The sequence below is a fragment of the Maribacter sp. PR1 genome, from assembly GCF_028464145.1.
Taxonomy (GTDB): domain Bacteria; phylum Bacteroidota; class Bacteroidia; order Flavobacteriales; family Flavobacteriaceae; genus Maribacter.
Genome location: NZ_JAQPCG010000002.1, coordinates 115,344 through 173,014, shown reverse-complemented (window position 1 = coordinate 173,014; position 57,671 = coordinate 115,344). Strand labels below are relative to the sequence as shown.

General features: G+C 39.4%; 51 protein-coding genes and 1 tRNA gene (2 of these 52 cut by a window edge). 24 read left to right on the top strand and 28 right to left on the bottom strand.

Annotated features, from left to right (window positions below; genetic code table 11):
* Positions 1–358, top strand: partial view of a S8 family peptidase gene (locus PP182_RS04400; RefSeq protein WP_272650123.1) — the 3' end only. Its footprint begins 2,048 nt before the window's first position; only the last 358 of its 2,406 coding nucleotides appear in the window; its start codon lies off the left edge, out of view; the stop codon is at positions 356–358.
* Here PP182_RS04400 and PP182_RS04395 read toward each other — a convergent pair.
* Both PP182_RS04395 and PP182_RS04390 read right to left on the bottom strand, forming a co-directional pair.
* Positions 355–1,374: an AAA family ATPase gene (locus PP182_RS04395; protein WP_272650122.1), complete on the bottom strand. Its 1,020-nt coding sequence runs from the start codon at positions 1,372–1,374 to the stop codon at positions 355–357. The two genes, PP182_RS04400 and PP182_RS04395, sit on opposite strands and share 4 nt — an antisense overlap.
* A gap of 614 nt (positions 1,375–1,988) precedes the next feature.
* Positions 1,989–3,023, bottom strand: coding sequence for a HEPN domain-containing protein (locus PP182_RS04390; RefSeq protein ID WP_272650121.1), 1,035 nt, complete (start codon positions 3,021–3,023; stop codon positions 1,989–1,991).
* A 321-nt stretch (positions 3,024–3,344) separates the two neighbouring features.
* Here PP182_RS04390 and PP182_RS04385 point away from each other — a divergent pair, with 321 nt between their 5' ends.
* The 3 genes from PP182_RS04385 (at position 3,345) to PP182_RS04375 (ending at position 7,000) form a co-directional block, all read left to right on the top strand.
* Positions 3,345–3,737: a helix-turn-helix domain-containing protein gene (locus PP182_RS04385; RefSeq protein WP_272650120.1), complete on the top strand. Its 393-nt coding sequence runs from the start codon at positions 3,345–3,347 to the stop codon at positions 3,735–3,737.
* Between the two features lie 304 nt (positions 3,738–4,041).
* Positions 4,042–4,488, top strand: coding sequence for a hypothetical protein (locus tag PP182_RS04380; RefSeq protein WP_272650119.1), 447 nt, complete (start codon positions 4,042–4,044; stop codon positions 4,486–4,488).
* 67 nt (positions 4,489–4,555) lie between these two features.
* The gene (locus tag PP182_RS04375; protein WP_272650118.1) at positions 4,556–7,000 is read left to right on the top strand and encodes an outer membrane beta-barrel family protein; all 2,445 of its coding nucleotides are present in this window, start codon (positions 4,556–4,558) and stop codon (positions 6,998–7,000) included.
* Positions 7,001–7,042: 42 nt separating this feature from the next.
* On the opposite strand, the gene PP182_RS04370 is transcribed toward PP182_RS04375, so the two are convergent.
* The 15 genes from PP182_RS04370 to PP182_RS04300 form a co-directional block, all read right to left on the bottom strand.
* A complete protein-coding gene (locus tag PP182_RS04370; RefSeq protein WP_272650117.1) occupies positions 7,043–8,341 on the bottom strand; it encodes a M56 family metallopeptidase in 1,299 nt (432 codons plus the stop codon).
* A 21-nt stretch (positions 8,342–8,362) separates the two neighbouring features.
* Entirely contained in the window at positions 8,363–8,752 is a 390-nt protein-coding gene (locus tag PP182_RS04365; RefSeq protein WP_272650116.1) for a BlaI/MecI/CopY family transcriptional regulator, read from the bottom strand.
* A gap of 217 nt (positions 8,753–8,969) precedes the next feature.
* Positions 8,970–9,425 carry a DUF6730 family protein gene (locus tag PP182_RS04360; protein WP_272650115.1) on the bottom strand — a complete coding sequence of 152 codons (456 nt, stop codon included), beginning with the start codon at positions 9,423–9,425 and terminating at the stop codon, positions 8,970–8,972.
* 10 nt (positions 9,426–9,435) lie between these two features.
* Entirely contained in the window at positions 9,436–10,296 is an 861-nt protein-coding gene (locus PP182_RS04355; protein ID WP_272650114.1) for a relaxase/mobilization nuclease domain-containing protein, read from the bottom strand.
* Between the two features lie 5 nt (positions 10,297–10,301).
* Positions 10,302–10,637 (bottom strand): mobilization protein MbpA, encoded by a 336-nt coding sequence (mbpA, locus tag PP182_RS04350; protein WP_272650113.1) that lies wholly within the window; start codon positions 10,635–10,637, stop codon positions 10,302–10,304.
* Positions 10,638–10,643: 6 nt separating this feature from the next.
* Positions 10,644–11,546, bottom strand: coding sequence for a toprim domain-containing protein (locus PP182_RS04345; protein ID WP_272650112.1), 903 nt, complete (start codon positions 11,544–11,546; stop codon positions 10,644–10,646).
* A 205-nt stretch (positions 11,547–11,751) separates the two neighbouring features.
* Positions 11,752–12,957: a primase-helicase family protein gene (locus PP182_RS04340; protein ID WP_272650111.1), complete on the bottom strand. Its 1,206-nt coding sequence runs from the start codon at positions 12,955–12,957 to the stop codon at positions 11,752–11,754.
* Between the two features lie 19 nt (positions 12,958–12,976).
* Positions 12,977–13,273 (bottom strand): helix-turn-helix transcriptional regulator, encoded by a 297-nt coding sequence (locus tag PP182_RS04335; RefSeq protein ID WP_272650110.1) that lies wholly within the window; start codon positions 13,271–13,273, stop codon positions 12,977–12,979.
* A 157-nt stretch (positions 13,274–13,430) separates the two neighbouring features.
* Positions 13,431–14,111: a hypothetical protein gene (locus tag PP182_RS04330; protein ID WP_272650109.1), complete on the bottom strand. Its 681-nt coding sequence runs from the start codon at positions 14,109–14,111 to the stop codon at positions 13,431–13,433.
* 328 nt (positions 14,112–14,439) lie between these two features.
* On the bottom strand, positions 14,440–15,069 hold the full coding sequence (locus PP182_RS04325; protein ID WP_272650108.1) for a response regulator transcription factor: 630 nt from the start codon (positions 15,067–15,069) through the stop codon (positions 14,440–14,442).
* On the bottom strand, positions 15,066–17,021 hold the full coding sequence (locus PP182_RS04320; protein ID WP_272650107.1) for an ATP-binding protein: 1,956 nt from the start codon (positions 17,019–17,021) through the stop codon (positions 15,066–15,068). The genes PP182_RS04325 and PP182_RS04320 overlap by 4 nt, the downstream gene beginning before the upstream one ends.
* A complete protein-coding gene (locus PP182_RS04315; protein WP_272650106.1) occupies positions 17,018–17,635 on the bottom strand; it encodes a hypothetical protein in 618 nt (205 codons plus the stop codon). The genes PP182_RS04320 and PP182_RS04315 overlap by 4 nt, the downstream gene beginning before the upstream one ends.
* A 7-nt stretch (positions 17,636–17,642) precedes the next feature.
* Entirely contained in the window at positions 17,643–18,404 is a 762-nt protein-coding gene (locus PP182_RS04310; protein ID WP_272650105.1) for a hypothetical protein, read from the bottom strand.
* Positions 18,388–18,837: a hypothetical protein gene (locus tag PP182_RS04305; protein ID WP_272650104.1), complete on the bottom strand. Its 450-nt coding sequence runs from the start codon at positions 18,835–18,837 to the stop codon at positions 18,388–18,390. The genes PP182_RS04310 and PP182_RS04305 overlap by 17 nt, the downstream gene beginning before the upstream one ends.
* A gap of 7 nt (positions 18,838–18,844) precedes the next feature.
* Complete coding sequence (locus PP182_RS04300; protein ID WP_272650103.1) at positions 18,845–19,801, bottom strand: CFI-box-CTERM domain-containing protein; 957 nt, start codon at positions 19,799–19,801, stop codon at positions 18,845–18,847.
* Between the two features lie 125 nt (positions 19,802–19,926).
* On the opposite strand from PP182_RS04300, the gene PP182_RS04295 reads away from it, so the two are divergent.
* Together PP182_RS04295 and PP182_RS04290 are read left to right on the top strand one after the other, a co-directional pair.
* Entirely contained in the window at positions 19,927–20,502 is a 576-nt protein-coding gene (locus tag PP182_RS04295; protein WP_272650102.1) for a hypothetical protein, read from the top strand.
* Positions 20,503–20,511: 9 nt separating this feature from the next.
* Positions 20,512–21,090 (top strand): hypothetical protein, encoded by a 579-nt coding sequence (locus PP182_RS04290; protein WP_272650101.1) that lies wholly within the window; start codon positions 20,512–20,514, stop codon positions 21,088–21,090.
* Positions 21,091–21,623: 533 nt separating this feature from the next.
* Here the strand turns inward: PP182_RS04290 and PP182_RS04285 are convergent.
* A tRNA-Ile gene (locus PP182_RS04285) sits at positions 21,624–21,697 on the bottom strand.
* Positions 21,698–21,787: 90 nt separating this feature from the next.
* Entirely contained in the window at positions 21,788–22,189 is a 402-nt protein-coding gene (mce, locus tag PP182_RS04280; RefSeq protein WP_272650100.1) for a methylmalonyl-CoA epimerase, read from the bottom strand.
* A gap of 66 nt (positions 22,190–22,255) precedes the next feature.
* Here mce and rbfA point away from each other — a divergent pair, with 66 nt between their 5' ends.
* Complete coding sequence (rbfA, locus tag PP182_RS04275) at positions 22,256–22,648, top strand: 30S ribosome-binding factor RbfA (RefSeq protein WP_272650099.1); 393 nt, start codon at positions 22,256–22,258, stop codon at positions 22,646–22,648.
* Between the two features lie 3 nt (positions 22,649–22,651).
* A complete protein-coding gene (locus tag PP182_RS04270) occupies positions 22,652–23,857 on the top strand; it encodes an ABC transporter permease (RefSeq protein WP_272650098.1) in 1,206 nt (401 codons plus the stop codon).
* On the opposite strand, the gene dusB is transcribed toward PP182_RS04270, so the two are convergent.
* Together dusB and PP182_RS04260 are read right to left on the bottom strand one after the other, a co-directional pair.
* The gene (gene dusB, locus PP182_RS04265; RefSeq protein ID WP_272650097.1) at positions 23,854–24,852 is read right to left on the bottom strand and encodes a tRNA dihydrouridine synthase DusB; all 999 of its coding nucleotides are present in this window, start codon (positions 24,850–24,852) and stop codon (positions 23,854–23,856) included. The two genes, PP182_RS04270 and dusB, sit on opposite strands and share 4 nt — an antisense overlap.
* Positions 24,853–24,894: 42 nt before the next feature.
* The gene (locus PP182_RS04260; protein ID WP_272650096.1) at positions 24,895–26,121 is read right to left on the bottom strand and encodes a M28 family peptidase; all 1,227 of its coding nucleotides are present in this window, start codon (positions 26,119–26,121) and stop codon (positions 24,895–24,897) included.
* Between the two features lie 32 nt (positions 26,122–26,153).
* Between PP182_RS04260 and PP182_RS04255 the strand changes: the two genes are divergently transcribed.
* Genes PP182_RS04255 through PP182_RS04240 form a run of 4 tightly spaced genes read left to right on the top strand, consistent with a single transcriptional unit; the run spans position 26,154 to position 29,638 of the window.
* On the top strand, positions 26,154–27,296 hold the full coding sequence (locus PP182_RS04255; RefSeq protein ID WP_272650095.1) for a TolB family protein: 1,143 nt from the start codon (positions 26,154–26,156) through the stop codon (positions 27,294–27,296).
* A complete protein-coding gene (locus PP182_RS04250; RefSeq protein WP_272650094.1) occupies positions 27,296–28,066 on the top strand; it encodes a prolipoprotein diacylglyceryl transferase family protein in 771 nt (256 codons plus the stop codon). The genes PP182_RS04255 and PP182_RS04250 overlap by 1 nt, the downstream gene beginning before the upstream one ends.
* Positions 28,038–29,432, top strand: coding sequence for a radical SAM protein (locus PP182_RS04245; RefSeq protein WP_272650093.1), 1,395 nt, complete (start codon positions 28,038–28,040; stop codon positions 29,430–29,432). Before PP182_RS04250 ends, PP182_RS04245 begins: the two co-directional genes overlap by 29 nt.
* Positions 29,429–29,638 carry a hypothetical protein gene (locus PP182_RS04240; RefSeq protein ID WP_272650092.1) on the top strand — a complete coding sequence of 70 codons (210 nt, stop codon included), beginning with the start codon at positions 29,429–29,431 and terminating at the stop codon, positions 29,636–29,638. The genes PP182_RS04245 and PP182_RS04240 overlap by 4 nt, the downstream gene beginning before the upstream one ends.
* A 4-nt stretch (positions 29,639–29,642) precedes the next feature.
* Here PP182_RS04240 and PP182_RS04235 read toward each other — a convergent pair whose 3' ends face one another.
* Both PP182_RS04235 and PP182_RS04230 read right to left on the bottom strand, forming a co-directional pair.
* Positions 29,643–32,051, bottom strand: coding sequence for an outer membrane beta-barrel family protein (locus PP182_RS04235; RefSeq protein WP_272650091.1), 2,409 nt, complete (start codon positions 32,049–32,051; stop codon positions 29,643–29,645).
* A 102-nt stretch (positions 32,052–32,153) separates the two neighbouring features.
* The gene (locus PP182_RS04230) at positions 32,154–34,562 is read right to left on the bottom strand and encodes an outer membrane beta-barrel family protein (protein WP_272650090.1); all 2,409 of its coding nucleotides are present in this window, start codon (positions 34,560–34,562) and stop codon (positions 32,154–32,156) included.
* Positions 34,563–34,768: 206 nt separating this feature from the next.
* Here PP182_RS04230 and lepA point away from each other — a divergent pair, with 206 nt between their 5' ends.
* Positions 34,769–36,565: a translation elongation factor 4 gene (lepA, locus tag PP182_RS04225; protein ID WP_272650089.1), complete on the top strand. Its 1,797-nt coding sequence runs from the start codon at positions 34,769–34,771 to the stop codon at positions 36,563–36,565.
* A 33-nt stretch (positions 36,566–36,598) separates the two neighbouring features.
* Here lepA and PP182_RS04220 read toward each other — a convergent pair whose 3' ends face one another.
* Both PP182_RS04220 and PP182_RS04215 read right to left on the bottom strand, forming a co-directional pair.
* Positions 36,599–38,455 carry a cation:proton antiporter gene (locus PP182_RS04220; protein ID WP_272650088.1) on the bottom strand — a complete coding sequence of 619 codons (1,857 nt, stop codon included), beginning with the start codon at positions 38,453–38,455 and terminating at the stop codon, positions 36,599–36,601.
* Positions 38,456–38,521: 66 nt separating this feature from the next.
* Positions 38,522–40,726 (bottom strand): APC family permease, encoded by a 2,205-nt coding sequence (locus PP182_RS04215; protein WP_272650087.1) that lies wholly within the window; start codon positions 40,724–40,726, stop codon positions 38,522–38,524.
* A 705-nt stretch (positions 40,727–41,431) separates the two neighbouring features.
* Here PP182_RS04215 and PP182_RS04210 point away from each other — a divergent pair.
* From PP182_RS04210 to PP182_RS04180, 7 genes are all read left to right on the top strand, one after another.
* Positions 41,432–43,378: a PAS domain S-box protein gene (locus PP182_RS04210; protein WP_272650086.1), complete on the top strand. Its 1,947-nt coding sequence runs from the start codon at positions 41,432–41,434 to the stop codon at positions 43,376–43,378.
* Between the two features lie 13 nt (positions 43,379–43,391).
* Positions 43,392–43,781 carry a response regulator gene (locus PP182_RS04205; protein WP_272650085.1) on the top strand — a complete coding sequence of 130 codons (390 nt, stop codon included), beginning with the start codon at positions 43,392–43,394 and terminating at the stop codon, positions 43,779–43,781.
* A 145-nt stretch (positions 43,782–43,926) separates the two neighbouring features.
* The gene (locus PP182_RS04200) at positions 43,927–44,790 is read left to right on the top strand and encodes an MBL fold metallo-hydrolase (RefSeq protein WP_272650084.1); all 864 of its coding nucleotides are present in this window, start codon (positions 43,927–43,929) and stop codon (positions 44,788–44,790) included.
* A 27-nt stretch (positions 44,791–44,817) separates the two neighbouring features.
* Positions 44,818–46,449 (top strand): S8 family peptidase, encoded by a 1,632-nt coding sequence (locus PP182_RS04195; RefSeq protein WP_272650083.1) that lies wholly within the window; start codon positions 44,818–44,820, stop codon positions 46,447–46,449.
* Positions 46,450–46,466: 17 nt separating this feature from the next.
* The gene (locus tag PP182_RS04190) at positions 46,467–48,323 is read left to right on the top strand and encodes a M1 family metallopeptidase (protein ID WP_272650082.1); all 1,857 of its coding nucleotides are present in this window, start codon (positions 46,467–46,469) and stop codon (positions 48,321–48,323) included.
* A gap of 20 nt (positions 48,324–48,343) precedes the next feature.
* Positions 48,344–48,736 (top strand): ribonuclease P protein component, encoded by a 393-nt coding sequence (gene rnpA, locus PP182_RS04185; RefSeq protein WP_272650081.1) that lies wholly within the window; start codon positions 48,344–48,346, stop codon positions 48,734–48,736.
* Positions 48,729–50,363, top strand: coding sequence for a S41 family peptidase (locus tag PP182_RS04180; protein WP_272650080.1), 1,635 nt, complete (start codon positions 48,729–48,731; stop codon positions 50,361–50,363). Before rnpA ends, PP182_RS04180 begins: the two co-directional genes overlap by 8 nt.
* Here the strand turns inward: PP182_RS04180 and PP182_RS04175 are convergent.
* From PP182_RS04175 to PP182_RS04165, 3 genes are read right to left on the bottom strand one after another with little or no spacing between them, the layout of a single operon-like run.
* The gene (locus PP182_RS04175) at positions 50,360–51,256 is read right to left on the bottom strand and encodes a 3-keto-disaccharide hydrolase (protein WP_272650079.1); all 897 of its coding nucleotides are present in this window, start codon (positions 51,254–51,256) and stop codon (positions 50,360–50,362) included. The two genes, PP182_RS04180 and PP182_RS04175, sit on opposite strands and share 4 nt — an antisense overlap.
* A 41-nt stretch (positions 51,257–51,297) precedes the next feature.
* Positions 51,298–52,131, bottom strand: coding sequence for a PIG-L deacetylase family protein (locus PP182_RS04170; protein WP_272650078.1), 834 nt, complete (start codon positions 52,129–52,131; stop codon positions 51,298–51,300).
* Between the two features lie 27 nt (positions 52,132–52,158).
* On the bottom strand, positions 52,159–53,265 hold the full coding sequence (locus tag PP182_RS04165) for an acyltransferase family protein (protein ID WP_272650077.1): 1,107 nt from the start codon (positions 53,263–53,265) through the stop codon (positions 52,159–52,161).
* Between the two features lie 91 nt (positions 53,266–53,356).
* Between PP182_RS04165 and PP182_RS04160 the strand changes: the two genes are divergently transcribed.
* The 4 genes in view from PP182_RS04160 to PP182_RS04145 are tightly spaced (at most 35 nt apart) and all read left to right on the top strand, a layout consistent with a single transcriptional unit that may run on beyond the window.
* The gene (locus PP182_RS04160; RefSeq protein WP_272650076.1) at positions 53,357–54,859 is read left to right on the top strand and encodes a S10 family peptidase; all 1,503 of its coding nucleotides are present in this window, start codon (positions 53,357–53,359) and stop codon (positions 54,857–54,859) included.
* Positions 54,860–54,869: 10 nt separating this feature from the next.
* Complete coding sequence (locus tag PP182_RS04155) at positions 54,870–55,823, top strand: MBL fold metallo-hydrolase (RefSeq protein WP_272650075.1); 954 nt, start codon at positions 54,870–54,872, stop codon at positions 55,821–55,823.
* A gap of 5 nt (positions 55,824–55,828) precedes the next feature.
* The gene (locus PP182_RS04150) at positions 55,829–56,692 is read left to right on the top strand and encodes a fructosamine kinase family protein (RefSeq protein WP_272650074.1); all 864 of its coding nucleotides are present in this window, start codon (positions 55,829–55,831) and stop codon (positions 56,690–56,692) included.
* Between the two features lie 35 nt (positions 56,693–56,727).
* Positions 56,728–57,671 carry the 5' portion of an outer membrane protein assembly factor BamB family protein gene (locus tag PP182_RS04145; protein ID WP_272650073.1) on the top strand. 1,273 nt of this gene lie beyond the right edge of the window, so the window shows 944 of its 2,217 coding nt (coding positions 1–944); its start codon is at positions 56,728–56,730; the stop codon falls past the right edge of the window.

Genomic DNA, 57,671 nt, shown 5'->3' with positions numbered 1-57,671 from the left:
TGATCATTATAAAATTAAGAGTGGATTTTCTTGGAGTGAGGATCATTATGGATTAGAAAATGCTTTGTTTTCAAACGTCCAAAAAAAAGAGTACCGCCTGCAACCATCTGATATTGTTGGGCTAGATGGCAGTATGGCCATTGCCGTTCGGTGCGTAAGCAAGTCCAATATAGACTCTCAGTTGTTACATCACTATAGAACTGCAGAGCATCCATTTTCAATTGTAATTACTGTGACAGAAGAAGTCAAAAATGAAACTGAACATAATCTATATGAAGAAATGCTTGCATGCAATAACTTAACAATCATTCCAGAAATTGATATTTCCGGAGAAGCAAATCTTGAAACTGAAAATTAGCTCTTTTGAAGTGTTCTCTTTTCTTGTTGTATCAAGTCTAGCCAGATATTAGTATTCACAACTTTGGCAATATTTTTATTATCTATCTGATTAAATAATGTGCGTTTAATTGCATTGATCAGTGTTTTCTGAATACTATAATAGCTTAAACCTGAACACATCTCAATAATATTGCTCAAATCAACATCTTTTGGCAAACGGAATTGTCCATTTTTAAGGGTCAGATTAATCAATTCCCCTATTTTCAAAGTGTCGGGCAACTCAAATCTTAGATTTAAATCAAACCTGCGGACCAAGGCTTCATCAATCATTTTTTGTTGATTTGTTGCTGCAATAATTACTGATGTAGGTGGAAGATAATCGAACAATTGAAGAATTGTATTGACCACTCTTTTCATTTCACCATGATCCTGGTTATAATCTCTCACTTTTCCAATTGAATCAAATTCATCAATGAAAATTATGCAGCTTTCCTGAGTCGCTTTTCGGAATATTTTCATTAGATTTTTACTTGTTTCCCCTAGTTTAGAAGAGACAATTGCCCCTAAATTGATAATATACATGGGCTTATTCAACTCTCCGGCTATCACATAGGAAGCTAAAGTCTTACCACACCCTGAAGGTCCATGTAATAACAACTTATTCGATATGGTCAAATTGAATTGCTGTAAAAAATCAACTGACGAATTTTCTCTAATAAAATGACTTAATTCCCTCTTAATATCTTCATCAATAACTAAGTCTTTTAATCGATATTCAGACCTTAACTTATCAATGACCAATTCATCAATTTCCCTTTGAGTTTGCTGATTGAAATAATGATTAGTCCCTACTCTTGTTAATTGACCTGACTCGCGTTTTGCATGCTTGACAAGTGACTGTAATTGCATGGCCATATTGATTCTCTTACTATCTTTATAATAGGAAATAATTTTCTGAAGAGAATCCATCAAGTTCTTTTGATCATTCTCCAGTCCGTATTTTGCAATTTCCTTTATATAATCAATTTGTCCCATGCCCTCTGTAAGTGATGCAAAAATAGAAGAAGTTTAAAAATTACAACCACCTATCCTTTAGTTTATCTAACGATAAAATATAGCCTTTTCTTGTAAATATAAAAGATTTCTTGCTCGGAAACTAATGTTTAATCTTGAAAGACTTGGCTTCAGCGTAGGCCTCCAATAACCCTAATTGGTCGAAGGTTTAGATTATTAGCTAAGGTATTTTATCATGTTTTAAGAACCAGCATTCAAATTTTATGGTTGACATACAACGAACCAAAGACAGTTAATTTGCGCTATAAATATTACAATCAGTCTAATAAAATATTGTTTCTGTAAGCAAAAAGAATTTAGCTGAAATTCTTTGTTGTAAAAAATAAGGTTATTAGTAATTGTTCTCAATAATCTTCTATTTGTACGAAAGATAAACTTTATGTTGATATGCCACAATCATTGCAGTTTTTCATCAACCTCTCTGAATGAAAACTCCACATGATTATAGATTCAAAGTTCGATTCGCTCTATTAACCGGTTCACCTTATCCAAGAACTCTCCTTAATCAAAGGATAAAAGTTGTGTGACCAGCCAAGGTCTTTAACCTTTTCTTCTTTGATTTCATGTGAATGGATTTATTGGGTTGTCGCTGCTCTTTGTTCCGAAAGCAGTTTTCTGACCTTGTCCAGGAAATCCATTTCATCATGGGGGATAAGATCTAGGATATATCCAAGAACCTCACTTACATTGTGGTGGGGTCGGGCAACTGCGCGTGTAGGGATATATTCATTTTCCAACGCCACGATACAGACCTTGATCAAATTGGAGATCATAAAGGAGGTTTCTTCATATCCCTCCGTTATGAGTGCGGTGCTATAGAGTCCTCTTTCCGGGATATAGGGCTTCAGGGCATGGAAATGCATTTTTTCCAGTTCCTTCAATTGTTCGAGTAAGGATACCTCCTCGTTGTTTTCTGCTTTTTCGGTCACTTTCGGGAACGCTTCCTTAAAATCCTTACCAATCTTATCGATTTGGTCCTTGCACTGATCAAGGTGCCTATGGAAAATGGACTCTACTTCTTGGATGAAATCCTTCATTTGGGTATGGATGGCCTTGGTCTGTAGCTTTGTGATCTCGAACTCATTTCCGTAACGGGCAACGCTGTAGGCATGTTCCAACAGCAACAATAGTTCATTGTCGTCCGTTCCCGAAGGTTCCACAAAGGGTTGTAGCGTGGGAAAGTAGTGTTTGCAATAGTTGATATGGCTGATGATGCTATGGGTCACCATGCCCTTTCCGATGCACATCTGTTCGATGAACCTGAACGAAAGTTCGAAGGCCTGGTGCATGTTGAAGGTGGCAATGGCATAATCCCCTTCCTTGATAAGTATGTCCGCGGTATTGGCAAAGGCATTTACTTTTGCTATTTCAGATTTGTGATAGCGGGAAGCCCTCTTCATGAGGTTCCGGTATGCCATTGTCGAAAAATCCATGATGTTCTCCCCCTCGGGATGGGCGAAGACATTTTCCCCGAGACAGCAATGTTCCAGGAAATAGAGTGAACCCCTCTCAAGGCCTGTTTCGGATTGGCTCTCCGTGTAGACCCTTATCCTGAAATCCGGGTGCTTCTTTCCTTTCTTTGCAACTAGGGAACGAATTTCGTTGGGCAACGGGTCATTGTTGACATCCACGAAAAGGGTGAGGAAATAATATTCGGTATTTCCCTCATTTTGTTTTCTGGATAGAAAGGCCCTATCGATGGTAATGATGTTAAGGATGCCATTGAGCAGTTCGGACAGCTCCTCCGCTCTTTCAAAGTTTTCCGGTATGTTTGTGTAATGTGTCGTGGGAACGTGTTTTAAAGGGTTCGAGAATCAGCGATCATATTAAGGCCACATTTCCAAATACCCCACCACGGACGTTTGTATTTTATTGAATCAGTTTTGTATTTTACAATCGGATTATTGTAGGAAAGACATTATATTTGAGGTATGGAGACCAAGACCAAGAACCATATCGGAAGAAAGATAGGGCGCATCCGGGAACTACGGGGCATGAAACAGGAGACCCTGGCCGAGGAACTGGGCATCAGCCAACAGGCCGTTTCCAACATAGAGAACAGCGAGAAGGTGGACGATGCTAAGTTGGAGGAGATTGCCAAGGCCTTGGGTGTGACCAAGGAAGGAATTGAGAATTTTTCCGAGGAAAATGTTCTTAATATTATTTCAAATACTTTTACCAGTAACGACAGTTCTACTATTAATGCAATCAATGTTCAGCCAAATTTTAACCCCCTGGACAAGGTTGTAGAACTTTATGAACGACTTGTTCAAGCTGAAAAGGATAAGGTCAGTTATTTGGAACAACTTCTAAAGAATAAATAAGAGTATCCTACTTTTAATTTTAACAAACCTCAATCTCGCCATGTATTGAGGTTTTTTTGTTTCCAAAAGAAATTTTAACGCACGTCAATATCTGTTTTATTCCTAATTGGAATTATAAAAATAGGCTTATACCCAGAATAAGTTCATTAAAGCCAAGTTCCATACCTCCATTTCCTAATTAAATTTCATGAAAATCTGCTTCGAAGATAATGATTCAACCCCCTTTTAAATCATAATATTTTTTTCGTACGAAAAATATCGTACCTTTGAATTATTGATTTCACAATCATTAAAAATATTCATCATGAAAAAACTACAAGAATTTAATAACAGTTCATTTTTTGCACGGTATAAGGGAAAGATTAGGAGCCCAAAATCAAATTTCACAGCAAAACTAGTCAGCATTCTATCGTTCACACTTCTTTTTATGCTGTCGTTCAATATGTCCTGCAAGGAAAATAAATATACTTCTGAAAACGACATTGAAACAAAGTATATGTCAACAACCAATACCGACCCATCGGACAAAGTTCAAGAAATGTCACGGGTATCAAGGGAAAAAGTTATTGAGTATCTACAGAAACTTCATTTGATAAGTGACCCGATGAATTATAAAATTGAACTCACCAACGATGAACTCCATATTGATGGTAAAAGGCAACCCGATAAAGTCCATCGTCATATCATTGACAACTTTGTCCAAAATCCTAAAGGGCACTTACAACTTACCTATACCGTTTCAACGGATTGATTTTATCGCCGTCTTGATATTCAAATGAAGCATTCCTTTCAATATTTACCCTAAAATCAATTCCATTATGGATTATCGAAAAATAGTATTTCTAATTCTTGTTCTTAACTTTATAAAAATAGTTGCAGTTCAAGCTCAAACCATAAAGGGCAGGGTAGTCGATGAAAACGGCACACCACTGGAGGGTTATGTTTCCCTATCAGAGCAAGGAGACTCCACCGACATTGAGAAAATAGAGTTAACCGATATAAACGGGAAATTCGAGTTTGAAGAAATAAGGATTGGGGATTATGAGATATATTTTTCGTTCTATGAGAGAATGACAAAATTCCCGAATTCAATACATATAACCACCATAAATACCAATGTAGAACTTGATGATTTTGTGGTTGAGAATCAAAATCTTGAATTGGAAGAAGTCGTCCTAATTCAAAAAAAACCATTGGTAGAACAAAAGATGGACCGCACTGTGGTTAATGTTGATGCCGTCATTAGCAATGAAGGCATCTCTGCATTGGAAGTACTGGAGAAATCACCTGGCTTAAGGGTGGACGATAACGGTGGGATAAACCTTAAAGGGAGACCGGGGGTAACGGTTTATATCGACGATAAACCTACCTACCTCTCCGGAGCTGATTTGGCTAGCTACCTTAGTTCACTTCCGAGTTCATCCTTGGAAGCTATCGAAATTATGACGAACCCGCCGGCAAAATACGATGCAGCGGGCAATGCGGGCATTATCAACATTAAGACAAAAAGAAATAACATCGTCGGATTCAATTTGGGATTGAACCTGAGTCTTATACAACATAAATACAGTGAAACCAGGGACGGTCTAAACTTCAATTTCAGAAAAAATAAAATCAATGTTTACGGCAATTTTGGATACGGCACTAGAAATGGATTTGTCAATTTTTATGTTGATCGGAATTTCAAGGATGAAGTCGGTTACACGCTTACAGATTTTGATCAGTACTCGTTTATTAGGAGAAAAGGGTATCAATTTACGACAACGATAGGTGCCGATTTTTATCAGACGGACAATACAACTTGGGGAATAGTGGTCGGGGGAATATCAAGACATCCTGAAAGCACAACCAATTCAACTAGTACTTTTACCGATGCCAACGGAGTATTGGATTCTTTAACCACAACCAGAAACGGCGAGGACGAAAGTTTTAGCAATGCTAGTATCAATTTAAATTTAAGGCATAACTTTCGAGAAGATGGCCCCAGCCTTGGAGTGGACTTGGACCATATTATTTATGAAACCGGGAATGAACAAAACTTCGATGACCGGACTTATTACAATCAAGATGAACTGACTTCCCAAGAAGTTCTAATCGGTAATCTAAGTTCTAAACTAAAAATATCATCCGCAAAGGCCGATTATACCCATCCATTCAATAATGCCGTGATACTTTCAATAGGGACTAAATCATCCTATACCGAAACAGATAATTCGGCCGATTATTTCTCAAAAATAGAAGCTGATTTGATTCCCGATTATGATAAGACCAATCAATTTTTATATGACGAACATGTTCATGCAGGATATGTGAATTTGAGCAAAGAATATAGTAAACTCAGTCTACAACTGGGACTTAGATATGAAAAGACAATCTCAAAAGGATATCAATTGGGTAATGTTGTAAAACCCGACTCGGTTTTCAGAAGGTCATATGACGGGCTATTCCCTACTTTTTTTGCGCTGTATAAAATTGACTCCTTGGAGAATCATCAATTAAGGATTAATTATGGAAGAAGAATCGACCGCCCCTATTATCAAGACCTAAACCCATTTATTACACCTCTGAACAAGTACACATTTTATGTGGGAAACCCACTTCTGCTTCCTTCTTTTTCCAACAAGGTAGAGCTAAGTTATATCCTGAAAAAAAGAACCACGGCAACTTTGGGGTATAGCTATTCCAAGAATCAGGTTAATGAGACTATCGAGATAGAGAATGGTTTATACTTCAGCCGCCCCGGGAATATTGGTAGCACGGAATTAATAAATTTTGCATTGGATGGTAATTACGACGTTACCGATTGGCTTCGGTTTCAATTCTATGGCTCTTTGGATTTCGTTAGAATTAGAAGCAATTTCTATGATGGCTTATTGGAACATAAAGGTACGAACGGTTATTTACAGGGATTGTGTTCCTTTGAACTGCCTAAGGATTGGGTTATCCAATTGGATGGCAATTATCGAACAAAAGTAACAAGTGGGCAATTTTTATATAATAGTAAAGGAGCCTTGAATATTGGGATTTCCAAAAAGCTAAGTGAAAGGTCCTTTTTGAGTATTACCGGAAGTGATTTGCTATATACAAATATAAACAGAGGGGAAATTAGAAATCTGGACAGTACTGATGCCCGATATAAAAATTTAGGGGATACACGAAGGATTCTTATAAGCTATCGTCTTCGGTTGGGTAAGGAGTTTTCAAGCAAACCAAGACATCAATCGAAAGGGGCTGAAGATGAAAAGAATCGTGTTAAGCACTAATTTGATTTAGACCAATAGTATTCATAAATAGTAAGGTACAAACTAATCGGATCCGCTTTTTACGGTTGTGGTGAAGTGTAGTCTATACTGATAATCCTTTACAAAGTCCTTCAATATTTGTCTATGAAGTGTTTCGCTCTGTTTATTCCCATTGACATAAAGAGCATAGTTTGTAATCTTGACCGAAAAATTTCCCAAATCAGAAATTATATTTGATTTTTTTAATTGTTCGATTATTGCATTGGAATTTACCCTGTCAACGTCCTTAGAGGCTTTTGAACCATCAATAAAGGAACTAAAAAAGTAGTGGTTGCTTCCGTTGGTTGGTTTCGTACCAAGTATACTTGTTAAAAAAATTGCGCAGACTAGGCATAGGCCAATAAATAGCTTGTCAAAAGAGTTTAACGAGGGTTTTTGTATGCTCAAAATACGCTTTACCCTTTTCAAAAGTAAGTTTTTGTTCCCTGCAAAGGCTATGCCATAGATAGGTGGTCTGTATTCAATACATTCAACCAGCGTGTTGACATATATTATTTTGTTGCCCGTTATGTTTATAGCAATATCATCACAGCATAGTTCTCTTTCATTTCGAATCAAAGATGTAACCCAAAGTACTGGTATGTTAAAGAAGAAGATAATCTCCATTACCGATTGGATCAAGTTTACCAAAAAATCCTTTCTCTTGATATGGGCCATTTCGTGGGCCATAATTGCTTCAATTTGTTCAATGGTCATCGATGTTGCCAACCCCACAGGAAGAAGTATTATTGGTTTTAAGGCGCCTATTACCAAAGGTGTTTTTGCTATTGCTGATTCAAAAACTCCGATACTTTTTTTCAGACTTAACCTATCATTAAGGGATAAAAGAATTTTTTCAATTTTGGAATCAACGAGTTTGATCTTTGTTGTTTGAAGCTTGCGAATATGAAAAACATCGATAGACATCAATGCCACCTTAAAACATAAAACAATGAACCAGATAAATACGAATACCCTATCGTAATGTGCCAAATAATAATCGTACAAAGTATATACTTTATCGGCAACCGAAACCAATAAATTTTCCTCGCCTTTTAAACTGGGTTCGAGCAAAGTTTTTGAGGATGGGTATGCCTTTTCAGAAAGAAAACGATTGGTCTGATTCAATTCGCTTAAGAAGGTGTAGATTGTGCCTCCTAGAAAAAGGAAAAGTGAAAAAGTGAGCAACAAATACTTAATTGAAGGTTTAAGATGTTTCCCAAAAAAAATAATCAGACCGCCAACAATTGCTAACAACCCCCCCTGCCATAAGGAGTGAAGAAGGGTTTTGTAAATAGCGTTAAGAATTATATCCGGATTCATTTCTTATTTGTAAAATACCTTTCAACGGTCTGTAGAACTGTTGTCTTCTTCCAATCTGGTCAAAATCTCCTTTATTTCCCTAAGCTCTTTTTCGGATGTTTTTTTGTTTCCGGTGAGCTGCATAATCAATTTACTGGCAGATCCTCCATAAAAATTCTTTACAAAATTATTAAGCATATGACCCTTGGTTTTTTGCTCTTCTTCAATGGGTTTGTACACATGCTTCATTTGGCTATCATCCCTCTCCAAAATTTCCTTTTCAATCATAATCTGCATGAGCTTCAAAGTGGATGTATACTTTACATCCCTTTCCTTATTGACTTCATCGTTTACCTGCCGAACAGTTGAAGGGCCAAGTTTCCACAATACTTGGAGGATTTCGAGTTCGGATTTTGTTGGGGTATTTTTCACTACATCAGTCATTTAAACTAGGTCGAACAAAGTTACGAAAAGATTCGTATGAAACAAATTTGAAGTATAATTTGTGAACTATTAGTGGTTTATTTAAAGACACTTTTTAACATAATTTACCCCAAATCCTTACCTCAACTTCAGCGCGTGGACCCTGGCCTATTTTTGTAGTGTTCGGGAAGATAAGCGTCAATCAAAAATAGGATAGGGCGCTGCCCTACTTTTTGCCATTTTCCTCCCTCCATTTGAGGTAGAGCTCCTTTACCTGAGGGCTCTCGTCAAAGAATCTTTCAAAATGTCCCATGGTACTGTCCCGTCCTTTTCCAAATGCAGCCTCTTCCTTCTTGGATAACCTTGATAACTGAAAGACCGAAAAACCAAGGACCAATAGAACACTGACCAACAATCCCCATAAAAATTTAATGGCCCAACTTGGTAACATAATGGACCGCTCCACCTTGTGAAGGATCCTTTGCATCAGTCTTAGCTGTTCCTCAACCATCCTTCTTTGATTGTTACCGCATTTTTTTAGAAGCGCATTTATCTCAGTGGTGTCGGGTTTTAACGGAAGGTTCCGCAAATTTTCATGTACCCTTTCCAATCTGCCAATGCTCTTCTCAAACCCGTTGATCTCCTCGGTCAACAGTTCCGCTATTTCATCCAGTTTTGCCATAGTATTATATTTAGATTCCTATTCCGGTGTCCCTGACCAACTTGATAGCCAGCTTGATGGTTTTCTTTATGATGGTCTGGGTCAGACTTGTCGGGACATTCACTGCCCTGCCCAAAAGCTCCATGCTTTTGTCCTTGGCGATCCGCTGTGCCCTTTCCTTTTCAAAGTTCATTTGGCCCGCTATCCTTCCCATGGACATGGATCGGTGTACTTCGCTTCCCTTGAGGTTCGTTCCTTTGTACTCAAAACGGAAGCCCTGCAATTGGTTCTGTCTGTTGATGCTCGGGATGACCTTTACATTGTTCTGCTCCATTGATTTGATATACTGGTCAAAACCCCTTGGCCGTTCCTTGCCCATGACCTTTTCATGGATCTTCTGTATTTGAGCGCGGATATGTTGTATCCTGTACAGTTTTTCCTGTTGTACCTCCCTTACCGTGGTCAGGTCCATCTGTCTGGCCACCCGCTCGGCCACTTGCTGGCTCCGCTTTCCGATGAAGCTGTCATTGTAGGCCTTACCCTGAAAGTTTATCCGGTTGGCATACAGATGGACGTGCACATGTTCCTTGTCCCTATGGACAAAGGCAACGGCCTGGTGCTGTTTGAGGTTCATTTCCTTGAGGAACCGCTCGGTCATTTCCTTGAGTCGTTCCCTTTCCAGTTTCCTGCCGTCCTCGATGGTGGGACTTAGCACAAAGCTGAGCGTGTTCTTCCTACAAAGCTCGTTCTGTTCTTGGATGATCCTGAACTCCTCGGTGATCTCCCTTGGGGTCTCCCCGGCCAGATATTGGCTGTGGATGATCTCGGCTTCCTTCTCCTGGTTCATTCCGTAGCTCATGGAGGCTGCGGTGTGCGATATGGATTTTCCCATGCCTATCATTTCCTGAAGCTTAAAAGGTGTTGTCGTATCTCCTTGGCCAATTGGGCAGTTTCCTCTGCCAATCTGGGGTTCCGCTTTCGGAACATGTTGGTGATCAATTTGAAATTCCGCTGGTATTTGACCAATAGCTTATAGGCCTCTATCTGTTCGTCGGTCATCCGCTCCACTATCCGGTCTTCGAAGGCCGCACGTCGGCAGTACTCACTGATGGAAAGGCCGCTCTTACGGGCCTTTACCTTTAGCAGTTTCTTCTCGTAGACCGAGCATCGGAACTGGACGAACTCTTTTTTCATTTTTACTTTATCTTTTGCGACCTTCGGGAGCCAAAGCAAGATTTGTCATGACAATGACACATCTTGAATTCGTTGCCGAACTTCATCCTTCCCGCTTTTTACCTTCCATTCGTTCATGTCCTTAAAACCCTCATAGAGAAATGACATATCCCTACTGTTCGGGCATTTTTCCAATAACAGATCCATCATCCCCAGTCCCGTTTTGTCCCTATCAAGAAACAGCTCCACATTTTCATATTCCCCTATTTCTGTGATCATCCGTTTTACGAAGGCCGTAGTGTTTAATACCAAAAGATCATGGCTGTTCCCGATATCCGGTTTCAGCTCAATTAGGGTGAGCATATCGAACATGCCTTCCGTAATGGCCAATTTCTTTGATCCCTTCACCATCATCGAAACATCCTTTGGCGAGGTGGACCCCTTCCAATAGCTGTTTCGCAGCTCCCAGCCCCCGGACCTGTTCCACAGTCCGATGGCAAAGTATTTTCGACCACCTATTTCATAGTGGACCTCCTTGCAAAGTTTTCTTGCGGTCTTGGTCGAGATCTTTCTGGACTGCAGATAGTCTTGCAGGGCCCGGTGTTCGATTTCCTTTACCTCGATGATTTCAATTTGGCTTTCACCATCTTTCTTTTCATTGGGAACGGGTTGCCGGTGAAAAGAAAAATGGTCCGTGTTCCCGGACAATCGTTCCAATGCCTCCTTTACGGAACAGTTCTCCATTTTCATCACCAAATCAATGGTACTGCCTCCCTCGAAGGTCCCGAAATCTATCCAGTAGTTCTGTTTCAACGATACCTTGAAAGAGGCTTGGGTCTCCTTCCGCAATGGACTGAGGAACCAAGCTTCTTTTTCCGTTTTCCGGACTGGAAAGTGCCCCAAATTGGCCAGCGTGGAAACGATGTCAATGTTGCGGGCTTTTTCGCAGTCCAATCTTTTTTCTTTCATGGTTCTGTTTTTAATCGATTTTTGATGATTTGATGACAAACCTCTGGGAGGCCTTATAAATACTGCTTGTTCCTCCGTCATCATTTTGTCATCGTATCATCGTTTTTGTTTTTTTCTTCATTGTCCCTGTCATCATTTTTTATTTTGATGACAGAATGATGACAAAGTGATGACAGCCTAAACCCTTATAAACACTGAGCTTATATCAATCTGTCATCAAATCATCAAAATTTTGGACCAAAAATTCCTTTTTTATGGTAAAGTACCTCCCTTTGGCGTCCTCGGTATTGATCTCACCGTTGTTCCAGATGGTAATCTTTTGGTACTTGTTGGAATTGGGCTGGTTGTCCAGCTTCCAATCCTTTTTCAGCAACCGCCTCAATTGGGTCAGGTCGGTCTTGACCCGCGTACGGTTGAGCATGTGCAGGGCATCGATGGGACAAAGGTCAACCGAGTCCATCTCGAACTTTTCCATGGCACTTAGCAATAAGCTGGCCAATTCCTTCTCTACCCGGTTCCGGTTATTGTTCACCAGTTTCTTCAGGGCAGGGGTATAAACCTGTTTAGCTGTGAACCACATTCGTGTTCTTTGTTTTGTGCTGTATTCCCTTTTTGAAAGGAAATCCAAAAAAGCCGGTACTTCCTGGGCCAACTGGTCCAAAAAATCGGTGTCCTCCTTTTTAAGGGATGGGATCTTCCTCACCCAGAACCGGGTCTCATGGACATCGATCTTGATAAAACTGTCCTCGTTGTTGCTGCACAGTATAAATTTACCAAAGAATTCCACTTCCCGTTTGTCCTTTCCCTTGGCCTCCAGTTTGTTCCGGTTGGTGGTACTCAGGTATTTGATGCGCTCGGTGAGTTCCTCCTTGTTGAACAGCACCTCGTCTATGCATATTAAAAGTTTGTTGGCCCAATCCGCATTGAACTGGCTTGCAAAGCTGTCGTTGGTCAGATAGGTCAGGTTGTTGCCAAAAATTTCCTTGAGCCATTTGAGGAACGTGCTTTTCCCTGTGTTTCTTTCGGTGGATACCAGACAGAGGATGGGGAGCACCTGCACCGGTCTTTGGTACAGGAGTTTCAGATAGTCCAGTCCCAGCTCCAGTTGATTTCCGAAGATATGCTTCAAAAAGCCCCGTGTCCTTATTATACATCCCTCTTTCGGTTCATGCGTCAAAGGGGAATAAGTATTGTAGAAACCATGGTGTTCCTTTTTGAAATTGACATGGCACGGAATGCACGCAAACCCATCATATTTGGGTACCTTGCCCAGATAGTCCTTACCATGGTCCTGCTTGATGATGTGCTCGTTCCAAGGGACCAGCTGCTCGTTGAAATGTCCAGATATGGTCGGAATTCTGACCAGCTTGTAAAAAGTGGTCCCGACCCTGATGTAGGGTATGATTTCCATAATGCCTGTAGAGATTTAGCTATATGTCCTTCCGGTTCCGTTGAAGCTGTTTGTTGAATTCCTGTTCTAGTTGTTCATCACAAAGGTTGGGGTTACCTACCAGCCATTTGTCGATGGCGTCCTTATCAAAAAATATCTGTCTAATATGTTTATTGTTGCTCATAGGGATGAGCTTTAACGAGGTAAGTTTGTATATCTTACTTTTGGAAAGTCCGGTATAGGCTACCAGGTCCTCCACATTCATGACCTTTTTCTGATGGCCAAGGATATGTTTGATTTCTTTGAGTATTGTCAACACATTCTGTTGCTCTTCCATATCATTTAATCTTTTGGAATTAGAGAATATGTAAACGGCCGCTTACTTTTTTGTACAAGACAAACATATATCACTTGATGCAAGTGAAAAATAGAGAAATGAAGATTGCGCTTTTATTGCCTTTTATTTTCGGGATTTGTACAAAAATCAATGACAATTAAGAAAGTCCTAAAGCTTTTGCTATAGCTTTTCTGGTATCATTATAGTTTCCATCTTTGGTTTTCTGTGACCATTTGGAGTAACTTGATACAAATGTGTTCTCGTTGATTTCGGAACCATCGAAAGAAAATCTTTTTTGAACTAATCTTGAAAGTGAGTCTCTCGATTCCTTTCCAAGTCCTTGAATGCCATCTTTGATAATATAGTCTAAAAATGAGAAAAGAAACCTAAGATTCCCCGATTGCTTGTTTTTTGGCACTTCCCTAATAGTAACCTTTCCTTTAGAAGGCAAAAGGTTTATCAAAAGCTCTAAATTTTCCATATCGGAGTCATTAAAACCAAAATATCCCTTGTCTATTTTTTTAAATGATAGCTTTACAAATGAAAAACCTTCTACATCATCCTTCGCAATTTCCTTGGCTTTGAACCAGCCTATCACTACCAACAGAACTAGAATAAAAAGCAGAGCAACGAAAAGATAGCTTGCAAGAATCTGTACCCCGGAATAATTATTATAGCCAATGATAAAAAAAAATGTCAACGGCAATAGACCAAAAAGGATTGTGATAAGGATTGAAAGCTGGTTAAGGGAAAGGTGACCCAACTTAGAATCCACCCTTCTAAGCATTGACCTTTGTCGATTGAACCAGATTGCCAACTTGTTGCCTAGCTTTTCCATATTCCAAGATAGGGATAAAATGATTCTGTAAGAAAAGTTAAGGAGAATCTATACTTTAGGGATGAAATAGCTAAGTGTAAAGTTGAAACCTTATAAAAATCGAATTAATTTAAAAGGTTAATTGTTATGCTCTGCAATAAATGATTTTTATTGTTTCCAACAAACAAAAAGGCAGGGGCCTATTAATTTTAATAGTAGCACATTGGCCATCGACCCTAAAGATGATGGTGTCAGCTCAGCTGAGGTAACTTTGGATGAAAACACATTGACCGTTACAGGGATTAAACCTGATTTGGCCCTTTGGCCCAGGTTTTGAAAAAAAGTAAGCTTAATCCATTCCCAAAATTTTATATGCTTGTTTGGCTAGGGCCAGATTACTTTTTGTGCCTAATTTTTTGTGGATGTTTTTTCTGTGGGTGTCAATAGTGAACCTGCTTAATTTCAGTTCTTCCGAGATTTGCTGACTAGTTTTTCCTCTTGAGATCAATCGTAATATTTGACGCTCACGCCTTGTCAATTTTGGCTCTGCGATTTTATCTTTTTCCAGCCATCTTTGGTAAATACCTTCAAATTTTGGGCTTAGATAATACTTACCTTTATGAACCTCATGAATTGCCCTGAGTAATTCATCCCTTTCTGCATTTTTGACAACGTAACCTTTGGCGCCGGCCTCAAGCATATCAAAAACGTCATCATCTTGATCAAACATGCTCAAGGCAATGATATGGGTTTTTGGATATTGTTTTTTAAAGAGTTTTGCAATTGCTATACCATCCATTCTGGGCATTCGTATATCGGTCAATATAATATTTGGACGGTGTATTTCCATTAAATCCAATAACTCCAATCCATTTGCAGCGCTAGCCATGACTTCAATACCTATTTGGTCATTAAGAATTGTGTGGAGCCCCTCAACAAAGAGATTATGGTCATCAACTAAAATAAGTTTTACGGTCATAGAGGAACATTGATTATTACTGTTGTGCCATTGTCAAAGCCCGAATCATAAGTTATCACGGCATTTATTTTTTCAATTCTATTTTTAATGTTAGAGAAACCTATACCTTGTGATAGTTTGTTAATGTCAAAACCAATGCCATCGTCTTCGTAAACTACATTAAGCAAATCTTCTTCCTCTGAAAACTGAATGGTTACATTTTTTGCTTTTGCATGTTTGATAGTGTTGGTTATTAATTCTTGAATAATTCGGAAAAGTTGTATCTCAATGAAGGTCTTGATTTTTTGCCTTAAATCTATATTGGTCACTTCTACATTTAATTTTTCAGTGGATTTTAAGCGTTCAGCTACCTTGTTTACTGCAGGTATGAGGCCATGGTCTATCATTGAGGTTACATGATTTTGGTGCGAGATATTTCGAACATCGTTATAGGAATCATCTAATACAGATTTTATTTTTTCGTACAACACTTCGTCTTTCTCTTTCATATTTTCTACAAAGAGTTTTAGGGCAGATAGTTTACCCCCAAGGCTATCATGCAAATCTTGGGCAATGCGTTGGCGTTCTTTTTCTTGACCATCGAGCATGGCATCTATACCAACAAGTTCCTGTTCTTTGAGCAACTTTTCAACTTTTTGTTGTTCTAATTCTTTTTGCTGTTCAGCAATCACTCTCTTTTTTCTTGAGTTTTTGATAAATCCGTAGGCAGAAATAAGTCCAATAAATATTAGACCAATAGCTATATATAGCAGATTTCTATTTTGTCTCCTTTCAATATCTATCTGTAGGTTTTTATTTTGAAGATTTAAAATTTCTCTCTCTTTTTTTTCTGTTTCATATTTGGTTGAAATCTCAGCAATCGCTTTTTGGTTTTCAATATTCGAAATACTATCGCTTACTTTATTCTTCAATTGGGTGTATTTCAGGGCAGATTGATAATTTTTCGTTTGTATATAGGCATCTGAAAGATTATTATAAGTTGTAGCAATATTCGTTCCACTGCTATGGGGCAATGCGTTTTTCAAATATGATATGGCCTTTTCCGGGTCATTTTTTTGAAGCATGAGATAACCAAGGTTATTGTACAGAATGGCAATACCATCATTATTCCTGGTTTCGTTTTTGTACTTCAGTGCAAGAAGCAAATACTCTTCTGATTTTTTGGTATTTGTTTCCAGGTACATATTACCTAGGTTGTTGTAGATGCGTGCCAATGAGAATTTGTCATTGCGCTGCTTTGCCAATTCTTCAGCTTGCATGAAGTAGGTTTTTCCCATTGTAGTATCTCCTAATTTCAAGAATTCACCGGCCAGGTTCGGCAATGTTATCACCTGATATGGAATCATCTTTTTTTTGATAAAAATGGAAAGCGCCTTCTCCCCGAACACAATAGCTTTTTTTGAATCGCCCAGTTCGCCAAATGCAGAGGATACATTGCTGTAACATTTGGCCATATTCATACTGTCACTTATACTTTCAAAGTAAATTGCTCCAGTCAGTAAAGTTTCCACCGCATTTTTGTATTCACCCTTCCTTAGCTGTACCGCCCCTAGACTAATTCCAACCGATGCGGCTTGATTTTGATACCCAAGTTTTTTTAGAATATCAATTGATTGTTGGAAGTTCACTTCTGCAGAATCCAGGTTATTCTGGTAAAACAATGCTCTTCCAATTTGATTTAAAGCCTCGCTTTTTATTGAATCATTGGAAGACGATTGGGCAAGGGTCGCATATTCTTTGCTTTTTGAAATATCAGTCCTTTCCAACACTTTTGATAATTTAAGATGGATTTTTTCTTTTTTTGTTTCGCTAATGCTTTGTTCCAACAATTGCAATAGACTGTCCACCTGAGCATTCTGACCGTAAATTAGATTGCAGAAAGTAATGCTAAGAATAAAAAATATGAGGTGTAAGTATTTGTTGGTCATTCCATTAAAGGTATTGTTTTTCAACGATAATACTTTCTGAAGTTTTTAAGTGTTTCAAATGGAATTTTGACCGAGTATGATTTTAGAAAGAGGTTTCCTGCCCCCAGTTTTGGATTAAAACTTGCTTCAACTAATACCAAAATACCCTTTTCGGTTTTCTCGACCTCCCATATGGAATTGAAGTTTTCAATACGGACAAATCGTTCATTTTCAGGGGCCATTTCTGGCTTTGATTCAAAAGTCACTATTGCTTTGTTTTTACCGTCCCATCTCGTTTTAGTCAAAAGATGTAAGTCTCGGTCTTTATAGGGCCATGGAGATTTACAAATCTGATATAGGTAGGATTGCCCTTCGATTTCTTGAAGTATTGATGAGGTACAATTGTAGACCCAATGGGTATGTTCGTTATAATCCTTGAAAAAATCCAGGACCTTTTGTATTTCATGTGCATCAATTTCAACCTGTGCCCGGTATTCGATAAATCCATCTTTGGGATTTTTTTTATTGAATACTTTGATTCCGTCCACATGCTTTACCAAAGTATATTCCCCTTCGGTTACTACATAATATTGAGGTGTTTCTGAAGTAATCCCCAAGAAAAAGGCGCAGATAAAAATTAATAGGTTTTGGTAATACATGATCTCTTTAGACTGTGCTTAAAGTGGTTTGTGGTTTGAAGATATTGTCTGATAATTTTTCAGGCATTTTATTTTCGTTAAAGACATAAGCACATAAATTTTTCACAATTTGTTCTTTCTCAGGCTTCAAATGCTTTTCCAGATACTCATTGATAATCGATTTGTCGTCGACCAAACCGGACATAGTTCTTAAGAACCTTTTGGCGAGATGAGCGGGATTCACGGCAACATCAAGCCCTGCTTTTATATCATACGTTTGGTCTTCGCTATACTTCAATCTCAATACACTTGAATAGTGGCTTATTCCCTTTATGCCGACGGCCAATGACTCATAGTTGTTTTTCGTTTTAACCGAGGCTAAGGCCAACGTGACCGGGGCGCAAAAATTACAAGCCAAGAATGTGAAAAATTTATTTTTCAATGCATTGGGATAATTGGTATCCATGAGCGTTCGCAAGAGGTTATGTTCCAATTTTACTTTTAAATGAAGTAAAGCAAAAGTTTTTTCCCCATCTATCGAATTAATGTAATCAACCATCCGATTGAAATCCTCTTTCAAATGTTTTGCGATAAGCTTTTCAATATTCTTTGGGATACTTAATTGTTCATTCTTGCAAGCACAAATGCTCTGATGTCCAATGACTTTGATGTCTACACTTTGATGGAATAGTGGTAACCCAAAAAATCGATTTTCCATCCATTCACATACAACCTTCATGTTTTCACAAGACTTGATGCTAAGTTTAATATCTTCAGTTGGTTGAAACATTTGAAGCGGTTTTTTTGGGGTTTGACTTTCTGATGTAATGCCCATAAATGGCATATATAAGAAATGGTATGGTTAGGAATATAAATACACGTGAATGTTTGGACCATTCAATGTCCCATAGATAGAATACTATAAACAACAGTAGACTCAGAATAATACCAAGAATGCCAGGTAATTTAAATAACCAGAAAGCGGACTTTCTGTTTGATCGGCCAAATATTGCCCCTATCAACGCAAGTATGGTTACAAACCCTAAGAATCCAAATCCCAGCAGAATTACAGCAAACCATACCATGGTCGCTTCAGCACTTATTCCGCCCATCCACCCCTCGGGGTCCGATGTTATTGAGTTAAATGCTGCAATAGCGGGTAGCATTAAATAAATACTTGCAAAGAGTGTGAAAATTAAAATAATACGTAATGCTAATTTCATATTTTGGTCAATTATGTTTTTCTGCAAGTCTAACGGCCGGTTCAACTATATTTCTTTTGACCCATTCTTTGCGCTGGTAATCGTTTCTTATATAAAAGGCAAACACAGGCCCGATTTTTTCGTAGGTGCCAACGAAAACTTTTCCAAAAACATTTTTCTCTAAAACTTTGTCTCTAAACACTCTTAGTACTTGTATGTTTTCAGCGTTTGGGTCACCATATACCGCTGTGGCTATAAAGCAATCTTCATCAGAATCTACGTCTCTTGCAGGTCTGGGAGTTATGTTATTCTCCCTATTGTATTGTGCGTTTATTATATTCCAAGAATTAGCTTCAGGGTCTGTAAAAGTGGTGAAGTCGTTTAATTTTGATTCGGGTTCATTGTTCATGAACCATCTACCGGTCTCTACTTCTTCGCGGGTCGTGGTCCTACCTAGCCAAGGGTCTACGACCAAGGCGTTATTGCCCCATGTTGAAGGTTTGTCAATTATGGCAGAAGGATGAATGTCCCAAACGGTAAAGCTGTGTCTTTCCGTTCTCATAATGCGAACATTTTCCTTTACCCCAGCCTTTTTTAATATATAGTAGACCAAGGCTGAATTTTCTTCACAATTGCCAAGCCCATTAGACCAAGCAACATTGGCAACATCGTTGTAAGCCTCACTTTCTAAATCGGTATTTAGATTTCTCTGGCCAAGAAGTTTAAACCAATTTAAAGGGTTTTCAAACAGTTCGTCGTTGTTTGTGCTGGTTATATGGTTGTCTACAGTTTCAGTTATGTAAGCAGCAATAACGGTGTTTGGTTCACCGCGGTCATACATTTCTTGTACTTTTTTTATGACATCTCCTAAAGATTCCTCTAAGGTCTTTGCTAAAGTGGCATGAGATGTAACTGAACAAAAAACAATAAGCAGCACTATAATTTGACTTCTCCTTTTTCCCATGTTGGGTAATTGAATGTTCATTGGTTATGGTTTAATGACCCTCAAACCTATCAATCGAATTTAGTTTTTAAAATACCTAACACTAGGTATTTTTTTAAGCGGATACGAAGAATAGCTTGCGGTCATATTTCAAAAAAGGACCTCACATGAAAACCCTAAAACCAATTTTGTTGCTGTCTTTGGCCTTCGCATTCATGGGATGTGATTTAATCGACGAACTCGTTGATGAGGAATACGATGTAAACGTTTCCTTTAATCGTTTTATTCATATTGACGTGCAACCTACCGGGAATCCCGAAGAGGCGGTTGGTTTTATGGAAAGTGCCGTGATAAACTTAACAAATGCACCTGAGCTAGATGAGTTTAGGGAAGAGAATGACAGAACTGAAGTTAAGGCTATTAAAATTAACAGGATACGATATTTCTACAAAGATGTTGCTGGTAATGAAAATGCTTTTGTTGAAGCAGAATTTCAGATTCCCTTAATCGTAACCAGCCCGGATATTTTTGGGGCACACCAAGTCAATTTAGCTGATGCGGCTACCAATCCAAATCCTTATGTCATTGATGGTGATTTTACCAATATAAATGGATTACTTAATGAAGTTAGAGGTTTTAACACCCTGCAATTGGATTATGTAGGTAGTGTTTCTGATAACCCGATCGAATTTACAGTTGATGTTACTATTGACGCTACACTTACATTAGAAATTCAAATCTAAATCAAGAATATGAAAAACCTCAAACCAATTTTGTTGCTGTCTTTGGCCTTCATATTTATGGGGTGTGATTTGGTTGAAGAATTAATCGAAGAAGAATTCGATGAGACCATTACATTTGATGGTGAATTGGAAATTTTGGAAGAGTCCGCAGTCTCTTCCACAGAAGACTCTATAAATGTTGAAACCCAATTGGGGTATTATAGCATTGCAAACGACCCAGATATTGCCTCCTTAATTGAAGATGATAATGCCGAGATTACCAAAATTAAAATAGATGAAATTAGATATACCTACAAAGATTTTGAAGGTAATGAAGAAGCCGTGGTTGTCAGTGCCGGTTTTTTAATGGTGGGAAATATGGAATCAAAATCATCGAGTCTTGAAAATGGTATTGCCGTAGCCGACGCCGATCAAAGAAATTTGCTATTTACCCATAGAGACGATTTTAGTATCATAGAAAGCGCGCTTTTGAACGGTCCATATCCTACAATTGGAATCCAATATTTTGGAACCCTTTCTCGCAATCCAGTTTATTTTAAAGTTGCAATTCGAGTGCAGGTAACCGTAACCATTAAAGCAAAAATATAATCTGTCACATCTCAAAAGGTGGAAAGAATACTACTACGGAGAATACGCTTATTGTTACTTACAGACCTTGGTTTTAAATCCTATGAGCCAAATGTGGCGATTTGGGGTATTTAGGCCTCAGAAGTTGGTCATTTTTATTATGGAACTTTGCCCGGGTATCCAAATGGCCATTCTGTTGAGTAATTTTCCCATAACCCAAGATAATGATTAAATGACTTATTGGAATAGTGATGTAATAATTCCAACATTTAATTAATCCTTCAGCAAGACTTTGTTTCTCAGGCCAAAAGATAAAAAAAACCTATCGTTCCTATAACCTCCTATTCGTCGAAAATCCAATTTTTGATTAATTGAGTTTTCTCACTTTTATAAAAGGTTCAAATAAACAATCTGTTTTACAGTTATCAATCACCAAACAAATAATAAAAGTTTAAGAGCAATAATTTGAATGTTACTGAAATGTTGTACCTATGTTGTACCCGTATAAAAAAGAAAAACCTCCCAATTGCTTGAAAGGTTTATCTTTGTTGACGTGGTCCCACCTGGGCTCGAACCAGGGACCCCCTGATTATGAGTCAGGTGCTCTAACCAGCTGAGCTATAGGACCCGCAAATTGCGGATGCAATATTACCACTTATTTTTATATGCCGCAAAATTTTATGATGTCATTTCTACTACACTCAAGGACCCGTTTTAACTACTCTATTTCTTGGCAAAGCTCTATTAAAACCCCGTTGGTGGATTTAGGATGCACGAACACCACCCATTTATTGTCCGCTCCCTTTTTAGGTCGGTCCCCCAATACCTGAAACCCCTCCTGTTTTAATCGCTCCATTTCAGCATAAATATCGTCCACCTCAAATGCAACGTGGTGAATCCCTTCACCCTTACTTTTCAAAAATTTGGCAATGGGTCCTTCTTCATTCAGGGACTCCAATAACTCTATCTTAGTGGGGCCATTTTTGAAAAACGAAGTTTTTACTCCTTCCGAAGCCACTTTTTCCTCCTTATAAGGTCCTTCGCCCAATAGTTTTTCGAACAAAGCGTTGGAATTTTCCAAGTTTTTCACGGCAATTCCCAAGTGTTCTATTTTTTTCATGGATATTTTAGATTTGTGAGGCCCCAGAATACGAACAAGATACATTATTCTGTGTATTTTTGCGGTATGGAAACACAAAGACAACGAAAGATAGCTGGGGTAATCCAAAAGGATATAGTAGCTATACTGCAAAAAGCCGCCATTGAGGGCGGACTTAGAAGTACCTTAATTTCAGTCTCCAAAGTTTCCATTACAACCGACCTTTCCATTGCCAAGGTATATGTGAGTATTTTCCCCCCAGAGCAAGCCAAAGAACTATTGGAGGGCATTAAGTCCAATCAACCCTTAATAAAGCATGAACTGGCCCAGCGTACCCGGAACCAGTTACGTAGGGTTCCCGAATTGCTATTTTATTTGGACGATTCCCTGGATTATATCGAAAAAATTGAGAAATCATTGAAAAGGGAAGAGAACCCCATTGAAAACAGGGATTTATTACCTAAAAGAAAAAAGTCCTGATTCTTGAACTTTCCGCTCTATATCGCTAAAAGATATGTGCGCTCCAAGAGCACACAAAATGCGGTGAACATTATCAATTTTATAACCTTTTTGGTTATCGTAATAGGTTCGGCCGCTCTTTTTATTGTGCTTTCCGGTTTTGCAGGACTCAAAACATTCAGCCTTTCCTTTACCAATTCGTTCGATCCGGAACTAAAAGCGCTACCCGTTGCCGGTAAGTTCTTTTCCATTTCCCCAGAGCAAGAAGGGCGTTTGAACAATATTGAAGGGTTGGCTTTCTATTCCAAGGAAATTGAGGAAAAGGTTTATCTGGAGCACCGAGGAAAGAACCATATTGCCTATATCAAAGGAATCGACTCTAACTATATCAAAGTAATAAATACAGATACCATCTTATACTTGGGGGATTGGACCATCAATGACCAACAAGTAGTTTCCGGTGTGGGAATAGCCAATATTCTCAGTGTGACCATCAACCAATATCGAAGTCCCATGCAGATTTATGCCTTTAAGCCGGGTAAGGGCTCCATCTCTCAGCAGGGTGTGAGTTCTTTATATAATAAACTACCCGTTATCATTGGTGGTGTATATGCAGTCGAGGCTGATCTGGACAACAAATATGTTTTTGCAGACCTTACCTTGACCCAGGCCCTTTTGGAAAAAACGGAAAATGATATTTCCGGTATCAACTTTAAATTGGACAATGAAGTTGATGAACAGGGCGTCCGCTCTGAAATCATGGATGCTTTAGGAGAAGGTATCGTCTTAAAAAACCGACAGGAACTAAACAGTACCCTTTACAAAATGCTGAATACCGAGAATATGGCGACTTACCTCATCTTTACCTTGGTTTTGATCATTGCCCTATTCAATGTGGTCGGGGCCATTATCATGATGATTTTGGACAAGCAGCAGAATTCCAAAACGCTTTACAGCTTAGGAACCACGATTAGGGAGCTACGAAATATCTATTTTGTGCAAGGGATTTTGGTCACCGGATTCGGCGGGTTTATCGGAGTGCTGCTGGGTTCCATTCTCGTTTGGAGTCAGATAGCATTCGGATGGTTAAGAATTACACCCTCCTTGGCCTATCCGGTAGAGTTCAAACTATTCAACGTCTTAATTGTCTTGGCCACAATTCTTGTTTTGGGTGTCATCGCCTCTAAAATTGCGAGTAGCCGAATCAATAAAAAGTTGATTGCCGCCTAGGCATGCTCAAATTCGTAATCCCCAAATTTCTCCAAAACCTCATCGAACGCAGCAAAAACATCGACTGCATCATCACTCGTAACCATTTTCATGCGATATTCCTTAAAATTGGGAATCCCCTTAAAGTAATTGGTGTAATGTCTTCTGGTCTCAAAAACCCCTAACTTTTCACCCTTCCAGTCAATGGCCATTTCCAAGTGCCTCCTAGCCGCTTGAACTCTTTCGGTCATCGTAGGCGGTGCTATACGTATACCCGTCTTAATATACTGTTTTACTTCCTTGAAAAACCAAGGATAACCAATACTTGCCCTGCCTATCATTGCCCCGTCCAATCCATATTCATCCCGCATTCTAACCGCTGCCTCCGGGCTATCCACATCGCCATTGCCAAAAACAGGAATGTGCATGCGAGGGTTGTTCTTCACCTCGGCAATCGGTTCCCATTTGGCACTACCCTTGTACATCTGTGCCCTTGTTCTACCATGAATTGCAATGGCCTTACAGCCTACATCCTGTAATCGCTCGGCTACCTCAACAATTTTGATGGAGTCCTCGTCCCAGCCCAATCGCGTCTTTACGGTAATGGGTAGCTTGGTATGTTTTGCCATAGCTTCGGTCAGGGAGACCATAAGGTCGATATCCTTTAAAATTCCTGCTCCCGCACCTTTGGAAACTACTTTTTTTACCGGACATCCAAAATTGATATCGATGATATCCGGCTTTGACTTTTCTACAATTTCTACGGACTGCAGCATACTTTCCAGATTGGCTCCAAAAATCTGAATGCCCACGGGTCGCTCCTTTTCGTAGATGTCCAACTTCATGACGCTCTTTGCAGCATCACGAATCAGCCCTTCTGAAGAAATAAATTCCGTGTAGACCACATCGGCACCCTGTTCCTTACAAAGTGCACGAAAGGGTGGGTCACTCACGTCCTCCATAGGAGCAAGTAACAAAGGAAAGTCCGGTAATTCTATGTCGCCGATCTTGGGCATATTATATTCTATTTTTAAAGGGGAACAAAAGTAAACCTATTTTTAAAATGTTATGTTCGCCGATATTTTTTCTCCATTTCTATCTACGGTAACCTCGGTAGCATCACCTTCATCAAAAACAGAAAGCGCCCGCATATAACTCATCATATCCACGACCGTACTGTCTCCTAATTTAACCACCACATCACCTTTTAGAAGTCCGGCAAGAGCAGCTGGTTTCCCATCCGTAACACCATCGATTCGCATGCCTTTTCCATCGAACAAGTAATCGGGCATAACGCCCAAGGCTACTTTAAACCTAGGCGTATCCTCACTTTCATTTTTTGTTTTTCTAAAGGCCAGCTTGTCATCATCATCCAGGTCATACATCACAGAAAGAATAAAGTCACGAATCATTTCCATGCCTTTGTAATTCAGTTTATCGGAATCATCGGATGGTTTGTGATAATCCTCATGCTGTCCCGTAAAAAAGTGTAGTACGGGAATATCCTGTAGATAGAAAGAGGTGTGATCACTTGGCCCCATTCCGGATTCGCTCAACACCAACTTAAATCCTGGGTTATTCACATTTAAAACCTGGCCCCAAATAGGTGCAGTTCCCGTTCCACTAATGGAAAGTGTCTTGTCCTCCCGCATTCTCCCCACCATATCCATATTGAGCATGTAATTTACTTGAGCCAAATCGATAGTTGGGTTTTTGGAAAAGTAATTGCTCCCTAAAAGTCCCATTTCTTCACCGGAAAAAGCCATGAAAAGATAATTGTGTTGTGTAACGGTATCCCTGAGTTTAGCAGCCAAATTTAATAATACACTAACCCCACTTGCATTGTCGTCCGCTCCGTTGTGGATGGCATCTCCTTCTGCATATAAAGAGCCTTCACCTCCCATACCCAAATGGTCGTAATGTGCCCCGATAATCACGGTTTTATCTGCCTTATTATCTATAAACCCAATAACGTTGGTACCAGTAATAGTACTATCGCCACCCACAAATTGAACCTCGGAATGCGGGTCTGTCTTGGGTTTAAAACTAAAAGTTTGAAAATAGGTGCCTGCATTGCCTTTTGGAAGCAACCCAATCTCTTCCAATCTCCTTTCTAGATAATTGGCCGCCTCCTTTTCATAAAGTGTGCCTGTTTCGCGCCCCTGTAGGCTGTCACTGGCCAAATAGGCCACGTCCTCTTGCATGGTCACATTCCTATTGACATCCTGTTTACAAGAGATTAACACTATAAAAAAAACGAACAAAAATATTAGATTGCGTAGCATAGCGTTTATTTTTGACAAAAATACACATCTCCATGAGAATTCTATTTGTTTTTGGCCTTATCTGCCTAGTTTCCAGTTGTAAAAACGAAACCAAGAACATCCCCCAGCCACAAGAAGAAACCACCTCTCTAATGGCGGGTAACGACACTCTGATTTATCCTGAGGAAAAATATTTTAAAAGTATTCGGCAAATTACTTTTGGCGGGGATAATGCGGAAGCGTATTGGAGTTGGGACGACAAGCAAATGATTTTTCAATCCAATAACGAATCCTGGGGACTTAACTGTGATCAAATGTTTTTAATGAACATAGAGGATAGTTTTAAGGAAACCGATTCCATTCCCCCTATGGTAAGTACGGGTTATGGCCGAACTACCTGTGCCTATTTTATGCCGGACAACAAACACTTCGTATATGGCTCTACCCATTTGGTGGATACGGAATGTCCAGAAGTTCCTCTGCGAAAAAACGGAAATTATGTTTGGCCCGTGTATGATTCGTTCGATATTTTCATAGCCGATCTCCAAGGTAATATTACGGCTCAATTAACGGACGAACCGGGTTATGATGCAGAGGCCACAATTTCTCCAAAAGGGGATAAAATTGTCTTTACCTCTACCCGTAGCGGTGATTTGGAATTGTACACAATGAATCTGGACGGCACCGATGTAAAGCAAATTACCAATGAATTAGGCTATGATGGAGGTGCATTTTTCTCTCCTGATGGTACTAAACTCATTTTTAGGGCATCCCGACCTAAAACTCCGGAGGCTATCAAAAAATACAAGGACTTATTGGCCGAAGGTTTAGTAGAACCCACGGAAATGGAACTCTTTATTTGTAATGCCGATGGAAGCGACCTAAAGCAGCTTACCTTTTTGGGTAACGCCAATTGGAGTCCGTTTTTTCATCCTTCGGGAAAAAAGGTTTTGTTCTCCAGTAATTTTGAAGCTGAAAAGGGATTTCCCTTTAACCTATATTTTATAGATATTGATGGTAAGAATTTGGAGCGTGTTACCCATGGCGAAACCTTTGATGCCTTTCCCGTATTTTCCAACGATGGTAAATATTTAGCCTTTTCCAGTAACCGAAATAATGGTGGTACCCGAGATACAAACTTATTTATAGCCGAGTGGCAGGAAGCTTTACCTGAGCCTTCCAAAGGAGGGGAATAATGCTTTTTCTTGGCATTCCATATGAGCCTTTCCTTTTTGGTTACAAAGTCAATGTTCATTTAATATTAGAGTACACTGCCTTCTTTGTGGCATTCCGATATTACCTGTTTCTCCGCAAAAGGTCCTTCGATAGCATTTCCTCCAATAACCGCCTTTCCATTATCATTGGCGCCATCTTTGGAGCTCTCTTTTTATCCAGAGTAATGGCCTTTTTTGAAAACCCAATGCTCCACTGGAACCAGGAGTGGATAGCGATATTAAACAATAAGACCATAATGGGCGGCTTATTCGGGGGGTTGCTAGGCGTGGAATTGGCAAAGAAGATTATTGGGGAGCAAAAATCATCTGGCGATTTATTTACGCTTCCTATAATTCTAGGAATCATTATTGGTAGGTTGGGGTGTTTCGTGGCGGGTATAAATGAGTTTACATATGGAAAAATCACCGATTTCTTTTTGGGAATGGATTTGGGTGATGGTTTTGATCGTCACCCAATAGCACTTTACGAAATATTCTTTTTAACACTTCTTTTTTTACTGATTAGAAATCTGCAAAAACAGTCGTACCCCTTAAAAAGCGGGGATTATTTTAAGCTTTTCATGGTGTGTTATTTTGGTTTTCGCTTTTATATTGAATTTCTTAAGCCCAACTCCTTTGAGATTTTTGGCCTAAGCAGCATTCAAATTTTATGTTTACTTTGCTTGCTCTATTACTATAAATTTATCCAACAAGGATTGTCCTATGCACGAGAAAAATTACACCTACTATGATTTTACGATAAGTCTATGTCCAGACTGTCTTCGTAGGGTCGATGCTAAAATCATCTTTGAAAAAGAAAAGGTGTACATGTTAAAAAACTGTCCGAAACATGGACGTTCCAAAGTATTGATTGCAGATGATATTCCGTACTATAAAAATATCCGGAATTATAATAAAGCTTCTGAATATCCCAAATCCTTTAACACCAAAACCCATTACGGGTGTCCTTATGATTGCGGACTTTGCCCAGATCATGAACAACATTCCTGCCTTACCGTTGTAGAATTAACGGATCGCTGCAACCTTACCTGCCCTACCTGTTATGCCGGTTCTTCGCCAACATATGGGAGACATAGAACCTTGGAAGAGGTAAAAACAATGTTGAATGTTATTGTAAAAAACGAGGGGGAACCCGATGTTGTGCAACTAAGTGGTGGAGAACCCACCTTACATCCTGAGTTTTTCGAAATTTTGGACTATGCCAAAACTCTGCCCATTCGCCATTTGATGGTTAATACCAATGGTATTAAAATTGCCAAAGATTATGACTTTGCCAAACGCTTGGCAACCTATGCCCCAGACTTTGAAATCTACCTCCAGTTCGATTCTTTGGACAATATCGTTTTACAAGTTTTGAGAGGGGGAGACCTGGCCGATATTCGACTACAAGCCTTGGAACATTTAAACCAATTAAATCTTTCGACAACGCTTGTCGTTACTTTGCAAAAAGGATTGAACGACCATGAAATGGGAAAGACCATAGATTTTGCCCTAAAGCAAAAATGTGTGCGTGGGGTCACCTTTCAACCTACACAGATAGCGGGACGTTTAGAAAATTTTGAGGTCGACGAAAATAGAATCACGCTTACAGAGGTGCGAAGAAAAATTTTAGAACAATCTCCTATTTTTGAACCGGATGACCTTATTCCCGTCCCTTGTAACCCGGATGCCCTGGTCATGGCCTATGCCCTAAAGTTGGGAGAGGAAGTTAGCCCATTAACGCGCTACATTAATCCAGATGATTTATTGAACGAAGGGAAAAACACTATTATTTACGAACAGGACGAACAACTTCATGGCAAAATGATAGAACTTTTCAGTACTGGTAATTCTGTTGAAAAAGCATCGGAAAACCTAAAAAGCATTATGTGTTGTCTTCCAGAAATAGATGCCCCGGAACTTGGATACGACAACCTTTTTCGTATCATTATCATGCAGTTTATAGATGCCCATAATTTTGACGTAAGGGCCATAAAGAAATCCTGTGTTCATATCGTAAATAAGGACAATAAAATAATCCCATTTGAGACGATGAACCTTTTCTACAGGGACGATATAGTAAATAGGTTAAAAGAACTTCAAAACGAAATCGTATGAGTATAATTCCCTTGGAAGTTGGCAATTTGGACGGGTTATTCATCCTAATTTTATTGATTATGTTTGGGCCCGCTGTTCTCCTACTGATTATTGGAGTGCTTCTAATTACGAACAAAAAAAAGAAGGCTGGAAAAGTTCTGGTAATCCTCGCCGGTGTTTACCTATTGGTAAGTTTGGGGGTTTGTGGGTCCATGATGCTTGGATAGAAAATTAAATCCTTTCCCCTTCATCCGTACTTTTTTGTTTTTTGTTGTCCCGAATTCTATTGTTCCCGAATTTGTATCGGAATCCAACAAAAAATAAACGTGTTTCGCGCCTGGAAAAAGAGCTGTTGTCCTGATTCAGGTAATCCCTCGTCGAAAAGTAATTTCCATCATTAAACACATCTTCGATCGAAAAAGAGATGGATGCCCTTCTTTTTAAAATGCTTTTGCTAAAGGACAGCGTTAGTTGACTGGTAGATTCTCTATTGGAATTACCAAATACGGTTGGCGCGGAGTATCTAAATAATACATCGGCATAAAGCGAACGATCCTTCAAAAGTGTAAAATAATTATTGAAGCGTATATTACTCGTCCATATACTATTATCCAAAATGGCCCCGGTATCTATATCCGTAAATCCGTTTTCCTTATAGTAATAACTTAAAAGTAAATACGTATCCCAAAATTTTGTAAGCCCCTTATTCCACCGAAACTCTGCGCCATAAGTAATATTGGATTCCAAATTAACGCTCAAAAAACGAAGTAGGTTCGTTTCATTATCCTGAACCACTTGCTCAAAAAAGTCATTCTTTTTATGGAAATAATACACTTCCAAGGAGTAGGAACGGTCAAAATTATACTCCACAGAAACATAGTTTCTTGTAGCTGGTCTCAAGTAGGGATTTCCTTCTACGACGGCATTATTGCTCTGAAAATATTGAAAAGGGTTAAGGTCACTATACGTGGGTCTGGTAATCCTTCTATAATAGCGCAACGCCAAGTTATGTTTGTCGCTCAATTTGTGTTGTAAGGACACGGAGGGGAAAAACTCGAGATACGAATTTTTCACAGGGTTGACAGAAGTATCCAAGTCGCCTTCCGTTTTGGTGTACTCTGAACGTAGCCCCATATTTAATTGCCAATCCTTCCAACTATTGTTTAAGCTAACATAACCGGCCATAATTTTTTCTTTGTAGTCGAACACCCCGGCCTCGGTCGGATTAATTCCTGGTTGTGTTCTGTCGAAACCCTCTTGGGTTATGGTGGATTCAGAGCTAATACCAGAATAGCGTAGGCCTGTTTCCAGTGTGGAGTTTTCTTTAATAGGGTTGGTGTAATCCACCTGAGCACTATAAAGCGATGTTTTTTGGCCAGAATGTGTTGTGAAATCGTTTTCTCCCGTTACTTCACCATCGGTATCAAAAAAATCCGTGTTCAAGTCCTGTCCCCTATCGTAGTCATAATAGGTATAATTGCTTGCCAAGGTGATATTTTCTCCCTTCTTTTTAAATCGATGGGTCCAATCCAAGTAGTATGCCGTATTAAAAACATCGTAATCCGAATTGTTGGTTGTATAGAAACTCGAATCCAGATTTCCAGCCGTGTCCTCAATTAAAGTTTCCGATGTGATAAACCTGTTCGCGGGGACCGAAAAAGAATTGATGGTAGAAAAGCTCAGGCTATTCTTATCGTTGATTTGATAGTCAAAAAAACCACTGATATTATGCTGCTTACTCCTATTTATGGTCTTTTGCTCGGTCGTCCAGACCTCATCGACCGTATTACTCGTGTCAAAAAAATTGGTAACGTCCGTAAATCGGTTCAAATTCTTGTTTTGCCTAAAACTGTAGGTTAGGGTAAAATCCGTTTTCTTTCCCTTGAAAAAGTGATCCGTGCCAATCATATGTTTAGGAAACACTGCTTGTGTATATCTATTGTAAATGGAACCATTATACCCGGCTATCAGGTTTTTTTTCATTTTGATATTTAGTAGAAGCCCGCCTTCAGCGCTATATTTTGCCGGAGGGTTTAAGATGACTTCTACAGATTCTACATTGTTTCCCGAACTTCCGGATAAAAGATTCACGATATCTGATTGTGGAATGTTCACCAATTTTCCATTGATCATTACCCCAATGTTGGAACTGCCTTTTATGTTTATTTTATCATTAATGATAATAACCCCTGGCGTCTGTTTAAGAATATCCCAAATATTGCCTTGGGCCAGTGAGGTGTTTACCACGTTAAAAACCAATCGGTCCGCCTTTTGTTCAATAGTAGGTTTTTTAAATGTGACTTCGACCTCATCCAATTCCATCTCCGCTTGTTCAATAATCAAATCGTCCAAAGAAACATCCGAAGTGACCGTTAAAACCAGTGTTTCGCTTAAATTGTCCAAATAGCTGGCCGACAATAAGTATGTTCCCGCCTTTATGTTTTCAATCTTGAACAACCCTTCTTCATCGGTTGCTGATCCTTTCAATAGAACGGAGTCCTTGTTTTTAAGTAAAACATTGGCAAAAACGAGAGGCAGGTTGTTTTGGTCTTTTACCCTTCCCGAAACCTCGAAATCTTGGGCCAAAGTAATAGTGGTCAGTAGTAAAAAGAAGATAAGCGTACTTAATGCGTTGTTCATTGGTAAATGGTAGTCGTGAGCGAATATAAACAAAGTTGTTCGGAAATATCTTACAGTGTAAAATGTTTGTAGGAATTCTAATAAAGGGGTAGAATTATTTGCTTATTCGGAACCGATACGGTCTCTTTCCGATTTTTCAATTTGTCGCTCATTGTCCTCAAGCCTAAAGTTCCCAAAGTTATAGGTGAAGGAAAGTCTAAAGTTTTGAGTTTCCGGAATCGCAAGATAGGCGTTGTCCTGATTTAAATATCTTGAAGCGTACCTAGGGTTTGCTTTGCCCAAAATATCGTTGAAGTTAAGGCTTAGTTCTGCCCTTCTGTTCCAAAAAGATTTCTGGAGCCCGAAGGTTAGGTTGGTCGTTTCGGACATTTTATAGGAACCGGACAAAAAACCAGATAAATAGACTAACCCCAATTCCCCTTTAAAAGTACCGTCCTTGGAGAGCGTTAAATAATTGGTAAGGTCTAAATAAAAGCCATTAACCTCATTTTTTGCCGAAAAAGCATCGCTCTCCAAAGCCAAGAAGGTCTCATCCTCATGAAATATGGAAATATAGCTGTAGAGATACCAATTGTTACTCACGGATTTACCATAGTTAAAATCAAAGCCATAGGAGGTGCTTTCTAGGACGTTCTGGGTCACATCCCGTAAAACCTGATTTTCATTGTCCTGAAAAGACAAAGTAGAAATATAATTACCATTGTCCCGGTAGTAAAAATCAAAGAAATATTCTTGGTTAAGGGTATAATTAAGATTGAAATTATTGCTGAAATTAGGAACAAGATTAGGGTTGCCTTCATAAAAGATATTCTCATTTATAAATGTCCTGAACGGGTTTAAGTCCTCATATCTAGGTCTTTCCAGTTTCCTGGAGTAATCCAAAGACAAGCTATGGTTCTCATTTATGTTGTGTAATAAATATACAGAAGGAAAAAGCTCAAAATACTCAAGGTTGTTTACTTGGGCAAGGGCAAGGGAGTTTCCGGAGCTAAGGGTGTGTTCCGCCCTTATTCCCGCTTTTAGGCTCCATTTTTCCCAATCCTTTGAAGCGCTAATATAGGCCGCATATACGTTCTCATCGTACAAGTAATTATCCGATAGCTCGGGTACAAATACCTGACCGTTATTTTCTGTAAAAAATGACAATTGGCTTTGTGAATTGATCAGGGAGGTCTTTAACCCGGTCTCAAGCCCAACCGTCCCCAATAGACCGTTATAGTCTACCTGAGCGGTAATAATTTCTATATCCTGCTTGGCATCGGTAAAAAAGCTATAGTTACGAATAAAGCTACTAAAGGGCAAAGTATAATTGGAGCTGGCGCGTTGTGTTCTTGTTAGATCAAAATTGGTATAATGCCCATTGAAAGAAATGGCACCGCTTTTCTTGAATCGGTGTTTAAAGGTTAAATCTCCGGAAATATTATTTTTTGTCTCGTCCAAAAAACTTTCGGTGGTCAATGTGGAGTCCAAAGCTCCGGCCGCATTGGTAATAAGGGTTTGTTGAAAATTATTATACTCCCGTTCTGGCGAAATTTGCATATTGGATGTTAGGTTGATTTCATTTCGGTCATTAAAAGCGTAATCTACCGTAAGCCCTCCATTATGCGTTTTAAACCTATTGGTTCTATCAAAATCGGTATCCCATCTGGAAAAAACTCCTGTATTATTTATGAAATTTGTTTCATTTTTAACGTCTCTAAAATCTTTCCTTGGGGCGTACGAATAACTCGCATTAACATTTAATTTTTTTGTTTTATAAAAATGAGATGTGCCAAAATTGAATTTTGGGAATATGCCCTGTGTATAATTTGTGTTGATATTTCCTTTGTAACCCAAAGAAATATTCTTGTTAGTAACTATATTCAAAACCGCTCCTCCTTCGGCATCATATTTTGCCGGTGGGTTGTTGATAACCTCAATGGATTTAATGTTTTGCCCTTGGTAATTTTCCAAAAGGCTTCTCACCTCTGCCGGGGATAGCTGAACCTTACGGTCATTAATATAAACCACGGCAGGCTGATTTCGAATCTGAAGCTCGTCCTGCATGGTAATAACCCCTGGCGTCTGCCTTAGTATGTCCCAGGAAGAACTTTGGGAAAGTACTGTATTTTCAACGTTAAAAACTATTCTGTCCACCTTTCGTTCTACCTTCGGCCTGCCAGATACCACGATAACCTCATCCAATTCCTCCGCCTGTTGGGGGATTATAAGCGCCCCAATTTTAGTATCTGAACGTATATCAAGAGGAAGAGCTCCCGAAGTTTGTCCTATATAAGATGCTTTCAAAAAATAAATCCCCGGGGTAATGTTTTCTACTAAAAAGGCTCCAAACTCATCTGCAGAAGTCCCTTTGACCATAGAGGAGTCCTTGGCCTGCAATAAAAAAACCGAAGCAAATGGAATTGGTTCGCCAACATCGTCCTTTACCTTGCCGGAAAGTTGGAAAGACTGGGAAAACGCAACTGGTGTACATATAAGTGCGGCTACGATAAATAGCAGTATTGGTTTCACTTTAGGTCTGGGTTGAACATCAAATCTAACAATTATTACGGCATTTTTCACTAAAGGCCCAAAGGTCTTTTTATAGCACTTAAAATCTCGAGTTTTATTTAACCCCACCTATTTAAAATGTGCGTTTAAATTAGATTATATTTGCAATTGCTTTTAAAACTAGTACTATAGAAAGTTTTAATTCGCCCTATTTTTCAAATATTGCTATGAAAAACATTCGAAATTTTTGCATTATTGCCCATATTGACCATGGTAAAAGTACTTTGGCCGACAGGCTTTTGGATTTTACCGGCTCCGTTACGGAAAGAGAAAAAAAGGAACAGCTGTTGGATAGCATGGACTTGGAGCGAGAACGCGGTATTACAATTAAAAGCCATGCCATTCAGATGGATTATACCTACAAGGGTGAAAAGTATATCCTAAATCTGATCGACACTCCTGGGCACGTTGATTTTTCCTATGAAGTATCCCGATCTATAGCGGCCTGTGAAGGTGCGCTTTTAGTAGTGGATGCCGCACAAAGCATTCAAGCACAGACTATCTCCAACCTATATTTAGCTTTGGAAAATGATTTGGAAATTATTCCAGTTCTCAATAAGGTAGACCTACCAAGTGCCAACCCGGAAGAAGTTACGGACGATATCGTTGATTTATTGGGTTGCAAACCTGAAGAGGTAATACCGGCTAGTGCAAAAACCGGAATTGGCATAGAAGAGATATTAAGTGCCATTATTGAGCGTATACCTCCACCAAAAGGTAACTTAGATGAGCCTCTACAGGCATTGGTTTTTGATTCCGTCTATAATCCGTTTCGAGGTGTAGAAACCTACTTTAGAGTAGTTAATGGCGCCATCAAAAAAAATCAAAAAATAAAATTTGTAGCAACGGGGAAGAGTTATTTTGCCGATGAGATAGGTACATTAAAACTTACCCAACACCCTAAACAAGCTATTAGTACTGGCGATGTAGGTTATTTGATTACAGGAATAAAAGATGCAAGGGAAGTAAAAGTAGGGGATACGATTACCGATGCCAACGAGCCCACTAAAAATCCTATTGGAGGTTTCGAGGACGTTAAACCTATGGTTTTTGCCGGAATTTATCCGGTAGATACCGAGGACTTTGAAGAATTGAGGTCTTCCATGGAAAAATTACAGCTAAATGACGCCTCACTAGTGTTTGCCCCTGAGAGTAGTGCTGCCCTAGGCTTTGGTTTTAGGTGTGGTTTTTTGGGAATGCTACATATGGAAATTATCCAGGAACGTTTGGAGCGAGAATTTGATATGACGGTTATTACTACCGTGCCTAACGTTAGTTATCATGCTTTTACTAGAAAGGACCCGGATACGCCCCTAATCGTAAATAATCCTAGTGATTTGCCGGACCCTTCTACCATAGATCGCGTTGAAGAACCTTATATTAAGGCTACAATCATTACTAAGGCAGATTTTGTGGGTAATGTTATGTCTTTATGTATAGAAAAAAGAGGTCAGATTACCAACCAAACCTATTTAACTACGGAGCGGGTAGAATTGAATTTTGATATGCCGCTAGCAGAAATAGTTTTCGATTTTTATGACCGACTAAAAACCGTCTCCAAAGGATATGCCTCCTTTGATTATGCGCCTATAGGCATGAGGGCATCGAAATTGGTGCGAGTGGATATCTTGTTGAATGCCCAGCCTGTGGATGCTTTATCCGCTCTTATACATTTTGACAATGCGGCGAATATTGGAAAAAAAATGTGCGAAAAATTAAAGGAGCTAATACCAAGACAGCAGTTTGATATTCCTATCCAGGCCGCTATAGGATCCAAGATCATTTCAAGGGAAACAATCAAGGCCCTTAGAAAAGATGTTACCGCCAAATGTTATGGGGGTGATATATCCAGGAAGCGTAAGTTATTGGAAAAACAGAAAAAAGGTAAAAAGCGAATGCGCCAAGTAGGCAATGTTGAAATTCCACAACAGGCTTTTATGGCGGTACTCAAATTGAATGACTAATTGCTGCGTAAAATCGTAACAGTAAAAAACCTTTTAAGCTTTAATTTCTTTACTTCGCGACTCTTCGTCTATAGGTAGGGCTTTACCCAAATATACCAATTTAGAATTTTCTTGTATATCCGTGAAATCCTTGCTGAATGCAGAAATTATTTTGATTTCACCATCAGGCATTTTAAGAAATAGAGGGATAACATCCGTGTCCGCTTTGGTAATTTCTATGAGGCCCTCATAATGTTCGGTGTCTTTTAGTTTTATCTCACGGATTACCGGATTTTTTCTGGCTGTTTCTGTTAGTTTGATAAAATCGTCCGTATGGGAAAATAGGCCAACTTTGGGATTGTTTTCAGGGTCGTTCATCTCTTCGGCATCTACAAGTCTAAATGAACCGTTTTCGCCAAATTGCTTTTCAAACTTTGAAATAGCGTACTTGTTAATATCCGAGTTACCCGTTAAAGCCATTAAATAACCGATATCGTTTAGTTCTATATTATCTATTAGGGAGTCAGAATAAATATTGGCAACAAAGGCTTCCAATCCAATATTCTTTGCTTTGTTTATATTGGTTTGGTTATTGTCGATTAAAACTACATGTCTATTATTCTTGTGTAGATATTCGCCGATTAGTCTAGATACCTTTGAAGCGCCTAAAATAAGAATGCCTTCCGACTTTTTTAGAAAGACACCGACCGTTTTAGCAAAAAGCCTAGCTGTCGTGGCATTCAGTAAAACCGTTCCCAGAACAATCATAAAAACCAAAGGGGTTATATATTCCGCTCCAGGTTCTCCCCTTGAAATCAATTTTGAACCAAAAAGTGAGGCAATACCGGCAGCCACTATCCCCCTGGGACCTACCCAACTAATAAATAGTTTTTCATTTAGTTTTAGGTTAGAGCCCATGGAACTTAAAAAGACACCTAATGGCCTTATTATTAATATTATTGATCCAAAAAGTGCAACGGTTTTCCAGTTATATATAAGCTGTAGATCTGCCATATCAATATTCGCTGCAAGTATTATGAAAAGAATCGAAATCAATAAGATACTCAGGGATTCTTTAAAATATAGAAGTTCCTTAATATTGGGTAGGTCTATGTTGCCCAATACCATGCCCATAACTACAACAGCCAATAATCCGGATTCATGGGCAAAAAGATCGGACTCCACGAAAACCAACAACACGACTGAAAGTGAAACAACGTTTAAGAGATAATGGGGGATAAAGTTCTTTTTTATTGCAAAGGCCAATGCATGGGCAAAGGTAAACCCAAAGGTAAATCCAAAAAGTAATATTTTTCCAAATTCTATAAGCGCGGTCTGTGTGTACGCCTGCCCTTCGCCAACACTTATAAACTCAAAAACCAATACGGCGGCCAATGCACCAATTGGATCAATAAGAATTCCCTCCCATTTGAGAACAGCGGATAGGTCTTTTTTCAAAGGAATATTTCTTAGGATAGGTGTAATTACCGTTGGTCCTGTTACAATAATTAAAGAAGAAAATAAAAAGGATACTTGCCATGAAAGTCCGAAAATAAAATAAGCGGCAACTGCAGCGGCAAAAAAAGTAACTATACTGCCTAATGTAATGAGTTTGGTAATTACCGGGCCAACATTTCTTATCTCAGAACGTTTTAATGTAAGCCCTCCTTCGAACAAAATAATACTTATGGCAAGCGAAACAAAATAATAAAGCCCTTCTCCCGGAAATAAACCCTTTTCCCCGTTCCATACAGGTTCTATTAACTTTGAACCATCCTCAGTATATAAAGTAGAGAAGGGACCAACCAACAAACCAATTAGAATTAATGGCAATATTGCGGGCAGTTTTAAACGCCAAGCAACCCATTGTGCTATAATTCCAAGGATAATAATACCTGCTAGTTCTAGCATTATTTTGTTTTTTTGTTAAAAATAAGACTTTAGTCAAACTTTATAACAATAGGCCTTAAATCAAATTTAATGGTCTTTCATCGTAAGTCGTAAAACCGAACAGGCAGATTTCTCGGTGTATTTATCCTTACCTGTACCAAATAAAACGCTAAGCCAATTGTCTTTTTGTGGTGTTCCTAAAATCAATAAATCGTATCCTGCCGAAACATTGGAAATAGCACCGATAGAATCATTACTTCTACTTATCAAAACAGAACTGTTCGTGGGTACTTTTTTCAGCAAATTCAATGAATTGTTCCTCATAGCATTCTCATCTTGTTCACACATGTTTTCTGATACTATGTGAAGTAAGGTTAGTGAAGCGTTATAAAAAGTACAAATTCTATCGGCTACGGCAATAAAGTTTTTATCCTTACGGCCAGGTCTCAGAGCTAGAAGCACCTTGCCAATGTGCCTCACCCCAACATCTTTAAACAATGCAAAATCAGAATTGATGTTGGTCAATAACCAACCTATTGGGTTGCTTACTAAAATACCACTATGAGCCCTGCCATTCCAGCCCATTACCAACCAATCACAATGAGTCTGGTTGCTTAGTTCATGAATAGTGTCTGAAATTTCATGGGTAACCGCAGCTTCAAAATCTATGGTAATATTTTTTGATTTTGCCAACTGGGAAATTCGTCGCTCCAATGAAGCTATTATAGGGCTTTCCTCTACCATGGCATCCAAAAATGTTTGGTTTGGAACTTCGGTAATGTTTACCGTCTGTATCTTATCTCTTTTATTGATTGCCGCTGCTATTTCCACCAACATTTCCGGTGAAGTTTCATTGCCCAATAAAGGCACTACTACCCCCGCATCCGAGGCTAACTTGCCGTCTAAATTCTGTAAAGCTTCAGTCTGGTTATTTCTGTACGTTATCTGTCCTTTTCCCTTTCTTTTGTAAAAAAGATATAACGCTGGTCTGTGTCCGTATTTTCGTAATATACCCGTTCTAGTAGCGTTTTTTCCAAAATAAAAATATATCAAAAAACCTATTGCCAGTATTGCAGCAATGGCTACTAAAGGCCCCAAGCCCAATAATATCAACAAGGCTATACCGCTGCCTATTCCAAATAACTGTACAAAGGGATATAGCGGCGATCTATAAGGTGGGGCGTACCATTGCGCAGAAGTTTCCCTTAAAACAACAACACAAGCATTGACCAAAATAAACATCATAACCATAAAGGCACTTGCCAATTTTGCGATTTTTTCCACATCTAAAAACAAAATGACAAGGGCCATAAAAAAACATGTCATGGCAATAGTTACTACTGGCGTTAAATATTTTGAGTGTATTCTTGACATAAAATCTGGCAACAATTTATCTCTTGCCATGGCAAAGGGAAACCTCGAAGCCGCAAGTACACCGGAATTAGCCATAGAAATTAAGGTGATCACCCCCACAACTGCCGCTATATAACCAACAACACTACCGCCCAATAGATTAGCAATCGTATAAATAGGTTTGATATCCGTTTTTAAGTCTTCTAATGGAAGGTTGCCAACCAATACAAAAGCCACAACCACATAAATTGTGGTCATAATAAAGAGTGATAAAATCATGGCTCTTGGTAGGTTTACGCTCGGGTTCTTGATTTCACCAGCAATAGCGGCAACCTTAGTTACGCCAGCATAAGAAATATATACAAATGCTACAGTAGAAAATAAACCCATATTCCCGTTTAGCAAAAAAGGGTCTAAAAGTTCTGCAGAAGTTCTTGGGAGTCCAAAAAGTAAAATTAATGCAAGGCTTAAAATGCTTATCGAAACAATTACAATTTGAACCTTTCCTACTTTTTTTACACCTAGTATATTTAAAAACAGTATTAACAACAAGAAAATAAGGGCAACGTATTGGGTAAGGCCTGTTCCTATATTTACCAGAATAGCTAGGTATGCACCAAAACCAACTAAGGCAAAAGCACTTTTAAGTAACAGCGACAACCATAGACCTATGCCTGCAATGGTCCCAAAAAGTGGTCCAAAGGCACGCTCTATATATACATAGGTTCCTCCTGATGATGGCATTGCCGTTGCCAACTCGGACTTTGATAAAGCAGCTGGGAAAATACATATTGCAGCTAAAAGATAGGCCAACCAAACAGAAGAGCCTGTTTTTGCCGCCGCTATTCCGGGAAGAACAAATATACCGCTGCCCAACATACCACCAATACTAATCGCAACTACGGAGGTTAAAGATAAGCTACGTTCTAATTTTTTCAAGTCAATTTGGAGTTAGCGCTTAGAAAAGGCTTTTAATATTCTGCCAAAATGATGATATATTTTTGATAAACCAAGGTTTTGATTGGGTTTTATTATGTTGCTACTAATGAAAACAAACCAGAAGGATTTCATCGGTTGGTCATTACAAAAAACTATACCTTATGATGATGTTGTATTATAGAAAAAATATAAGAATTCAGGGGTAAAGAAAGATTACTTAGAGTAAAACAGGTTAAGGCTAATAAAGCTGGCAATTTAAAACGCCAAGCCAGCCTTTATATAATTATTCCCAGAATGATGATGCCGGCCAGCTCTAGGATGAATTACTTTTTTTAAAAAAAAGAATATACAGCAGTTGTTAACGTGGTAGCTGGAGGAATAAATTTCTTTTAATGATTTTAAAATACAGATATCGTGAATTTTAAGAAACCACACTAAAGTAAATCCTGAACATTTTCACCTAATAGCACAAAAAGAAAATTCAACAAGCGTAATTGCAGGTTTTACCTACAATTTATCAGCAAAAATACTATAGTTCAATATGCTTTTATATTTTTGTGACTGATTTTCCCTAAAAAAAAGAATTTAACTACCGTCCCAAACGCTGCTTTGGACCGATTAGAATTAGTAGCTTTTTATAGATAGTAAAGAATCTATACTGAGTATTCCCTCTATTAATGAGGTATTAACCGAATACGGATGGTGATGAGAAACCCTTTAAAAAAAATAAAACTAAGTTCTCCTGTAATCCCAGGTTTATTGGTGTTTCTAATAATCCTAAGTATAACTACGTTTGTAGCCTATCAAAGATATCTTATCCTTAAGAGTTCCGAGGAAGATGGGGTTAGTAGACAAGCCACCCGCATTGACAGAGAGATTAAAAATGTTTTGAACCAAGGGTTTTCAAGTACGCAAAGTCTGGCCTTTTTAGTAGAAAACTATGGTGTCCCCCAAGATTTTTCTAATATATCCCAGTTACTGTTGAAAACGAATACCAGTGTTGACGCACTTGAGCTTGTGGATAGTTCTGGAGTTATTACCCATGTCTACCCAATAGAAGAAAATGAAGTCTTGGGCTTTAACATTTTAATGGACTCCGTGGGAAAACCTGGGGCGGTCAGAACCATTGAAAAAGGTGAATATTATATTGCCGGACCAATAAATTTAAAACAAGGTGGTTCTGGTTTTGTCTGCCGCACTCCAATTTATACAAATAATGAGTTTTCTGGCTTTGCGGCAGCAGTAATAAAGTTATCTACCTTATTATCTGCAATTTCCTTGGATTCCCTAGAGCAAAGTCAGTACTCTTATCAACTTTCAAAGGTTAATCCAGACGGGTCCGAAAAAATATTTTTTTCTTCACAAAAAAAACTTCAGGAAAACGCGTTAAACCGCTCTATCACAGATTACAATGGGGAGTGGAAACTTTATGTGATTTCGAATAAGAGCTTTGCTCTTGGTGGTGTCCTCGCCCTAGGTATACTGGGTGTTTTTCTTTCTATTCTCGCTGGTTTTTATACAAATTCCATACTGGAACGTCCTATAAAACTCAAGAAAATGGTAGAGGATAAAACACTGCTCTTAAGGGAAAGCGAGCAAAAATTTAAATCACTTATAGAACAAGCCTCTGACGGTATTTTTTTAACGGATTTTAATGGAAATATGATTGATGCCAATATCCGTGGGGTAGAAATGTTTGGTTATTCAAAAAGTGAATTGCTCAAACAAAATATTAAAAATCTGGCCACCAATGAAGAGTTGGAAAACCTCCCAATCAGGTTTCAAGAACTAAACTTGGGGCAGTCCGTTCTTTCCGAAAGGCAATTATTGCGCAAGGACAAATCTTCTTTTTATGGTGAGGTTAGCGCTAAAAAATTAAATGATGGGGTTATATTGGGTATTGTCCGGGATATTTCCGAAAGGAAAGAGGAAAGAAAAAAACTCGAGAATAAAAACAGAGAGCTAAAAAAAACCAACTCGGAGTTAGACAGCTTTGTATACAGTGCCTCTCATGAGTTAAGAGCCCCGCTAACATCACTTTTGGGCTTGGTAGATATTATGAAAAAAGAGGAGTCGGAGTCTGAAAAATTGGTTAATCTTAACATGATGGAAAACTCCATTACTCGCTTAGATGATTTTATCGGAGAAATAATACAATATTCTCAAAATAAGCACCTCGATGTTAAAATAGAGAAAATAAATTTTAGTACCTTAATTGACAGGTCGTTAGAAGATTTATGGTATCTAAAAAACACTAGTGGTATTAATGTGGTTAAAGAGATCAACAATAAAGAACCTTTTTTCTCAGATAAAAGAAGAGTAACTGTTCTATTAAATAATTTTATTTCCAATGCCATCAAATATCATGATCTGGAAAAGCGCAGCCCTTCGATTTGGATCAATGTAATCATAAATAGCAAAGAGGCCTCTATAATTATTAAGGACAATGGTATGGGTATTGATAAAGAAAGTCAGACCAAAATTTATAATATGTTCTATAGGGCCACTGCCAAAGTCATGGGTTCTGGTATTGGATTATTTATAGTTCAGGAGATTCTTGAAAAGCTACGGGGTTCGGTATCGCTGGAGTCAGAACTAAATATGGGGTCTACTTTTACAATTAAATTACCCAATATGGCTCCTAAGAATTAATTAATACATGTTTATGAAAGTACTATTGATAGATGATTCGGAAATAGACAATTACATCAACAAGGCTATTGTTTCAAAATCAAAACTAGTTGAAGAAGTAGTTACCAAGACCTCGGGAAAAGAGGCTCTGGACTACTTGATAGGATTAAAAGAAGACCTAAACATGTTTCCCGATATTATATTTTTAGATATTCGTATGCCCGGAATGGACGGTTACGAGTTTATTGAAAACTATAAAGAACTCCCTGAAAGTTCAAAGGAAAAATGTACAGTGTTTGTACTGAGTTCTTCCATGAACTCTGCAGATGTGGCTCGTTCGGAAAGCTATGATGAAATCAAGAAGCATTTGGCCAAGCCTTTGGCCCATCATTCTTTAGAGGATTTAATCCTAAAAGATGTATAGAAAAATGTAAAGGCCGATCTTGTAATAAATGCGTTCAAATCATATTCTTAATAATTTAGCCATAGCGTTAAAAACTCTTAAATATCCCGATTTTCCTATTCATTTTAATTAATTTGCCCGATTTATTCCATTATCCAGTAGATTAATGAATCTATACCCCATAGAGACAGGTAATTTTAAATTAGACGGAGGCGCCATGTTCGGTGTGGTGCCGAAATCCCTTTGGCAAAGGACAAATCCGGCAGACGAAAACAACCTTATTGATATTGCGGCCAGAAGTCTGTTAATTGAAGAAGGCGATAGGCTTATTCTTATAGACGCCGGACTTGGAAATAAACAATCCGAAAAATTTTTTGGGCATTACCACCGCTGGGGAAATTATTCCTTGGACGACTCTTTGAATAAAATCGGTTTTCACCGAGATGATGTAACCGATGTTTTTCTGACCCACCTGCACTTTGACCATTGTGGTGGCTGCATTCAATGGAATAAGAATAGAACGGGATACGAGCCCGCTTTTAAAAATGCCACATATTGGTCCAATAGCAGCCATTGGGACTGGGCTATAAATCCCAATGCCAGGGAAAAAGCCTCTTTCCTAGCGGAAAATTTGTTCCCTATGGAAGAAAGTGGGCGGCTTAAATTTATAGACTCAATAAGCCAAAATAATTTTTTAAAAAAATCGGATCTGGGTTTTGGCATCCATTTTGTTGATGGACATACAGAAAAACAGATGTTGCCCCAAATAAATTATAAGGGGAAGACCATTGTATTTGTCGCAGATTTGATTCCAACAGTAGGGCACATACCCTTACCCTATGTCATGGGTTATGACACCCGGCCTTTACTAACCTTGACCGAAAAGGAAAAGTTCTTGAACACAGCTGTAGAAAACAACTACTTTCTTTTTTTTGAACACGATGCAAATAACCAAATTTGCACCTTAAACAAAACGGAAAAAGGGGTTAGGCTGAATCAAACTTTTACTTTCCACGAAATTTTTAATTAATAAATCAGAATAATTTAACAACTATATATGATACGTAGAATGACTAAATCGTTTTTGGCTTTTTCTTTTGTCGCCCTCCTGGGCTGCGGTGGTAGCAGTGGACTAATTCTAACCCCTGTTGAAAATATTGACACCGTTCCCCTAAAGGTTTCGGAACTGACAGAAAAAGAAAAACAGCATTGGGGCCATCTAGATTTGGTGGCTGATACTATACCTGGGATGAGCGTAGATAAAGCTTATGAAGAAATCATAAAAAACAAAAAAGGCGAAAAGGTAATAGTTGCAGTGCTGGACTCGGGGATAGATTTAGACCATGAAGATTTAGATGGTGTGATTTGGACCAATGAGGATGAAAGGCCGGGAAATAACAAAGATGATGACAACAATGGTTTCGTGGATGATATTCATGGGTATAATTTCTTAGGTGAATCTTATAATGAGCAGTTGGAATATGTGAGAATGCTTAGGCTGAATATTGGTGATCAAACTGCTTTGGCAAAAGCAAAAGCTAAGTTGGACGAGGAGTATAACACTGCCCAACAAAACAAACAACGCTATGAACAGATTTTACAGGCGGTAAAGAATGCCGATGCTGCGGTCAAGGAGTATCTGGGCAAGGAAAGTTATACTAAATCGGATGTTGCCGGTATTGAAGCATCAACCGAGGCAATGCAACAAAACAAAGCAGTACTTCTTCAAATGTTTAGTTTTAAGGACTCCATCCCTGAAGTTATTGAAGAATTGGGCGAAGGGATTACCTACTTTACGGAACAACTTAATTATAATCTAAACAAAGATTTCAACGGTCGGGAAATAGTAGGAGACAATCCTTATGATTTGAACGACACCGATTATGGCAACGGAAACCCGAATAATAGGGTCGACGACGAAAGTCATGGCACACATGTAGCCGGAATAATCGCAGCGGAAAGAAACAATGGCAAAGGTGCCAACGGAGTTGCAAACAACGTGGCAATTATGAGCATACGGGCCGTTCCAAATGGTGATGAGTATGATAAAGATATAGCCCGTGGTATCCGTTACGCTGTAGACAATGGTGCCAAAGTAATCAATGGTAGTTTTGGTAAATCGTTTTCTCCGAATGCTCAATGGGTATATGACGCTATTAAGTACGCAGCGGACAATGATGTTCTTTTTGTACATGCTGCAGGGAACGATGGTGCGGATTTGGACAATCCGGCCAACCCAAATTTTCCCAATGACCAAATTAACAATGGTCCAGAATTTTCGGACAACGTTATCACGGTCGGAGCTCTTGATCCAAATTACGGCTCAGAGCTTGTTGCCTCCTATTCCAATTACGGAAATATTAACGTAGATGTTTTTGCTCCTGGTACGGATATTTATTCTACCTATCCAAATAATGAGTACGAATACTCTCCAGGAACTTCCATGGCCGCACCAGCAGTATCAGGCATAGCTGCACTAATTTTTTCTCAATATCCAAACCTAAGTGCTAAGCAGGTCAAGAAAATTATTTTAAACTCTGGTTTGCCCGTAAAAACGAAGGTGATTTTAGGTGGAGACAATACCAAAAGCGCTAGTTTAAGTGAGGTTTCTACCTCGGGAAAAATAGTTAATGCTTATAATGCATTAATTATGGCAAGCAAAGTGAGCAATGGTCAGCTAGAACTATAATCTTGAAAATAGATAACATGAAAAAATTAATTCTTTCGTTTATAACCCTATTTTGCATAGGGGTTTTTTCCCATGCCCAAAACCAAACCAATTATTGGCAACAACATGTGGATTATACTATGGATGTTGACATGGATGTCGATAATTTTCAATACACGGGAACCCAAAAATTGGTATACTCGAATAACTCGCCAGATGAGCTAAGTAGGGTTTACTATCACTTGTATTTGAATGCGTTTCAACCTGGAAGTGAAATGGATATTCGGTTGCAGAATATTCAGGACCCGGATAGAAGAATGATTACAGAGGATAAGAAGAGTCGCATTTCCAGCCTGTCTGAAAGTGAAATTGGATACTTGCATGTAGTATCCTTAAGCCAAGATGGGCAAAAGGTAAGCTACAATGAGGAAGGCACTGTTCTCGTTGTGGACTTGGCACAACCAATTCCCCCGGGCGGAAAAACAACTTTTGAAATGTCCTTTAAGGGGCAGGTTCCTGTTCAAATTAGAAGATCTGGCCGTAACAATAATGATGGTGTTGCCCTATCCATGAGCCAATGGTATCCGAAACTAGCCGAATATGATTTCGAGGGTTGGCATGCGGACCCATATATCGCCAGAGAGTTTCATGGTGTTTGGGGTGATTTTGATGTGAAATTGACATTGAACAAGGACTATATCGTTGGCGGTACGGGGTATTTACAAAACCCGCAAGAAATAGGCCATGGTTATGAAGCACCTGGAACAACCGTGAAAAAGCAAAAAGGGAAAACCCTAACGTGGCATTTTAAAGCTCCTATGGTGCATGATTTTATGTGGGCGGCAGATCCAGAATATATTCACGACACACTAAAAATGGATAACGGCCCAATGCTACATTTCCTATACAAGAACGACCCCAAATTCCAAGATACTTGGAAAGCCGTGCAACCTATGACAGAGAAAGCCATGAATTTTTTCAGCAAGAATATTGGTGAATATCCCTATGAGCAATATTCCGTCATTCAAGGTGGTGATGGGGGAATGGAGTACGCCATGGCCACCTTAATTACGGGCGGGGATAGACCTGGAAGCGTCGTTGGAACTATGATTCATGAATTGGCACATTCTTGGTTCCAGCATGTTTTGGCCACCAATGAAGCCAAACACGAGTGGATGGACGAAGGATTTACATCCTTTATATCCGCACTTTGTAGCAACGAAATTCGTGATCAAAATAAGGAGAACCCTTTTGAAAACTCTTATAAGAGTTACTATAATTTAGCTTTGTCTGGTAAAGAACAGCCGCAAAGTACCCATGCGGACAGATATGATTTAAACTTTGCTTACGGTATAGCGGCATATAGTAAGGGTGCTGTGTTTTTAGCGCAATTAGGTTATATCATTGGGCAGGACAAACTCATGGAAACTCTTCGAAAATATTATGCGGATTTCAAGTTTAAGCATCCAGTCCCCAATGATTTAAAACGTACGGCAGAGAAAGTATCGGGAATGGAGTTGGATTGGTATTTGACGGATTGGACCCAAACCACTAACACCATCGACTACGGAATTAAATCCGTTGAAATGGAAGGAGAGGGTACAAAAATCACCATGGACAGAATTGGTCAAATGCCCATGCCTTTGGACATTTTAGTCGTTTATAAAGATGGAACTAGGGAAACTTTCTATGCGCCTCTAAGAATGATGCGCGGTGAAAAAGGAAATCCCTATCCTCAAATTGAAAGAACAGTGCTGCCCGATTGGCCTTGGGCATTTCCTAGTTATGATTTTACACTTAATAAACCCATGGATAGCATAGAGGCAATTGTGATTGATCCCTCCCAATTAATGGCGGATATAAATGCCGAAAATAACGTTTGGCAAGCCGAATAAGTAAAAACACGGTTGTAAAAATGGAGGCAACTCGCCCGATTGAAAATTTTTCCTTTGGAAAAAAGGAAAAGCTAAAAAGCAAGACGCTAATTGGCCAACTTTTTTCCGAAGGAAGAAATCTATCTGTTTTTCCGTTAAAATTGATATACCTAAAGGTCGATAAACAAGAGGTTCCGATTAAGGCGGCCGTAACGGTTTCTAAAAAGAATTTTAAAAATGCCGTTCATCGAAATAGAATAAAAAGACTTTTAAGGGAGTCCTACCGATTAAACAAAGGCATGGTATTTAACAATACTCAAGAGAACTTTGCGTTTTTATTTTTATACCTTGGAAAGGAAATGCCGGCTTTTAAGGATGTGGAATCCAAAATGAAGCTGCTTTTAGAAAAATTTAATGCCCGGATTCATGAATAAAATAATACGAAAGAGAGTAATAATTCCCGTTCTGGCCCTAACCTTTCTTGTTGCAGGAAGTAGTTTTAAAAGCGACTTTTTTGAGATCGCTAAACAGATAGAAATCTTTACAACGCTTTTTAAAGAGCTCAACATGAACTATGTGGACGAAACCAATCCAGCTGAGCTTATGGATACCGCCATTAAGAACATGTTGGAGGATTTGGATCCATACACCAAATTTTTAAATGAACAGGATGTTGAATCCTATCGTATTAATAATGCAGGTGAATATTCTGGCATTGGAGCGCTTGTGCGCACCTATAAGGACCGCTTATTGATTATAGAGCCTCACCAGGGATATCCTGCAGACAAGGCAGGGCTCAAAGCAGGGGACCAAATTATACAGATAGGAGATATCAAAGTGGCCGATTTTGAAGATAATGCAAGTGAGCTTCTAAAGGGCTCTGAAGGTTCCACTGTTGATGTAATTTATAAAAGACAGGGCAAGATTAGCAGTACTACGATTGAACGTGGAGGAATAGAGGTGGATGCCGTACCATTTTACAAAATGATAGACAATATTACCGGATATATCGTTTTGTCAAAATTTAACGCAAAGGCTACGGACCAAACAAAAAGGGCCTTATTGGATTTAAAAGGAAAGGGTGCCGAAAAAATAATTCTGGACTTAAGAGACAATCCCGGAGGCTTACTTTCAGAGGCGATCAACGTTACCAATTTGTTTGTGCCGAAAGGAGAATTGGTCGTTACCACAAAATCCAAAGTAAAAAAGTTTAACCGGGAATACAGAACTACAAATCAAGCCGTGGATGCAGAAATACCACTAGTGGTGCTGGTCAATGGAAGTAGTGCTTCTGCCAGTGAAATTGTGTCAGGTAGCTTGCAGGACTTGGACCGGGCGGTAATTATGGGGGCCCGTAGTTTTGGAAAAGGTTTGGTACAGCGACCCTTAAAACTGACCTACGGCACACAACTTAAAGTAACTATCTCTAGATATTATACCTCATCAGGAAGGTGTATCCAAGCATTGGATTATTGGAATAGGGATGATAACGGTAACGCCGTTAGAAACACAACCTTCAATGATTTTACCACAAGAAATGGAAGAAAAGTTCAAGACGGTGGTGGGGTTCTACCAGATGTGGAGATTGCGGCCGTAAAAACAAATGACCTGACCTTGGCATTGCTTCAAAATAATGTGATTTTCGATTATGCCACGGATTATTATTTTAGTCATAACGTGGAAAATGTGGGTGATTTCAAGTTTTCCAATTCGGACTTCAACAACTTTAAGACATTTGTAAGACAAAGCGACTTTTCTTTTAAAACCAAAGCTGAAAAAGCGATTACCGAGGCATTATCCGGACCGGAAAATGACTTTTTAGGGCAAGAGGTTAAGGACAGTTACAAGACCCTATTGGCAAATATTCAAAAAGGCAAGATTAATGCGCTGGACAGATATCAAAATGAAATACAAAAAAATCTTGAGGACGAAATCGTGAAGCGCTACTTCTATCGCGACGGTTTATATCAATATTACCTGGCCCAAGATGATGCCATCTTGGCCGCTACGGAATTACTTGGCAATGGCTCAAAGTACAATGGTCTTTTGGGCAAGCGTTAGTCGAAGGTACATTTGCCCGGTTCAATATAATACGTCTTGTAATTAGAGGCTTTTGGATCCATGCATCCTTTAAGGTTCTTTATTTTAATATTTCTGAAGTCTATCGGCTGACCTTCGCTCTGCAGGGCGATAAACCCCTCTTTTAAAGGTTTTCCCGGTATAGAAATATCAATGTCATAACCATTGACCACGCCTCCTCCCATTTGCGGCTTCGAATATTCCAATACCGTTTTTCCATTAATCATATGTTTTACAAGTGAATCTCCATAAACTATGAGCTCCGCTTTTACCCATTGGTCACCAAAATAGGTGTCCGAGGAAGAATTAATGCAATGATTTGGGTCCAATTTTCCTCTATAGATTACATCCGTGCCTGGGGAGCACATATTTCCCGTTGGTCGTTCCTTTCCTTTTTCAACACCTCCATAGAACTGCATTTCTACAGAAATGGGCCAGTCCTGTTCCTTTAATATGGTTTTAGGGTCCTGGGAGTGAAACATAACACCACTGTTCAAAATTGTATAATCCGGAGCGCCTGGAAAAAGATTGCCAACGAAACGATATTCCATGGATAGATGAAAATAGGAATAGGGCTGATTATAATACAAGTGTCCGAAACGATCATTGAACAACCCCTCATACTTGTCATATCTTACCTTAATTATACTACCCTCAACACGAAAAGTGTCTCCATAATTATCAAACACATCATAATGATGGATTTTTGTGGTCCAGCCCTCCAAGTCACTTCCGTTAAATAGGTTGGTCCAACCCTTTTCCTCTGCCTGTTGTGAGTAGACGTTGGCAAAACCTACCGACAAAATGGCCATTAACAGAATTATGTCAAGGTGTGTTATAGATTTTGAACGTAACCCTATTTTAGAAATCCCCATCCTTTGGTTTTTGATACTATATCGAAGCCTTAAAGCCCTTTTCAGTTGTTTCCAAACACAGAATCTGAATCGTTTTTTGGGGCTTCAAATTTTCTTAGATATACAAATTTTCCGTTTTTCGACTTACGCTCCATAAAGTTTTCTTCAGTAAGCATCGGGTCAATTTGACTGTAGTGGCATCTGTAAGACTTTGCGGCTTTTTCCAAATCTTGATCGGTATAGGAGACTTTCGTTCTTAAATATTTACCTGCCTGCCCTCTCAAAATCTTTCCTTCAGGGTCATCGATTGCGTCAGAAGGGGTGCCATAATAAAACAAGTCCATGGGTTTGTTCCAATCCTGACTAAGGTACACTTGGGTTACTGACGCTCCCACCAATCTATGGTCCATGTGGGTGGAGCCTCCATCCGGTCCCCAGGTTATAATAGCATCCGGATTTAACCTATTTACAATTTCATTGAGTTGCTTTATCATTTCCCTGGCGTGGGGAACATGGCCGTCATAACCCTCTGCTGCCCGAAGCTGGTCGTGAAAATTCAAATGAATCAACTCCGCCTCCAACAATTCCGCAGCACATTTCATTTCTTTCTTTCTGGTAGCAACAAGTGTTTCTCCTGCTATATGGTCGTGAAAATCATTGGTTCCATATCTACCGTCAGTAACGATGACCAAATGGACCTTGGCTCCTTCCCTCGCATATTTAGCCAAAATGGGAGAAACGGTACTCTCGTCATCGGGATGTGCAAATACGGCCAACAAAACCTTTCCTTCATAGGGCTTTTGGGCCAAGCACGTAGATCCAACCAAAAGAAAAATTATAAACGCAAATGCGCTGAGCCTAAATATCGTGTTAGTTACTATTGATGTTTTCTTCATGTTGGGCGTTTTAATTTTTTCTTATATCTAAACTTTAAAATAAATCTTGCGTTTGTCCAGATAATAGGTGATGGACCATAAAAATAGTAGTATTAACAATGATTCCAAAACCAATAGCCAATCCTTATGGGCTTCAAGGTTATGAAAAAGACCGGTGTTCCAAAGAATATCGAACTCCCTGAAAATCAAATGCCCAAACGTTTCTGCAAATAAGTAAATAAAAATAGAGTTGGTACCTACAACTGCGAAAATTTGCAGCCATTTTTTCTTGTATCCCCTTACGTCGATTATCCAATAAAATAAGGCAAGTGCCAAAATGGAAATGCCGCCGGAGGCCAGTGTAAAAGAAGTAGTCGCTATGCGTTTAATAATCGGTGTAATTTCAAAAAAGTCTAAAGTAAACCCAAGGGTGGTTGCCAAAACTCCCCAAAACAGGAAGGTCTTTAATTTATTTGATGCAGACACAGAATTCTGCAAAAGTTGGCCACACACAACACCCCAGATGGTATGGGCCGCCGTTGGCACAAAATTTATGAATACCCAATATCCGTCATTTACCTTCCCCATCACCAAAAGGTCTGCCCATGCGCCAAATGTTTCGTGACCCTTTGCGTAAGGGGCTTCCGGATTATACATCCTGTATAGGAATTCCGTCAGCAGCAAAAGGAAAATTGTAAACCCTATTTGAAACTTTGCGCTTTTTCCCATTATGGTATAGGCAATCAGAATGGTGAACGCCAATTGAACCAAAACGTTCCACAACTCCCATACTAGGCCGAGGCTGTAAATACAATGTAACAGGACCCCAAAAAGGAACAACTTTAGACATCGCATGGCAATATGTTTGTTTAATTCCTTTCTGCCTCCCTTTTTCAATCGTTTTTTAAAAGAAAAAGGCATGGCCACGCCCACAATAAACATAAAAAAGGGCTGTATGAGGTCCCAAAAATGAAGTCCGTTCCAAGGATGGTGCTGCAATTGAAGCGCCAGTGGATAAAAAATAGAGCCTTCCGTTAAACGGGCAAAGCTTTCATGGAAACCTGTAGCCTCCGCTATGAGCAGGAACATTATGAATCCTCTGAAAACGTCCAGAGAATACAGGCGTTGAGTCAATGGTTTGGCGAATTGCGACATACCATTTGGATGGTTAGGTTTAGCCTCGAAATGTACAACAAATTTTAAATGAAATGATTATCTTCCAAATTCCTTTTTAGAGCCATATCCTATGAAAAAATTATCGCTTTTTACCCTCTTGTTTACCTCAAGTCTTTTTGTCCTTTCGCAGACCGATGATAAAGAAGAAACCGCAAAACCTATTCCCAAGGCAAGGACGTTTGAAACCATGCATCAAGGTGTTTTTGGAGGGAGGACCGTCAATTATAAAGCGACGGCCAAGGAAACCTTTTTGACCAATAAAGCAGGGGACTCCATAGCTACTTTCTGGTCGGTTGCCTACACCAAAAACCCTGTAGGGGATGTTAAAACAAGACCTGTCACCTTTATTTTTAATGGTGGTCCGGGTTCGGCCTCCGTATGGCTACACATGGGGCTTTTTGGGCCCAAAATCATAAAAGTGGATTCAGATGCCAAGAAAGACGATGGAGCCGCTCCTTATAACCTTGTGGCTAATGAACATGGCCTTTTAGACCTTACCGATCTTGTTTTTATTGATCCCGTGGGCACAGGGTATAGTCAATTGGTGGGAAAAGGAAAAGGAAAGGACTTTTATGGCCTCAATGAGGATGTCGCTTCCTTTGCTCAATTTATACGGAAATGGGTCACCGATAACGGGCGCTGGTTCTCTCCCAAATATTTGGCCGGTGAAAGTTACGGTACCACAAGGGCCGCCTATTTGGGCAAGGCCTTGGAGGGCTCGGGTCAAAATATGGCGCTCAACGGTATGATCCTTATTTCCCAGGCCTTGGATTATGCCGGTTCTACCTCGATCCATTATAACATCACTTCCTATATCACCTATTTACCAAGTATGGCGGCCACTGCTTGGTACCATAAAAAGGCGGGACAGGGAAAAACCTTGACCGATTTTGTAAGGGAGTGCAGGGAATTTACCTATGGTGATTACACCAAAGCCCTTTACAAGGGCAACCTCCTGAACAATGCCGAGAGGAATGACATAGCCGAGAAGCTCAATTATTTTACGGGGCTAGACAAGGACTATATACTTAAATCCGACTTGCGCATTCTCGTAGAACGATTTCAGAAAAAACTCTTGGAGGACCACGGTTTGGCCATTGGTCGATTGGACGGAAGGTTTATGGGCGATGAATCCGATGATGTGGCCGAACGTCCCCACCTAGGAGACCCGGCAAGCTACCAAATCGGCGCGGCCTATACGGCGGGAATCAACCATTATTTTGCATCCGATTTAAAAGTTGACATGGACCGACCTTACATTACCTCCGGTGGTGGCGACGGATGGCGATGGCGCACTGTACCAGATGGTCAATACTGGGAACCGATGCCTGTGAACACGGCTCCTTTTCTTGGGGAGACCATGAGGCGCAACCCAGAAATGAAGGTAATGGTCGCCAACGGGTACTACGACCTTATTACGCCGTTTTTTGATGCCGAATACACCTTTGCAAGAAACGGGATTGTAACCGAAAAGGTTTCCATGAAATATTATGAGGCCGGCCACATGATGTACACACATGAACCCGACCTTATACAACTGTCCGAAGATATTCGCGCGTTTTATAACAACTAAGTTTTCCCTATTGAAGTTCACTGTTATCCAACTCGTTCTTTTTTTACTGGTTCCCCATCTGTTTTTTGGGCAGCTTTCCCCTGTTGACCGTCAACAGAAAGGATTGAACGTGTATGTTTTGGGAGCGGTTCAAGATGCGGGCAGTCCACATATCGCCTGTGAAAAAAAGTGTTGTGCCCATCTTTTTGAAACCGGTGAACGGTCTAGAAAGGTGGTGTCCCTAGGGATTGTAGATTTCAATAACAACAAAACATTCCTTGTAGAGGCCACGCCCGATATGCCCAAACAACTTAGGGATTTAAGGTTGAATACGCCGTTCAAGGAAAACGATTATCCAGATGGTATTTTTCTTACCCATGCCCATATTGGCCACTATAGCGGGCTCATGTATTTGGGCAAGGAAGCGGCAAACACGAAAAATATCCCGGTATATACAATGCCTAAAATGCATCGGTTCTTGAGTGAAAACGGGCCATGGGGCCAATTGGTCACAAATAACAACATACGACTTGTTCAAGCTGAAAATGAAAAAGCAATATCTCTTTCGGAACAACTGACGGTAATCCCTTTTACCGTACCTCATCGTGATGAATATTCGGAAACCGTAGGCTACAAGATACTAGGGCCGAATAAAACCTTACTTTTTATTCCGGATATTGATAAATGGGAGAGGTGGGAAAAGGATATTAAGGAAAAAATAAAAAACGTGGACTATGCCTTGGTCGATGCCACTTTTTATGATGCCGAAGAAATAAATTATCGGGATATTTCAGAAATACCCCATCCTTTCGTCATTGAAAGTATGCAGCTATTCCAAGGGCTTTCGTTATTGGAAAAAAATAAAATTCATTTTATCCACTTCAACCACACCAATCCTTTGTTGAACAGGGAATCCCAACAGACTCAAAAAGTATTGGAAGAGGGCTTTCAAATCGCCAGAAAGGATATGGTCTTTAAATTATAATCGTTTTGGACAAAGAGCTAATAGAACATCTTAACTATATTCTATGCACAAAAATAGAGCGAGTTTCGCCGCTTTCCGGAGGGGATATATCCAGGGCATTTCTGTTGGAGTCCGAAAACGAAAGGTTCTTTTGTAAGCTTAATGCCGAAAAAATGGCATTATCTATGTTCACAGCGGAAAAAAATGCACTTCATGCCCTGTTGAAAACAGGAGCCATAGCCGCACCACAGCCCTTTCAGGTTGAACCGTACAAAGACGGTGCCTTTATCCTAATGGAATACATTGAGAGTAAAAGAGCGAATATTGAGGACATGGCTCTTTTTGGGCGCCAACTTGCAAAACTACACCAAGCATCGGTTAAAAATGAGTTTGGGCTGGAGGAAGATAATTTTATAGGCAGTTTGCCCCAATCCAACAAAAAGCATTTGGACTGGACTACATTTTATGTGGAAGAACGAATGCTTCCCCAATTAAAATTAGCTTTTGATAAGGGGTTATTGGGTAAGGATGAAATTCCTTCAGAAGATACGATGATGGTGGTCTGTACCGATATGTTTCCCGAAGTATTCCCTTCTTTATTGCATGGGGATTTGTGGAGCGGTAATTATTTGATTTCAAACCATGGGACACCCTTTTTAATCGACCCCGCGATTTATCGGGGTCATTACGAAGTAGATATTGCCATGACGAAGCTTTTTGGAGGCTTTGGGGATTCCTTTTACAGGGCATATAGGGAAGTCATTTCTCCTGAACCGGGTGAAAACGAACGAACGGATTTGTATAAATTGTACTATCTCCTAGTGCATTTAAACCTATTTGGGAACTCCTATAAACCAGCCGTCAAAAGAATTTTAGCTGCTTACTTTTAGGCTTTTGGCTATCTTTATTTCAAACTCTACTCTTCATGAAAATAGTAAACTACCTTGGGGCGATCCCACAAGGCATTCGCAAGAAACAAATTTTTGATTTCGAGGCAAGCCTCGGGGTAATATGCCCTTTGGCGGTGCCAATTAAAATAAGTGCAGTCTTTTTACTTTCCCTCGTTTTAGTTTCCTGCGAAACGGAGAAAACAGTATCGACAGCAAAAAAGGAATATGCCACTTGGTCTTCCTATTTGGGCGATGCGGGAAGAACCCATTTTTCCACGTTGTCCCAAATAAACAAAGAAAATGTAGAAACGCTTAAAGTGGCTTGGACCTATGAGGCGGAGGATTGGGGGCAAATGCAAATGAACCCCATAGTGGTGGATTCTATCCTATATGGCGTGACTGCTGCCTTAAGGGTAGTGGCCCTCCATTCAGGAACTGGAGAGGAACTATGGCAGTTTGGGGATTCCGTTAAAGTTTGGCATTCTACGAGTCGTGGCGTTTCCTATTGGTCCAATGGAGAGGACAAAAGAATTCTTTGTACCCGTGGTGCTTATCTCTATGCCTTGGATGCCTTAAGCGGTAAGCCCATAGCGTCCTTTGGTGAGAATGGCAGAATTGATTTACGCTCAGGTATGGATGAAAGTGCCCAAAACAAGTTTGTCATCTCCAATACCCCGGGCACTGTTTTTAAGGACTTGATCGTAATGCCGCTTCGGGTATCGGAAGGAGTGGGAGCGGCTCCAGGAGATATAATGGCTTTCAACATCATTACCGGCAAGTTGGAATGGTCCTTTCACACCATACCTCGTCCCGGTGAATTTGGCTACGAGACCTGGGAAGATTCTACGGCCTATAAAAGCCCCCTTGTGGGGGCTGCCAATAATTGGGCCGGCATGGCCGTAGACGAGAAGGCTGAAATCATTTATGTGCCCACTGGCTCCGCTGCGCCCGACTTTTACGGAGGAGTCCGGCTTGGGCA

Excerpts from the sequence above, each read along its gene's own strand:
- PP182_RS04395 (WP_272650122.1), bottom strand. The coding sequence starts at position 1,374 with ATGGGACAAATTGATTATATAAAGGAAATTGCAAAATACGGACTGGAG.
- PP182_RS04385 (WP_272650120.1), top strand. The coding sequence starts at position 3,345 with ATGGAGACCAAGACCAAGAACCATATCGGAAGAAAGATAGGGCGCATC.
- PP182_RS04380 (WP_272650119.1), top strand. The coding sequence starts at position 4,042 with ATGAAAAAACTACAAGAATTTAATAACAGTTCATTTTTTGCACGGTAT.
- PP182_RS04375 (WP_272650118.1), top strand. The coding sequence starts at position 4,556 with ATGGATTATCGAAAAATAGTATTTCTAATTCTTGTTCTTAACTTTATA.
- PP182_RS04370 (WP_272650117.1), bottom strand. The coding sequence starts at position 8,341 with ATGAATCCGGATATAATTCTTAACGCTATTTACAAAACCCTTCTTCAC.
- PP182_RS04360 (WP_272650115.1), bottom strand. The coding sequence starts at position 9,425 with ATGGCAAAACTGGATGAAATAGCGGAACTGTTGACCGAGGAGATCAAC.
- PP182_RS04355 (WP_272650114.1), bottom strand. The coding sequence starts at position 10,296 with ATGGGAAAATCCATATCGCACACCGCAGCCTCCATGAGCTACGGAATG.
- PP182_RS04345 (WP_272650112.1), bottom strand. The coding sequence starts at position 11,546 with ATGAAAGAAAAAAGATTGGACTGCGAAAAAGCCCGCAACATTGACATC.
- PP182_RS04340 (WP_272650111.1), bottom strand. The coding sequence starts at position 12,957 with ATGGAAATCATACCCTACATCAGGGTCGGGACCACTTTTTACAAGCTG.
- PP182_RS04335 (WP_272650110.1), bottom strand. The coding sequence starts at position 13,273 with ATGGAAGAGCAACAGAATGTGTTGACAATACTCAAAGAAATCAAACAT.
- PP182_RS04330 (WP_272650109.1), bottom strand. The coding sequence starts at position 14,111 with ATGGAAAAGCTAGGCAACAAGTTGGCAATCTGGTTCAATCGACAAAGG.
- PP182_RS04325 (WP_272650108.1), bottom strand. The coding sequence starts at position 15,069 with ATGACCGTAAAACTTATTTTAGTTGATGACCATAATCTCTTTGTTGAG.
- PP182_RS04315 (WP_272650106.1), bottom strand. The coding sequence starts at position 17,635 with ATGTATTACCAAAACCTATTAATTTTTATCTGCGCCTTTTTCTTGGGG.
- PP182_RS04310 (WP_272650105.1), bottom strand. The coding sequence starts at position 18,404 with ATGTTTCAACCAACTGAAGATATTAAACTTAGCATCAAGTCTTGTGAA.
- PP182_RS04305 (WP_272650104.1), bottom strand. The coding sequence starts at position 18,837 with ATGAAATTAGCATTACGTATTATTTTAATTTTCACACTCTTTGCAAGT.
- PP182_RS04300 (WP_272650103.1), bottom strand. The coding sequence starts at position 19,801 with ATGAACATTCAATTACCCAACATGGGAAAAAGGAGAAGTCAAATTATA.
- PP182_RS04295 (WP_272650102.1), top strand. The coding sequence starts at position 19,927 with ATGAAAACCCTAAAACCAATTTTGTTGCTGTCTTTGGCCTTCGCATTC.
- PP182_RS04290 (WP_272650101.1), top strand. The coding sequence starts at position 20,512 with ATGAAAAACCTCAAACCAATTTTGTTGCTGTCTTTGGCCTTCATATTT.
- mce (WP_272650100.1), bottom strand. The coding sequence starts at position 22,189 with ATGAAAAAAATAGAACACTTGGGAATTGCCGTGAAAAACTTGGAAAAT.
- rbfA (WP_272650099.1), top strand. The coding sequence starts at position 22,256 with ATGGAAACACAAAGACAACGAAAGATAGCTGGGGTAATCCAAAAGGAT.
- dusB (WP_272650097.1), bottom strand. The coding sequence starts at position 24,852 with ATGCCCAAGATCGGCGACATAGAATTACCGGACTTTCCTTTGTTACTT.
- PP182_RS04260 (WP_272650096.1), bottom strand. The coding sequence starts at position 26,121 with ATGCTACGCAATCTAATATTTTTGTTCGTTTTTTTTATAGTGTTAATC.
- PP182_RS04255 (WP_272650095.1), top strand. The coding sequence starts at position 26,154 with ATGAGAATTCTATTTGTTTTTGGCCTTATCTGCCTAGTTTCCAGTTGT.
- PP182_RS04250 (WP_272650094.1), top strand. The coding sequence starts at position 27,296 with ATGCTTTTTCTTGGCATTCCATATGAGCCTTTCCTTTTTGGTTACAAA.
- PP182_RS04245 (WP_272650093.1), top strand. The coding sequence starts at position 28,038 with ATGCACGAGAAAAATTACACCTACTATGATTTTACGATAAGTCTATGT.
- PP182_RS04240 (WP_272650092.1), top strand. The coding sequence starts at position 29,429 with ATGAGTATAATTCCCTTGGAAGTTGGCAATTTGGACGGGTTATTCATC.
- PP182_RS04235 (WP_272650091.1), bottom strand. The coding sequence starts at position 32,051 with ATGAACAACGCATTAAGTACGCTTATCTTCTTTTTACTACTGACCACT.
- lepA (WP_272650089.1), top strand. The coding sequence starts at position 34,769 with ATGAAAAACATTCGAAATTTTTGCATTATTGCCCATATTGACCATGGT.
- PP182_RS04220 (WP_272650088.1), bottom strand. The coding sequence starts at position 38,455 with ATGCTAGAACTAGCAGGTATTATTATCCTTGGAATTATAGCACAATGG.
- PP182_RS04210 (WP_272650086.1), top strand. The coding sequence starts at position 41,432 with ATGAGAAACCCTTTAAAAAAAATAAAACTAAGTTCTCCTGTAATCCCA.
- PP182_RS04205 (WP_272650085.1), top strand. The coding sequence starts at position 43,392 with ATGAAAGTACTATTGATAGATGATTCGGAAATAGACAATTACATCAAC.
- PP182_RS04200 (WP_272650084.1), top strand. The coding sequence starts at position 43,927 with ATGAATCTATACCCCATAGAGACAGGTAATTTTAAATTAGACGGAGGC.
- PP182_RS04195 (WP_272650083.1), top strand. The coding sequence starts at position 44,818 with ATGATACGTAGAATGACTAAATCGTTTTTGGCTTTTTCTTTTGTCGCC.
- PP182_RS04190 (WP_272650082.1), top strand. The coding sequence starts at position 46,467 with ATGAAAAAATTAATTCTTTCGTTTATAACCCTATTTTGCATAGGGGTT.
- rnpA (WP_272650081.1), top strand. The coding sequence starts at position 48,344 with ATGGAGGCAACTCGCCCGATTGAAAATTTTTCCTTTGGAAAAAAGGAA.
- PP182_RS04180 (WP_272650080.1), top strand. The coding sequence starts at position 48,729 with ATGAATAAAATAATACGAAAGAGAGTAATAATTCCCGTTCTGGCCCTA.
- PP182_RS04175 (WP_272650079.1), bottom strand. The coding sequence starts at position 51,256 with ATGGGGATTTCTAAAATAGGGTTACGTTCAAAATCTATAACACACCTT.
- PP182_RS04170 (WP_272650078.1), bottom strand. The coding sequence starts at position 52,131 with ATGAAGAAAACATCAATAGTAACTAACACGATATTTAGGCTCAGCGCA.
- PP182_RS04165 (WP_272650077.1), bottom strand. The coding sequence starts at position 53,265 with ATGTCGCAATTCGCCAAACCATTGACTCAACGCCTGTATTCTCTGGAC.
- PP182_RS04160 (WP_272650076.1), top strand. The coding sequence starts at position 53,357 with ATGAAAAAATTATCGCTTTTTACCCTCTTGTTTACCTCAAGTCTTTTT.